Here is a 57,671-nt window from a genome sequence, read left to right on the forward strand (position 1 = left end):
AAAGCAGCATTCTCTATTATAACAAGGATATGCTAGCGAAAGCAGGCGTTACCATGCCTGAGAACCCAACTTGGGATCAAGTGGCCGAGATCGCGAAGAAAGTAAAGGCAGCGAATAATGTTCCGGGCATCGTGCTTCGCGGACTGCCGGGTTGGGGTGAAATTCTGGCACCCCTCGATACGGTCATAAATGCTTTCGGCGGTTCTTGGTACGATATGAATTGGAATGCCAAATTGAACAGTCCGGAAACAGTGAAAGCGGTTAAATTCTATGTTGATCTTTTGAAAGAGGCTGGCGAACCAGGGGCGACCAGCACAGGGTTTACCGAAGCCCTCACTTTGATGCAACAGGGTAAAGCCGCGATGTGGTATGATGCGACAACAGCAGCTGGATTCCTGAATGACCCGAAGAATTCTAAGGTAGCTGGTAAGATCGGATACGCTTTAGCGCCCAAAGAAGTGAAGGATAACAATGGTTGGCTGTGGTCTTGGGCTTTAGGCATGGAAAGTTCGAGTAAACATAAGGAAGAAGCCTTTAAATTTATTACATGGGCTACTAGCAAGCAATATATAGAAGAGGTTGGAGAAAAAGAAGGTTGGGTGGTTGCTCCAGCCGGAACACGGAAATCAACTTATGAGAACCCGAAATATAAACAAGCGGCACCTTTTGCAGACATCACATTGCAGTCGATGGAACATGCAGATTATAAGCATCCGACTAAGGATCCAGTTCCTTATCAGGGAATTCAATATGTGGCGATCCCTGAGTTCCAACAGCTTGGAACAGAAGTGAGCCAGGAAATCGCTGCAGCTATTGCCGGGCAGAAAACAGTAGAAGATGCAATGAACACGGCACAACAAAAAGCAGAAAAAGTGGCTCAAGAGGGCGGATACAAAAAATAAAGTTTGTGAGGGGGAGGGCCGCAAGCTCTCTCCTCCTAATTACATCAATCGAGAGGAGAGGCGTATGAAAACAGTTGAAGTTATCGAGCCTGTGCAGACCAACATCAAACGAACGCCACGCAAGAAAAGTATTTCCACCCCTCCTGTGAAAAGGTTATTATGGCCAAGCCTTATTTTTGTAGGCATTGTTACCCAAATTCCTTTCATATTCACTGTTTATTACAGTTTTCATGAATGGAATTTGATGAGACCTGATAAAGGTATTTCGTTTGCAGGCTTCTCCAATTTCAGAAATATTATAAAAGACCCTGCATTTGGAGAGATTCTTAAAAATACGTTTCTGCTGACTGTTGTTCCTTTGCTGTTATGTTTGATTTTAGGAATGGCGTTAGCGTTGTTATTGAACCGAAATTTTTTCGGCAAAGGATTCATCAGAACGATGCTTGTCTCCCCGTTCTTTGTGATGCCAGCGGTATCGGGGATCGTTTGGAAGACAATGATTTTAAACCCAAACTTCGGCTTCTCTTCATATCTAGCCAGTGTTTTGGGAACCCAACCTGCGGATTGGTTAGCCAAATATCCGCTAGAAATGATCATGCTTATGGTTTCATGGCAGTGGACACCTTTTTTTATGTTGGTTCTTCTTGCAGGTCTCCAATCGGTGCCAGGTGAATTGCTCGAGGCATCTTTGCTGGACGGTGCAAGCAGAATACATCAATTTTTCTATGTCATAGTTCCTCATTTATTAAGATATATCGAAGTGGTTGCTCTATTAGGTCTTATCTTCATCATGCAGACGTTTGGTGAAATCTATGTAAGTACAGCGGGTGGGCCAGGATATACTTCAACAAACTTGCCATTCTATGTATACCGTATTGGCTTTCAGGGCTGGGATGTTGGAGGAGCTTCGGCGGTAGGTGTCATCATTGTAATCATCACAACGATTTTCATGACGTTATTATTTAAATTTTTGCGTAGAACGTTTGGAGGCGAATTGTCATGAAAAAGGCGCTATCCTTCATTCTCACCCTGTTTACCTATGCATTGGCGCTCCTGTTTTTCTTTCCGATTCTTTGGATGATCATTACAGGATTTAAGCTCGAAGGGGATGCTGTAAAAATGCCGCCTTCCCTGATTTTTACACCGACATTAGAAAATTATCAACAGATTTGGGACTCTGGTGTCGTTTTATACCTTAAAAATTCCGCCATGATTTCCCTAACTTCGACGTTATTGGCACTGATCTTGGGAGTTCCTGCAGCCTATGCATTGGCCATGTTCAAGATGAAGAAAGGGGACGATATTCTTTTCTGGTTTATTTCAACAAAAATGCTGCCAGCTGTAGGAGTGATTGTTCCTGTCTATTTGGTTTTTAAATATTTAAATCTGTTAGATACGCCCATTTCCTTGATCATTCTATATACAGCCATGAATGTGCCGTTAGTTGTCTGGATGATGCGCTCCTTCTTTAAGGATATACCCTATGAATTAATTGAGGCCTATCAAGTCGATGGAGCAACCGGATGGCAAGGTTTCTTCAAGGTGACACTTCCTCTTGTCAGACCTGGTATTATTTCTACATCTTTACTTTGCCTGGTTTTTGCTTGGAATGAATTCTTTTTTGGAGTCACTTTGACTTATACGCATGCCGCGACGATGCCTATTTTTATGGCTTCCTTCATGACACAGGAAGGGCTGTTCTGGGCAAAAATGTCTGCCGTTGCCACACTGGCTATACTTCCTGCCTTGATTTTAGGTTGGTTCACGCAAAAGCAACTCGTCCGTGGTTTAACGATGGGAGCCGTAAAAGGTTGATATTTAATTATACCATTTGAATGATGGGGGAAAAAGTATGAGTCCAGCAGTTATGTCTGCAGCTGTAATGGATAAACCCTTATCCATCGAGGTAAAAAAAGTAAACCGGCCTGAACCGGGACCCGACGAAGCGCTGATCAAAGTTCATTGTATCGGGATATGCGGTTCGGATGTGCATTACTATGAACATGGTAGAATCGGGCGTTATGTAGTAGAAAAACCGATCATTTTAGGACATGAATTAGCCGGTGAGGTCGTACAAGTCGGGGAAAAGGTGACAAATGTTTCTATAGGGGATCGTGTAGCCGTTGAACCTGGGATTACGTGTGGCCGCTGTGAATATTGTAAATCGGGGCGTTATAATCTTTGTCCGGATGTAGTTTTTATGGCCACACCTCCAGTAGACGGAGCATGGGCGGAATATGTCACGGTACGAAGCGATTTTCTTTATAAGCTACCTGATGAAATGAGTTTTGAAGATGGGGCGCTCCTGGAGCCCTTGTCTGTTGGCTTCCACGCGATGCGGCGCGGAAAGGTGGGACCGGGTGACCGCGTTTTAGTAGTTGGATTAGGCCCGATCGGGCTTCTTGCCATCCAGGCAGCCAAATTGTTTGGCGTTACTGAAATCTATGGCAGTGATGTGGTTCCATTTCGACGTGAATTGGCTTTGGAAATGGGGGCTACCGGAGTTGTGAATCCTTTGGATGGGGATGTGCAGGGACAGCTTTCCCAATTGACGGAAGAAAAAGGAATCGATGTTATTATTGAAACTTCCGGTAACAGCAAAGCGATTTCGGATACGATTCATCTGGTGAAGCGTGGGGGGCGTATTGTTTTCGTAGGATTGCCTGCGACGAACGAAATTCCCTTGGATATTCCTCAATTAGTAGATTCTGAGTTAAATGTTTATGGAGTCTTTCGATATGCCAACACGTATCCGGACGCTATTCAGGCGCTGAGTCGCAGTCAATTGGATATGGGTAAGATTATCACCCACAAATATCCACTGAGCCGAATCAAAGAAGCTCTGGAAGTAGCAAGAACACAAAAAGATACGAGCATTAAAGTAATGATCTATCCACATGGAGGCGAAAATAAATGAAAGCATTAGTCATTGAGGCACCGCATCAAGCAGTAGTCAAGGAGGTTCCTTACCCGAAACCTGGTTCGGGTGAAGTCACCATAAAAGTCGAAAATGTAGGGATTTGTGGAACCGATTTTCATATCTATGAAGGTGAATTCATTACACCCTATCCAATTATTCCGGGCCATGAGTTTTCCGGTGTCATTTATGAGATCGGGGAAGGGGTTACCGGGTTGCAAGTAGGGGACAGGGTAAGTGCCGATCCATCTATATTCTGTGGATCTTGTAAGTTCTGTCTCACCAATAGGGGGAATCATTGTGAGAATTGGAATGCATTAGGTAATACTGTGAACGGAAGTATGGCGGAATATGTGGCTGTTCCCGCAAAAAATGTAATTCGATTGCCGGATACGATGTCTTTTGAAGAGGCAGCTTTTATTGAACCGATGGCTTGTGTCGTTCATGGCATGAACCGTTTACATCTTCAGGTCGGAGACCGGGTCATTCTGTTTGGAGCAGGTGCCATGGGACAACAGCTTGTGCAGGCCATATCCAGAGCAGGGGCATCTGAACTGGTTGTGGTAGATGTTTCTGAAGGGAAACTCGATTTGGCCAAGAAGTTCGGAGCCACCAAGGGCGTTCTAAGCAAGGACATGGATGTGGAATTAAACCGTGAGCGATATCCATATGGTTTTGATGTCGTTGTCGATGTAACCGGAATCCCCGCAGTGATTGAAAAGGCCTTTGAGTTTTTGGGTCCCACGGGAAAATTCCTGCAGTTCGGCGTCACACCCGAAAATGCCAAAATCCAATTGAACCCTTTTAAAATTTATCACAAGGACTGGACTATACTTGGGTCGATGGCAATCAATCATACGTTCTTGCCGGCTTTCCACTGGCTCAAAGAAGGAAGAATTGATGTGAAGCCATTGATTTCTAAAGTGATCTCTCTAGAAGAAACGGTAGATTTCTTATCAAAGCCGAAGGATCCAGATCTTCTAAAAGTACAAATTAAATTATAAAAATCGAAAGTAGTCACTTCATAGTGGCTACTTTCTTTCCACAAAAAATTGGATGTGAGGACTATGGATACTCTGTTAGGAATTGATCTTGGGTCTTCTTCAATCAAATTGATTTTGGTAGACCGACATGGAAAAGTGGTAGACGCCACTGCAAAAGAATATGTCATTCATTCACGCAGTATGGGTTGGGCAGAACAGAATCCAGAAGATTGGTTGGCGGCATTAAAAGAAGGTATAGAAGAATTGCGATCCCATCACCCGGAATGGATCAGTCATTTGAAAGGAATAGGAATAACCGGGCAAATGCACGGACTTGTTCCTGTCGGTCAAGATGGAAAACCGGTCTCTTACGCTATGATCTGGGCTGATCGACGCTGTGAAGAGGAGGTTCAGGAACTTGAAAATCGCATCCCTTTAGAAACTTGGGTGGAAATCACCGGTAGCCGTCCTCATGTCAGTTTCACACTTCCCAAAATATTATGGATGCGACGCAACCAACCCGATCTTTTCGCCAAAACATCCTATTATTTACTTCCCAAGGATTACATAAGATACGTTCTAACAGGGATCTTTGCCACGGATGTGACAGATGCTTCAGCCACGTTAATGTTTGATATCAAAAAAAGACAATGGTCTCAAACCATTTTACAATCGTTTGATCTTGATGTTCAAAAATTACCGAAGACATATCCATCGATAAGCCAAGTGGGTCGTTTAACAGTCAGTGCAGCTGAATGGTTAGGGCTTAATCCCGGAATTCCCGTGATATGTGGGGCAGGAGATGCTGAAGCCCAGGCCATCGGAAACGGAGTGGTCAATCCGGGAACATGGTTATGCACCATTGGTACGGGTGGACAAATATTCACCCCAGTTACAACAGAAGTTACAGATAGGCAAGGACGAATCCATACTTTCTGCCATGGAGTGGAGGGAGTGTGGCATTTGATGGGGGCTACGCTGTCAGCCGGAATGTCTCTGCAGTGGATAGCCCGCCATATTCTGAATCTGGAAGGACAGGATGCATATGGAGAATTGATGAAACTTGTCCAATCGGTGAGCCCAGGTTCAAAGGGATTGATTTATTTGCCTTATTTATTTGGGGAACGTACTCCTTATATGGATAACAAGGCAAAAGGAGCGTTTATTGGACTCGGATTCCACCATACCCGCAAGGAAATGGTCAGGGCTGTCCTTGAAGGTGTTCTATTTTCCTTGCGTCAATCCATAGATGTCATCCAGGAAATCGGAATATCGCCGCCTGCTTCGATGATCCTGACAGGTGGGGCGGCGGAAAGTTCAATTTGGAGACAGATGGCGGCAGATATCTTTGGCATCCCAGTGTCCCGTTGTACAAGTCGTAGTGGCTCTGCATATGGTGCAGTCATATTGGCCGCCGTTGGTCTGGGGTGGTTTCCTGATGTGCAATCGGCTGCAGATTCCTGGATCCATATCACGGATACCACATATCCTGACAGAGCTGTTCATCAGAGGTATCAATCCTTTTATTCGATTTTTAGAGAGTCATATAGAGACCTAAGAAATACGTTTTTAAAGATCGATGCTCTAATGAATGACTGAAAAGAAGAGGTTTTCATTCAGCCATGTGAGAGGTCTAGGAGAGAACGTTATGGTTAACGAATATTTGCTCGGGATTGATATAGGAACTTCCGGATGTAAGGTGGCTGCCTTTACCAAAGAGGGGAGGGTCGTTTTTCAGCGGACAGAGCATTATGAAACGTTATATCCCGCGTTAGACTATGTCGAGCAGAACCCTGAGTCTTGGTGGAAGGCGGTTTGTCGGGCCACAAGGCAAATGTTTGTGGAAACGAATATTCGACCGGATGAAATTAAAGGAATCGGAGTGGATGGCCAAAGTGGTGCCGCCATTCCGGTTGATAGAAACGGCAATGTATTGCGAAATGCGATTATATGGCTGGATCGAAGATCGGCCAAACAATGTGATGAGTTGAATCGTACCATAGGTGAAGATCGAATCTTTTCTGTTTCCGGTAATCCTTTGGCTCCTACCTATACAACAGGCAAGATATTATGGATAAAAGAATATGAACCAGATCTTTATAAAGAAACCTATAAGTTTTTACAGTGTAACAGCTTTATTGTGTATAAGCTAACTGGAAAATTCACTCATGACTTTTCCCAGGGAAACAGTATCCATGCTTTCGACATTGAACGCAGAAAATGGGATGATCACCTCTGTGAAGAAATAGGGATAGACCCCCGCTTGCTCCCCGATCTTTACGAGTGCAGCGAAGTGGTTGGAGTAGTGACAAGCCGCGCTTCAGAAGAGAGTGGATTAGCTAAAGGGATTCCCGTTGTTGCAGGCGGATTAGACGCCGCTTGCGGAACATTGGGAGCGGGAGCCATTCATCAAGGTCAAACGCAGGAGCAAGGCGGCCAAGCCGGCGGCATGAGTATTGTTTTAGACCAAGCGGTTAAAAATGAAAAATTGATTCTTAGCTGTCATGTCGTCAAAGGGAAATGGATTTTGCAAGGCGGTACGGTCGGAGGCGGCAGTTTGAATTGGTTTAAAAGAGAGTTTGCCGATAAATATGGGAACATCAAGGATCAAGATTTCTTCAGGACTATGAATGAAGAAGCAGAACGTATACCAGCCGGCAGTGAAGGGCTTATCTTTTTACCTTATATGGCAGGGGAAAGATCTCCTATCTGGGATGTCTATGCCAAGGGGGTATTTCTGGGACTCTCTTTCGAGAAAACGCGGGCACATATGGTTCGGGCTATCATGGAAGGCTGTGCTTATGCCCTCCATCATAATCTGCAAACGGCTGAGATGAAAGGAGTCACCGTTCGTGAACTTCACAGTATGGGTGGAGCTGCCAATAGCTTGGTATGGACACAGATAAAGGCCGATGTCACTGGAAAAGTCATTAAGATTCCCTCTTCCGATACCGCAACGACCTTAGGAGCGGCTATCCTTGCAGGGGTCGGGATCGGTATGTATCGAGACTTTGAGGAAGCCGTCAATCAAACCCTTCACATTCAGCGAGTCCATGAACCCAATAGAACTCTATATGAAGAATACCAAAGAAACTATGAAATTTACCTTGAAACGTACCGCAGGCTAAAAGATATATTTCCAAAACTGGGATATAAGGAGAGGAACGCATGAAGGCGGCAGTCTTATATGCGAAAGACGACTTGAGAGTGGAAGATATACCACTGCCGGAGATTAATGACCATGAAGTCTTGGTCAAGGTAAAGGCCACCGGTATCTGTGGGTCCGACTTGCCTAGAGTACTGGGGGATGGGGCCCACTATTATCCGATTGTTCTCGGCCATGAATTTTCGGGGATAGTGGATAAAATAGGAAAAAAGGTGACAAAGGTACAGGTGGGAGATAAGGTGGCTGGAGCGCCGCTCGTGCCCTGTCACGAATGTTGGGATTGTCAGAAAGGAAATTACGCGCAATGTAAGAATTATACTTTTATCGGGTCCAGAATCAATGGCAGCTGGGCAGAATATGTGAAATTACCAGAAGTGAATGCTATTAAAGTGGATGAGAGTGTGAGCTTCGAAGAGGCCGCATTCTTTGAACCTTCGGCTGTAGCCCTTCACGCTCTTCATCATATCCAATTCCAAGGTGGAGAAGATGTGGCCATTTTGGGGGGAGGGAATATTGGACTCCTCATTTTACAATGGGTAAAGATATTAGGAGCGAAAACTGTCACTGTGTTTGATATTGATGATGAAAAATTGGAACTGGCTAAAAAACTTGGAGCCGATCATGTCATCAATACATTACATGAAGGATTTAAAGAGGAATGTTTCGTTATAACTAAAGGAAAGGGCTTTGGAGTCGTGCTGGAAACGGCGGGGTCGAACATAACGATGAATCTGAGCTTTGACCTGGCTGCTAATAAGGCAAAGGTATGCTTTGTTGGCACTCCTACAAGAGATATTACATTCGATTTTAAACGCTTTGAGCAGATGAATCGTAAAGAATTCATCCTAACAGGTTCCTGGATGTCATACAGTGCACCATATCCAGGAAGAGAATGGGAACTTACCGCATATTTTCTGGAAAAGAAAAAATTGAATTTTAAAGATATGATATATAAAGTTTTTCCACTAGACAGAATAGGGGATGCTTTTGATTTATATCGAGCACCTGGATTCGTAAAAGGAAAAATTATTTTATTAAATGAATAAAACAAAATTATTAAATTTTAAAATGTAAGTGTCCAAGTAAAATGGGCCATGAATACATATTCGTGGTCTTTGTGTTTATATATGAAAATAAAAATAAACATGAGAGTATTTAAAATTCATCTGATTTATATAACGTGAAACTAAGTTCCTATTACAGGAGGAATCTAAGGTTGAAAATGAAAAGGATTATCTCGTTAGGAGAGGCCCTTATCGATTTTGTATCGATTCAGTCTGGATGTGGATTAGAGGAATCTCCAGGATTCGAAAAAACTCCTGGTGGGGCTCCAGCGAATGTTGCTGCTGCAGTCGCGAAACTCGGTGGGGAAGCTGGATTTATAGGGAAGACAGGTGATGATCCCTTCGGTTATTTTTTAAGGGATACCCTTCAAAGCGTGGGGGTCGATACATCACAACTTGTTCATACAGTAGCAGCGAAAACAGCTTTGGCTTTTGTGTCTTTGCGAGAAAATGGAGAGAGAGATTTTATGTTTTACCGGGATCCAAGCGCGGATATGCTTCTTGAACCCAATGACATTCATGAAGAGTATATCAGAGATTCATTTATTTTCCATTTTGGCTCTATATCCCTCATTACAGAACCTGTTCGATCGGCGACTTTAAAAGCTTTACATGTAGCGAAGAAGGGGGATGTTGTTATTTCATTTGATCCGAACTGGCGCCCGAGTTTGTGGGGCTCTCCAGAACAGGCACGAAAAGAAATCGAACATGTTTTGCCTTTTGTGGATATCTTAAAAATCAATGAAGAAGAAATGGTTGTTTTTACCGGTACAACCGAAGTCATGAAGGCTGCTGAATATTACCATACTAGGGGAATTCCGATGATCATCATTACCTTGGGAAAGGAAGGATGTTATTACTCTTATCTTCAGGATGAAACGAAGGTATCAGGCTTTTGTAAGGGGCTTCAAGTTGAAGTTATTGATACGACCGGTGCTGGAGATGCGTTTGTAGGTGGGTTATTAAACCGGTTAACGGAATTATCCAACGAGAATTTTCATGAGATTTCTATTGGGAAAATGCGATGTTTAAAAAGCCATCTACAGGAAGCTGTTACCTTTGCTGTGGCGACAAGCGCACTTGCGGTCACAAAAAAAGGAGCGATTTCTGCTTTGCCTGATCGTGAACAGGTAGAAAGTTTATTGCGCAAAAATGGAGGGGAAATAATTTAATAAAATCGGAAAATTTGATAGAAAGACGTGTATAATAGTTATGAATCTCATAAATATTAAAAAACATGAGGAGTGATTGATATGTTAGTGCAGGGGAGTACACCATTGAATTCTAGACAACAGCAAATTCTACTGCTCCTCCTGCAATCCTCTTGTTTCACTACATTAAAATCTATATCCGATGAGCTTCAGATCAGTATTCGAACTGTTCAAAGAGAGCTGTCTGGACTGAAGGAGATACTGAATGAATACGGTCTTCGATTGAATAAGAAAAGTGGGGTCGGCTTATCAATCGAAGGTGACGAAGAGGCGAAGCAGAGCTTGTTTCAGCAGTTATCCATCAGTAAATCCATTAAGATATTTTCACCGGAAGAGCGTCAGTATTTTTTGATGCAGCTACTGCTAACTCTGAAGGAACCGACTAAGCTGTATTATTTTAGCCGTAAATTTAACGTTACAGAATCCACGATCAGTAATGACCTGATGAAGATAGAGCCTTGGTTTGAGAAGCATCATATCAAGTTAATTCGTAAACCCGGATTAGGTGTGTATATTGAGGGCAGTGAAAAGAACATTCGTGCAGCGATTATCGATTTGTTATATCAGCATCTTTCGCACGAGCAATTAATGGACATTCTTTCCACCTACACGTATTCGTTGAAAGATAAGATGAAATTAGACATCACGATTAGAAACCGCCTTTTACATTTTATCGATCCCGAGACAATTGAGAAAATCGAAAAAATTGTTCAGCGTACAGAACAATGGGGTTATAGAATGACGGACAGCGCCTATGTGGGTTTGGTAGTTCATATCGCCTTAGCTGTCCAGCGCTTAAAACATGGAGAGCATATTACGATTGATTACGATTTACTCGAAAAGTTGAAGGGTACCCAAGAATATAAGTGGGCTGATCAAATAGGACAAGAACTGAGTACGATATTAGAAATAAAGATTCCCGAGAGTGAAGTTGGCTATATTACCATGCATCTTCTAGGCGCAAAGGCCAGAAGGGCGCATTCTATTCCCGTGCTCTCTTACATTGAAGAATACGTGTATCAAATGGTACGAATTGTAGAAAAAGAAATGAAGTTGAATTTAGAAAATGATCTAACCCTCATGGAGAATTTGGTTACACATTTAGAATCAGCGATCCATCGAATCCAGCTTCATATGGATATTCGAAATCCCCTTTTAAGCCATATCAAAGAAAAATATCCAAAAATATTTGCAGCAGCTTGTAAAGCAGCCGCTTTTTTGGAACAACAGCTACAGTGTTCGATCCCGGAAGAAGAAGTAGGGTATTTGGCCATGCACTTCGGTGCTGCCGTGGTTAGAAGAGGGGATATGGATCGTAATCGATATCATGTATTGCTCGTATGTACAAGCGGTATAGGCACATCACGATTATTAGCCGCCCAAATTGAGAAAGAACTTCCCCATGTCCAGGTAGTCGGTACGGTTTCTCTGTTAAATCTTGAGGATGGGGTGAAAAATCAGCGCCCATTTGATTTGATCATCTCTACTGTACCTTTCCATTACAAAAACTATCAAGTCGTCGTGGTAAACCCGTTTTTACAGCCTCGGGATATTGAATTGATTGAAGAGCACTTAAGAAATTTGAATAGGGAGAAAAGGGAGGAAATGATAAAGAATCTCGAAATTGAAGATACAGTCATGAAGATCAATCGTTACAGGGAAGCGATGGTTGACCTGCTCGAAAATATTTACTTTGTACCTCATGTTGAAGCCTTTTCGAAAGAAATGGTTATCCAAAACGCCGTGGAGTATGTGAAAAATCAATTTACCGGAATCCAAGGAGATTTATTAAAAGAGGATTTGTTGAAAAGAGAAAAAATGGGTGCATGGGTTTTAGAAGAGGATCAGTTAGCAATGCTTCATTGCCGCAGTGATGCGATCGAAAAGTCGTGTATTATCTTATTGCAGTTAAAAGAGAAAATAAATTGGGGGAGTATGGAAGAGCCTATTGACATTGATACGGTTTTGGTCTTATTGGCCTCACGCAATGCTCCAAAGGAACATATTGAAATCATGAGTGAAATAAGTGCTGCTTTAATTGAGGAAGAGTTTGTTTCCGTTTTGAAAAGCCATCATTTTGAGAGGATCAAAAAGCAAATAAAACTGATCCTCAGCAAAGGCTTTCTAGAGAAAACGAAAGCTTTAATACGGGGATGTGTATGAAGAAAGTGGATCGATTGGGCCGTTTCTTCAGTACAATGGTGTTTCAAAATATATCCGGGTTAATCGCTATAGGGCTGATTCGAGTTGTATTTGGCCCTACCGGATGGTGGCCGAATAACGAGTTTTATCCAATAGTGAACCTCTTGCTTCTATACTATATTCCGATCGTTTTTGCCTATACAGGGGGCAAGATGGTAGGGGGTCAACGCGGAGGGGTCATTGCCTCTTTTGTGACTGCAGCTATGACCGCGGCCGATTCTACTTCTTACCCCATGATTCTTCCAGCTATGGTCTTGGGGCCGTTGGTGGGGTATGTCATTAAGAAAGTGGATCAATGGTTGGAAAGTAGAATTCCCGTAGGATTCGAGCTATTATTCTATAACGTTGTCGCAGGTATTACGGGAGTGAGTTTTACGATCCTATGTTATTTCTATGTTGCCCCTCTGTTTATAGAAGGGATGCAATGTATATTTTTAGAGGCGAAGCGACTGGTTTCTTCAGGATTTCTTCCTCTAGTCGCTTTAATTATAGAACCAGCCAAGATTTTATTTTTAAATAACGTGATCAATCATGGTATTTTGGAACCTTTAGGTATTCAACAAACGAAGGAATTCGGAAATTCTATTTTTTTCTTACTGGAATCGAATCCAGGACCCGGATTTGGGCTTCTATTGGCTTATTATTTACATTTCAAGGGTAAAGAGAAGGATGAAGTTAAATCATCTCTTGCTATTCATGTTCTAGGTGGAATTCATGAGGTCTATTTCCCTTATGTTTTAATGAAACCTATAACGATTATCCCTTTGATTCTGGGGGGAATGGCCGGAGATATGACTTTTTATTTGCTGAAGACGGGACTGGTCGCTACCCCTTCGCCAGGGAGCATTCTGGTGCTTCTCGTGATGGCTCCTAAAGGATACCACATGGCTATCTTAGCAGGATTTATCATATCGGCTTTGGTAAGTTTCCTTGCTTCTGTACTTGTAATTTCTAGGGAAAAGGCTGAGTCGGATAACGATCATACTAGTGAAAGTAAGGAGAAAACCATGTGTGTACAAACAAAAACAGTTGTGGAAGTAGATAAGAAAAAAACTAAGCCCGTACAAAAAATTATTTTTGCCTGTGATGCGGGAATGGGTTCTAGTGCTATGGGAGCAGCATTGTTGCGAAAAAAGTTAAGGCAGGCTAACCTCCATTTTATAGTGGATAATGCTTCTGTTGATGATATTCCGTTGGATGCTGATATCGTGATTTCACACAAACACTTAACGGAAAGAGCCAGAGTCTCTGCACCTTCAGCTAAGCATTTTTCCATCACTTCTTTTGTCGATCATTCTTTTTACCAAGAGTTCATTTCCCAACTCCAATCCCAGAGCTTTGATGAAGTTAGTGAAAGGCTGCCTTTGTTGAATGAAAGGATGGGATTGACTTCGGAGCATATACTTCTTCGTATGGAAGCAAAAGATAAATGGGAGGCCATTGAGCAAGTGGGGAGTTTGCTTGTTCGGTTAGGGAATGTGGAAAAGGCATATATAGAGGAAATGAAACAGCGCGAACATTCTCTTTCAACGTACTTGGGAAATGGGGTAGCTGTTCCCCACGGGATCGATGCAAACAGTTCTTGCATTCGGAAACCCGGCATAGCTATTGCCCAATATCCAAAGGGGATCGATTTTGGAGATGGGAATACAGCCTACATTCTCATTGCTATAGCTGGTCGAGGACCTCAACAATTATCTACACTCTCTCAATTGGCTGTGATGATTGAATCTGTTGAACAGGTACGTCAGCTCATTTATGCCAAAAATAAAGAGGAGATCATTCAGATTATTGAAGAGAATATCGAGATCAATGAATATGAGATGGCGGGAGGGACAGGCTCGTGATTTGTGGAGAGATTCAAATTAAAGGAAAATTCGGCCTTCACCTACGCCCGGCTACCTTGTTTGCTTCCATCGCGAAGCAATTCTGTTCTGAGATCACTCTTGAATATAATGGTAAAATTGTAGAAGGAAAAAGTGCGATTGGCCTTCTTCAACTAGGAGCTCAAGAAGGAAGCAGGATATTAGTGCGAATAGACGGTGAAGATGAACAAGAAGCAATGAAAGTGATTTTAGCGTTTGTTACCAATGGATTTGATTGAATGTCCAAAAATATGGCCATGACACCGTGTTCATGGCTTTATTTTTATACCGATCAACAAGCTTCGGTGGCAGTAGGGGTCTGTCTGCTTCTGAGGCGGGGGTACAAAGTCCCCCGCTATTTTGTGGCTCGTGAAATCAAGATTTTTTGTTTTCCAATCATTCTTTTTCTTGGCCCAACTGCCGCTTTCTCATATAGATCGCCGTTAGAACCCCAATCAGAAGGAAATAAACCGCGTAAATCAGTAATGAAGTCGTTCTGTTGTTAACAAAGCTGCTTCCCGCAAAGGTAAAAACGAGAATCGACGGGATTTTGCCGAGCAGGGAAGCGAGGAAAAATGTATACCACGGCACTAGACTAATGCCGCAAAGGATGTTTACCACAGGTGACGGAACGATCGGTATGATGCGGACAAACATGATGCTGAGGAATGCATTGTTCTCAAAATAGGTTTCAAATTCCTTTGCTTTGGGATACTTTCGTACATACCGTTGCGCCCAATCACGAAACCCGTAGCGAGCCATTGTAAACATAAGCAGCGCACCGAGAAGCGCTCCGATCAGAGAGATGAAGGTACCGATCCAAGTGCCGAAGACAGCACCGATGATCCCTGTAACCGCGATAAACGGCATAACGGGAAAGAAGACGAGAATCGCTACGAACAGGATACTTACCAGAATGGCGATGCTTCCGCCGGATCGAATCCACGTGAGAAAGAGATCTTTCCATGTATACCCAATGAAAACAACCGCCAAAAAAACAAGGATAGCGAGTATTTTTCTCATCATAGCCCCTCACTGGAAAATAGTATTACCTTCATCTTATCCTGATGAACATGGAAACATCAACCTTTTTGCGATTTAATCGCAAGAGAATGCTTAATTTTTTGAGACCGCTCTCGCTGAACCAGTTCTTTTAACTCACGAAAAATCTCAACGATTTCAGTGAGCTTCATTCGAACGAGCCCGCTCGATGAAGGAGCCACGAATTCGATCACTCCGGGAACGATCGATTCCGCTTGAATTCCCCAAGGAATATTTCGCCGTCCGCTGTATTGTTCATAAACCCCTTTACCGACGAAGCAGACGACAAGAGGTCGGAAGCGGGCAATTTTCTCCCGCAGAATGATTCGACCTTGCCTATACTCTTCCCGGGAAATTTCAGCAGCCGTACGGGTCGGTCTCGCTACGATATTTGTGAATCCGTAACCAAGAGCGAGTAACTGTCCGTCCTCTTCCGGTCGATATTTTCTGGGAGTCAAGCCCGCTTCATAAAGAATCGTCCAAAAACGGTTGTTCGGATTTGCATAGTGATGTCCGGTCTCTCCAGAGCGAATGCTCGGATTAAATCCTACGAACAAGACGTCCAGATCTTCACGGATATGATCAGGTATAGGTCCCATATAAACATCTCCTGTATGGATGGATAATATCTCTTTGTAACTAATTTAACATAACAGGTGATCGACGAAAAAAGAGCGAGCCGGGCATCCGGTTCGCTCAAACATTCTTTACTTTTGTCCAGCTTTCAAAGCGTCTTTGTGGGACCTGAATAGGCGATACTTGATTGAAATCTTGAATTGAACGATAAACCCCCGATCATCGGATCGAGGGGTTACGTGTATCGATGAGACTTGTTCATTAATCCATCACTCTTGCTTATTGCCCTCTTGGATAGAAGAAAGCAGCTGCTTTATTTGCAAAAGCTCTCCTTCGATGCGATGCAAGTGACTTTGCATGTCATCGATTTCTTGCTCGGCTTTGTAATTGATCGCAAAGTCGATCAGCGCCTCGTGTTTGTCACGTGCGGCTTGACGGTTCTGGCTCATCATAATAATCGGGGCTTGGAACGCCGCGATAAAAGATAAACATAAGTTCAGCAGGATAAAGGGAGGTTCATCAAAGTGGTAGTGTCGGGTAAAGGGAAGTGTATTCCATACCATCCAAAAGGTGAGGAACAACGCAAACCAAATAATAAACTTCCAACTTCCTCCGAATACTGCCATGCGATCGGCAAGACGATCCGCCCAGGTTGTTTTTTTCAAATAGAGTTCATCCAGATGACTCATGATACGAGTTTCGTAATCATTGACCAAACGGTCAATTCTTGCTACATCATCCTTATTGATCTCGATATCGAAACCATGAATGACGGATGCATCATCTTTGATTTCCGGTTTTACATAATACAATTTTTTTGCCATGGTGATCCCTCCTTTTCATCGCGAGGGAGCCATGATGAACTTAGATTCGAGTTGATTGGCTTCCTATGAAGCAATCAACATTCCATATGCAATTTCCTTCACGACTCCCTCTCTTTCTTGATCGAGGTTCAGGAACATCTGAACATCGACTGCCCATAGAAAGTTTCAACTCCTTTCCGATAATGTGTACTTAATCATCATATTCCGTTATCTTCTATATTTCAAGCGGATTTTTCCCCGATTTCCATCCGCCGTCAACCTTGACAACGTACAATCATTCGATCCTTTGACGCGTGAAGCGTACTACATCCTTCCATTCCTATTCATTCGAACCGTGCTTTGAGCAATGAAACAAAACGTCTTCAATCACACGTTTAGATTGAGGAACCTTCAAATACAAAATTCAAAAAATAAATGTAAGATACAGTATTGCAACACGAAAAAACCTGTGTTATATTACAATCATAAAACACAAACGTGTTATATAATAACGAAAAGAGATCATACTGAAGGGAGGAGAGGGCGTGGGGATTCAAACAAACGTGTATCCACCTGGTGTCCGGGTAACAGCACCCCTGAGTCCTGAATTTTCAGAGATTCTGACCCCTGATGCTCTGCAATTTCTAGCAAACATGTCACGCCGGTTCGAAGAGAGACGGCAGGAACTTTTGAGGAGAAGGGAAGAGAGACAGAGGGAATTCGATGCCGGTAAGCTCCCTGACTTTCTGCCTGAAACCGAACATATTCGAAACAGTTCATGGACGATCGCTCCCGTCCCACATGATTTGCAAGATCGGCGTGTGGAAATCACCGGTCCAGCGGGAGACCGCAAGATGGTCATCAATGCGTTGAACTCCGGAGCAAAAGTTTTTATGGCAGACTTTGAAGATGCCAATTCACCCACGTGGGAGAACACGATTCAAGGCCAAATCAACATGAGGGATGCGGTTAATCGAACCATTGAATATGTCAGTCCGGAAGGGAAAGAATATTCCCTCAATTACAAAGTGGCTACCCTTCTTGTGCGCCCGCGAGGTTGGCACCTGGATGAAAAACATGTGCTCGTTGACGGTAAGCCGATCTCAGGCAGCCTGTTCGACTTTGGTCTGTACTTTTACCATAACGTACACACACTTTTGCAAAACGGAACAGGTCCTTATTTCTACCTTCCCAAGATGGAGAGCCATCTGGAAGCAAGACTATGGAACGATGTTTTCGTTTGGGCGCAAAATGAATTGGGCATCCCCCAAGGGACAATCAAAGCGACCGTACTTATCGAAACTATTCTCGCAACATTCGAACTTGACGAAATACTATATGAATTGCGTGAACATTGCGCAGGATTGAATTGCGGACGATGGGACTACATTTTCAGTTATATTAAGAAATTCCGTAATCAACCGAATGTCATCCTTCCTGATCGTGCACTCGTGACCATGACCACACCGTTCATGCGTGCATATTCGCTCTTGACAATAAAAACCTGCCATAAGAGGAATGCGCATGCGATCGGAGGCATGGCGGCGCAGATTCCGATCAAGAACGATCCGGAGGCAAACGAGGAAGCGTTGAAGAAAGTACGTGCCGACAAAGAGAGGGAAGCACGTGACGGACATGATGGAACATGGGTGGCTCACCCAGGGCTTGTACCTGTAGCGATGGAAGTTTTCGATAGACTTATGCCGACACCGAACCAGGTCGATAAGAAACGGGAAGATGTTCAGGTAAGTGCCAGCGATCTTCTCGAAGTTCCCCAAGGACCGATCACCGAAGCAGGTCTTCGCACAAATATCAGCGTGGGGATTCAATATATTGAGGCGTGGCTCAAGGGTTCAGGTGCCGTTCCCATCTTCAATCTCATGGAAGATGCGGCTACCGCGGAGATATCGAGAGCGCAAGTTTGGCAGTGGATCCGCCATCCCAAAGGCGTTTTAGAAGACGGTAGAAAAGTGACGGCGGAGTTGGTTCAACAGTTGATAGAGGAAGAACTCCAGAAAATTAAGGACTCCGTTGGCGAACAGAGATATCAAGGCGGCAAATATCAGCAAGCAACCGAATTGTTCACCAAACTCATTTTAGATGATGATTTCGTTGATTTTCTCACTCTTCCCGGATATCAATACCTTGATTAAATATATTTTAAAATTTCAAAAGAGAAAGGGATGTTATTCATGATTAAAAAAGAAGAAGTTTTGAAACTTGAAGAAAGCTGGAAGTCTGACCGATGGAAAGGAATTGAGCGCCCGTATTCGGCAGAGGATGTCATTCGCCTTCGCGGTTCCATTCAGATCGAACACACGCTGGCACGCATGGGAGCTGAACGCTTGTGGCATTTGTTGCATAACGAAGATTATGTGCACGCACTTGGTGCTTTAACCGGTAACCAAGCTGTTCAGCAAGTGAAGGCAGGGCTTAAAGCGATCTACTTGAGCGGTTGGCAGGTGGCTGCCGATGCAAACCTGTCAGGCCATATGTATCCTGATCAAAGCCTCTATCCTGCAAACAGCGTGCCTCATGTAGTGAAACGGATCAATCAAGCACTTCAGCGCGCGGATCAGATTCAACACGCGGAAGGCAAAGGGGACACCTATTGGTTCGCTCCCATCGTCGCCGACGGAGAAGCTGGGTTCGGCGGTCCGCTCAACGTATTCGAGCTGATGAAAGCGATGATCGAAGCGGGTGCAGCCGGTGTTCACTTCGAAGATCAGCTTGCAGCTGAGAAAAAATGTGGGCATTTGGGAGGAAAAGTTCTGATTCCAACCTCTCATGCGATTCGCAATCTGGTCGCAGCACGATTGGCGGCAGATGTCATGGGGGTTCCTACAATCCTGATCGCTAGGACAGATGCCAACGCTGCAGCTCTGATAACAAGTGACATCGATCCTCGTGACCATGAGTTTATCACAGGTGAACGCACGGAAGAAGGATTCTTCAGAACACGCGCAGGCTTGGATCAGGCGATTGCAAGAGGTCTCGCATACGCGCCATACGCGGATTTGATCTGGTGCGAAACGTCGGAACCGAATCTGGAAGAGGCAAGACGTTTTGCGGAAGCGATTCACGCAAAATTCCCGGGCAAACTGTTGGCGTATAACTGTTCGCCATCGTTTAACTGGAAGAAGAAGCTCGACGATGAAACGATCGCAACATTCCAACAACAGATTGCCGAAATGGGTTACAAGTTCCAATTCGTCACGCTCGCAGGTTTCCACACGTTGAACCATAGCATGTTTGAACTGGCTCGCGGTTACAGAGACCGTGGCATGGCGGCTTACTCTGAACTCCAGCAAGCAGAATTTGAAAGTGAAAAATATGGATACACGGCTACAAGACATCAACGGGAAGTAGGTACAGGATATTTTGATGAAGTTTCCCAAGTGATCTCAGGAGGCACCTCTTCCACAACCGCTCTGACAGGCTCAACGGAAGAAGAGCAATTTACCCACGCATAATCTATAAAAGTAGCTCAAAAAGAAGGTTAGGATCGTTCGTCTCCTAACCTTCTTGTTATATGACTGGTCATTTCTGATTTTTCTCTTTGACCTCTTTCAACGTTTTTCTATTTCCGCACGTATTTTCATTTGATCATCTTCTAAAATTTCTAGTTCTCTTTGTAGTTGTTCCATTTGTTTTAATAACCTTTGGCGTACGTTCCGTAAGTGATATTCGAGATCTTCCAATTCTTCCTTTTTCAATTGATGAATTTCCCGATTATGTAAAAATCCGCTCGTAAGATGCATATGATGGCCACTCCTTTCCAATCATACTATTCGAGAAAAGTGAGGATTTGTTGTCAGTCATGGAGTAAAAGCCGGCAATTCATTCGCGTCATTCGTGAGTATGGGGAGAGAATGAATTCCCGGTTTTTACTTCATTCGTGATTCCGTCGATGACTGGAAGCCATAAAGTGAAAACGGTCCCTTTTCCCAATTCGCTTTCGACTGAAATCTTGCCCTGATGAAGTTCGACAAGCTGTTTTACAATAGCCAATCCTAACCCGGATCCTTTATTGTTCTTGGAACGCACGCGATCTCCTTTGAAAAACCTTTCCCAAATTCGCTCTAAATCGTTTTGGGGAATTCCCATTCCCGTATCCGCAACCTGCACTTTCACATATTTACCATCCGGAACAGCCATCATTTTGATTGTTCCTTGATCTGTGAATTTAACGGCGTTGTGTAAGAGATTCTTGAGAATCTGAACCACACGATGTCTGTCAGCATAAATTTGGGGAAGATCGTCCAAAACATGAATCTCGATGGATGTTTGTTTCTCGTCTGCCTCATGATGGAAGAGAAAAGCCACTTTTTTGATGACCTCTCTCAAGTCAACAGCCGTTTTGAACAAAGATACTTCCTTTTTCTCGAGCTTGATCAGATCCATGAGATCATCGATCAGACAACTCATCTGTAAAGTCTCTTGATACATGATTTGGAAATATTTCTGCCTTTCATCTTCACCCTCGATCAAGCCGTCTTGCAGCGCTTCCAAGAATCCTTGGATTGCGACTTGGCAGCTTGCTTGTCGTCATCCGACTTGGCAGCTTGCTTGTCATCATCCGACTTGGCAGCTTGCTTGTCGTCATCCGACTTGGCAGCTTGCTTGTCCTCATCCGACTTGGCAGCTTGCTTGTCATCATCCGACTTGGCAGCTTGCTTGTCATCATCCGACTTGGTAGCTTGTTTGTCGTCATCCGACTTGAGAGTTTGTTGATCGTCTTTGTCATGAGCGACCTCACGAACGACCGCGCCTTTACCAGGACCTCCTGGTAAGGAAGTAGCAACTTCGGACACTCTCTGTCCGTGATTGATTTTCACATGAAAATGATCCTTATCGAAATGGTTTGTATGCTCTTCTTGTACAGAGGCTACAATTTTAGCATGAGAGACCGGTTCACTGGTTGAAGCCATTGCTGCAGTGCCGAAAACTGCGGATGTCGCAAGGGAACTCAGTACAGTAAGGGGAATCCATTTTTTCTGATTCATTTTCAAATCAATCTCCTCCTTAACTTTTAAATTTAATCTCTTGCTCGCCTTTAAGTCTAAAAGAAAAAAGTAACCAATCTATGAGAACGATGGGAACTTTTCTTAAAAAACTATTAAAAAAATATGAATGGATCATAAAATCACATCTTTAACTTTAACAATTTTATGTTATAATACTTTAAAGCTTTTTAGTATATGGTTGTACTTAATTTAAATTGATCAACAGGAGTTAAGCTTTTCCGGGCATAAACCAATCGGTCGGTAGTGTGTTTGGAATGCATCCTACGGAATGAGAATCAATCTCTTTAACGAAATTGGAGTAGAAAAAGCCAACAGAAAGGTGTCGTTCGTGATCATGAATCATGGAAAGCAAGAGCTTGCACGTCAATTAAAATCGCGTCATATCATGATGATCGCTTTAGGCGGGGCGATCGGTGCCGGCATATTTAAAGGAAGCAGCAGTTCTATTTCCCTTGCCGGCCCTGGAGTCATCTTCGCTTATATATGGGGAGGGCTGCTCTTATTATTTGTCATGCAAGGATTAGCGGAGATGGCGGTACAGAATCCGCAAGCCCGGACGTTTCGAGAATTGATTGAACCGATTTTAGGGCGTTTCACGGGATATACACTCGGCTGGATTTATTGGTTGAACTGGGTACTCGTCATGTCTGCCGAGACGGCTGCGTCGGCAGTGTTTCTGCAGTACTGGTTTGCGGATGTTCCTCTTTGGGTTCTATCTTTAATCGTATCGATTGCGATTACCTTTTTGAATCTCTTTCAAGTAAATATATTCGGGGAGACAGAATACTGGTTGGCAGGTATCAAAGTCACTGTTTTATCCTTGTTTATTATCTTAGGCGGGGTTTTGCTTTTTGAGGGACTTGGCGATCATCCTGCCGTAGGTTTCAGCCATCTGACCAGTCACGGTGGGTTTTTCCCGCATGGTTTCACAGGTCTGGCAACTTCCATGCTTGTCGTGATGTTTTCATTCGGCGGGACAGAAATGATTGGGATGACATTAGGTGAAACGGAAAATCCGGAAAAAGTAATTCCGCGGGCTTCCCGTGGTGTGATCTACCGAGTCTTGCTGTTTTATGTCCTACCGATTCTTGTCATCGTGAGCCTCGTGCCGTGGGATCAGGTTTCTGCAGCGGGCAGCCCTTTTGTAACCGTTTTTCAGGCGATCGGTATCCCCTACGTTGGGGGCCTGATGAACTTCGTTATGTTAACGGCCGTTTTATCTGCTACCAATACGGGTATGTACGCTGCATCGCGCATGCTCTACACACAGGCGCTCGATCGACAAGCACCGCGCTTCTTCGGCGTTCTCTCGAAACGGAAAGTTCCGGTACGCGCTCTGCTTGCCAGTACCTCTTTCCTTTATGTAGGGGTCATTGTAGCCTTTTTTGCAAAAGGGCACACATTCGATTACCTTATGATCATCCCGGGCTACACTGTAATGGCGACTTGGATCGTGCTTTTACTAGCCCATCTCTTCAGCCATAAAAAAGGAATGAAAGTGAAAGGGTATACTTTCAAAGGTTTTCCCGTTATCACTGCGTTCGCGCTCTTCTTTATGCTCTTGATTTTTGCCGGGGTGATCTTGACATCTCCACTGTTTGGTACACTCTTTTTCTTCCTGGCATTGTTGATCATCATCGTAAGTTACCGTTTGCAACAAAGAGCATCTTTCATGAGAGTCAAACGTCTTTAAGGGAATTTGGGTGATACAAAAGAAATCCACCAAGAAACAAAGGTGGATTTCTTTCCTATTTTATTTAAACCATCCGAGGATAATTGATGCAATACCTGCCGCGATCAAAGGTCCCACGGGGACTCCTTTGAGAAAGGAGACTCCAATAATAGTACCGATCATAATGCTTGCTACCATCAAAGGATTCGAACTTAACAAGCTGAGTCCACGGCCGCCGAGGTATGCAACAAATATCCCGACGATCAGACCGAAGATCGTTGAGGGATGCGTAAATACTTTAATCATCTGATCCCATCCGATTTTTCCCGAAGCGATAGGCGCCAACACACCGATCGTCAAGATTATGATTCCCACTTGCAAACCGTACTTCTCAAGCAGGGGAATATAACGATCAAGATGAATGAGCCGTAATACTAACAAAATACTTACCGCAATTGCGACAGATTCGTTATTTCCCAAAATTCCAATAGCGAGTAAGAGTAATAAAATGACATTCACCGTATCCATAGAGAGTGTAACATTCCTTTTTCTGAAAATGTTTTGGTTACATTGTAATAGGTCTCAAGAAAATTGTAAAAGTATGCTGTTTGGATTCCATGGCAAACTGTAAAAACTCCTGGTGGACCAGGAGTTTCATCATGATGTGATATTATTGTAACCCCGCTTGTTCCTTGTCCAGTAATTTTCCGCTACGGAAAGTCAGTTTTGCATACGAGTTCGGCGATTCACCTTTATATTGATAGGTAACGGTGTACAAAGGATCGTCAGGATTCCCGGACTTTGAAACGATATCCCCTGGTCCCCCCACGAGGGAGAATACCTCATTCAAGGTCATTCCGTGTTTAAGCCGATCGAAAATCTGTTTGTCGATCACGGGTTGCGATTTCTTTTGCACTTCTGATTTTACAGGATTTTGTGAAGATGGAGTTGCTTGTTCCTGTTGATGAGAGGGTTCTTGTTTTGTTTGATCTGACGTATCCTTTTGTTGGTTTGCTGCATTCGTACTGGTGCTCGCCGACGGTTCTTGCTGTTTGGAGCTGCATCCGGTCGCACCAATGATGAGAACAGCGAGAGTCCAGATCCACCATTTTGGAATTGGATTTTTCTTCTTTTCTAACATGACATCCTCTCCTTTATTTTTAGTTAACCATAAGGAGTGGATGGGAGCAAGGAATTTACTGGTTAACTGGGTCTATTCACATGCGAACGTACTTTGTTGTATACACGCTTGAGGATCGTGAAATACTGTGGGCAAATTGTATCGTATGATTCATGAAGTGGAAATGATGAATGATGACAAAATAAATTAATGTAACATATAATTTAAATACAATTGTATTCTCGCTTGAAGAAATGGCATGTCAATGACGATTGGATGACTCCTACTCCATCAATGGAAAGGTAGGAGTTTGTTTTTGTTAACATTGGAGTCCAACGAATGTAATGGGGGAGCCCATATGAAGAGATTTGTTCACAGTACAGAAGTGAAGAAGGCTACGTATGATGCTTTGGCAAGCCGCGGCGTAACGATTGAGGAAATTGCGAAACTCACTCTATTTCTACAATCCCCATACATACCTGATTTAACTTTGGATGAATGTATCCAAAATGTCCAGAAGGTATTGGAAAAAAGAGAAGTACAAAATGCTGTTCTCACAGGTATCGAATTGGATGTTCTTGCTGAAAAGAAAGGCCTTTCAACACCGCTCCAAGATATCGTGGAGGCGGATGAAAGTTTATATGGGATCGACGAGGTTTTGGCCTTATCCATTCTCAATATATACGGAAGCATCGGTTACACGAATTACGGGTATATTGATAAACTAAAACATGGAATTTTGCAAACTCTCAACGATAAATCAACAGGGAAAGTTCATACGTTCCTGGATGATCTGGTAGGCGCAATTGCTGCCGCAGCGGCGAGCAGGCTGGCGCATCATTACCGCGCCAAGGTTGAGCAAAATATGGATGATCAAGCGTAAACGGGCATGTGTTTTCTATCAGCACACATTGAAAAGATCTTCAAGGATGACGGCTACTTTTAAAATGAGTGCTTGGGTGGGTGTATCTCTTTGCGCTTGGGTTCGATGAAGGTCTTGCGGGCATATGCTTGGCGTTCATGCTCCGTGGAGGTCGTTTCAGCGGTTATATGCATTGCGCTCATGCTCCGTGAAGGTCGTCTCGCATGGAATCATAATCATATGTTGCGAGACGACCTTCAAAGTCGCTATTACGCGCAATGCATATACCCTTTTACATTCGAAAGGAAGCGAGACGACCTTCAAAGTCGCTGTTTCACGCCAAGCATATGCCCTTTAACGTCCTAGAGTAAGCGGAACGACCTTCCACTCACCTCTGCGCTGCAAAGCGATACAACCCACCCAAAAGATACTCCGTTGCATTAGGCAGCTTAAATCTCTCTTCCTGCACAAGAAACTTTTCATCCTCTGATGGCGCTGTTTTCGGCATGAATGGCTATCATGAGGGTGAATGGCAAAATATACACCCGTTTGATTGCTTTCAGAGGCGACCGCGAGCCATAAGCTTTCGGGCTTCTCTAATTGTTCGCTTATCACAATTTTTCGAAAAGGGACTAGCAACGATCGTTCGACCCGAAGAGACGGATCTTCTCGCGGACGACTTCTTTGATCGCTTCACGCGCGGGTCCGAGAATCTTGCGCGGATCATATACTTTCGCATTGTTGTTCAAAATTTCGCGAACTTTCGCTGTAAATGCGATTTGATTCTCTGTATTCACATTGATTTTGGATACGCCAAGCGAGATCGCTTTGCGGATATCTTCATCCGGAATGCCGCTGCCTCCGTGCAATACGAGAGGTACACCCGTGAGATCACGGATTTTGGCGAGGCGGTCAAAGTCGAGTTCCGGTTTTCCTTTGTACGGACCATGTGCGGAACCGATCGCTGGCGCCAACGCATCGATTCCCGTTTCTTGTACAAGGCGTTGCGCTTCCTCCGGAATCGCGAGGGAAGCCTCTCGCTCATCGACAGTCAAGTCATCTTCCGTACCGCCGATTCGGCCAAGCTCGCCTTCCACATCGATGCCGAGCACATGACACGCATCCACAACCTGCTTGGTCTTGGCGATGTTTTCTTCCAGCGGATAGTGGGATGCGTCGATCATGATGGATGAGAAACCGGCGCGGATACATTTGAGCACGACTTGATAAGAGGAACCGTGATCGAGATGCAGGATCACAGGTACACTCGCTTTCTCGGCAGCCGCTTTCGCCATCGTCACCGTGTATTCGAGACCCATATATTTCATGGCACCTTCCGATACACCGAGAATCACGGGGGATCGTTCTTCTTCCGCTACTTCGACGATCGCTTGCAGAAACTCCAGGTTGTTCACGTTAAATTGGCCAACGGCGTACCCATTCTTGAGTCCATCGGTCAGTACTTCTTTAAATGATGCGAATCCCATTTTAGTCTCCTCCTTAATTCTCGCGCGTTTCAGAGTGTTTACCCACACTTTAACACTCGTCATCTCGCTGACTATCTTTTACTAATTTGAAAACTAGTGCTTGGGTGGGTGTATCGCTTTGCGCTTGGGTTCGATGAAGGTCGTCCCGCCTGGATTCTTAATAGAGGTTGCGGAACGACCTTCCACTCACCTCTGCGCTGCAAAGCGATACAACCCACCCAAAAGATACTCCGTTGCATTAGGCAGCTTAAATCTCTCTTCCCGCACAAGAAACTTTTCATCCTCTGATGGCGCCGCTTGCGACATGGGGGACTATCTAGGAAAGTACAAATGGCGGCTCAAGTAATTTGTACTTTCCGGATGTCAAAAAAGTCTTCTGGTATTCGTTCTTGCTTCGTTGATTGCGCTTCGATGGAAGTTTTTTGTGAATCGAAGGTATTACCTGATTTTTAATAATCTTATTGTAATAATTCGGGACATTTTTGGCAATCTATGGTCAAAAAATGTCCCGGATAAAGAATAGAAAAGCGGTCGGTTTATACCGACATCGCTTGAATATTCTTTACATGTCTTTGTTTCATTTCCAAGAGAAAGCTCCGCGTTTCCTCATGCATGCCAAATGAAAGAGCGTCATTAATTTTGCGGGCAACCCACGCTTGCCCCTTGTTTAAAAGCGAAATCTTGTCTTCGAACGAGGGTTGCGCTTTTACTTTTTCCAAGAATGTGCCCGTTTTCTTACTGGGGGTTCCCCCCTCTCTGCGCACCGCTTCGATCAGACCGGAGCAGCTCCAAGCTTCGTCTTTTTTGATGTCTTTCATTCGTTCTTCATAGACAGTGGAAGGGTATATACGTAATAGGTAATCCAGAGTTTCGACACCCGCTTTTTCTGCTTCCAATAACTGATTTAATATATGAATGAGTTCGTCATTCTCCCGGCATGTGAAACATAAAATATGGCTTGAATCGAGCACTATTCCATGTAAGAATCCGTCCGAACAATATACTTCTTTTGTACAGCGGATGCACCGTCCCACCGCTTCCCGCATACGTCATTCCTCCCATTTTCGTTGTGATTTCATTATATGACTTGTATCGATCATACCGAAGTTTATTTTCACAAGAATGTTTTCATGTGCCGAGGACTTCTTGTTAGAGACAAGCAAAATGTCTAACAATAAGAACAAAACTGTTGGATCAAGAAAAAAAGATCCTTTGATTTCGAAAAGGAGCGATAGAAGGATGCATTCGTTAATCTTAGGACATCGTGGCGCGAGCGGACATGCACCGGAAAACACGTTAGCTTCTTTCCGTTTGGCATTTCAGTATGGGGCCGATGGGGTGGAATTTGATGTACATGTGAGCAAAGAGGGGGCGTTGGTGGTCTGCCACGACCCGCGTGTGGATCGTACGACAGACGGAAGCGGAGAGATTCGCGCGATGAATCTTTCCCAGATCAAGAAACTGGACGCCGGATCCTGGTACGGAAAGGATTTCACGGGGGAGCGTATGCCTACATTGCAGGAGGTGTTTGCGATCGCTCCTTTTGAATCCATACTCAATATCGAAGTGAAAAAAGGGGTTCATGGTTTGTATCCTCTGGAGAAGCCTCTGGCGAGTGCCATTCTTTCTTCCGGGCGCCTGAATCAGATTATCGTCTCTTCTTTCGAAACCAAATACTTAATCAATTTGCACCAGGTGTGTCCGCAATTGCGTTTAGGGCTATTGATCCATCCTGAGGAACTATTTTCCTTTTCCTTCGATACATTACCGTCCATCCCGTTATATTCTTTACACCCGTATTTTGCCTTCCTCAATGAAGAATGGGTGAAGAAAGCTCGGCAAAAAGGGTATCGTATCTTCACCTGGACAGCCAACGACAAAAAGGATATTGAATACTGCGTACACCTCGGATGTGACGGAATCATTACGAATTATCCGGATCGGCGGCCGTAACGGGCATCCATGTTTCCGAAAGGCAAAAGAAATTCAGTGATGATTCGCGTTTTGCTGCGTCGAGAGCCGCTTGATTGAGGTTTTTTTACAAATCCTTTGGATTTTATTAATTTTTGATTCATCAGCAACCGTTAGAATGGGGGCAACAGGAGATCCAAGGGAGATGAGAGTTGATGAGAAATCGAGACCAGTCCTGCGGGACGATGATTGTTGAAGGAACACGCGTGGCTTATATTTGTGGTTCACCAGAGTTCTTGCAGGAATTGTCAAAATGTGATGTTCTCTACCTATTGCGAACCGATGAGCAGCCCGTTTCTTATCTTGAACCTGGATCCAATCGCCTGACGTTGGCACAGTGTGTACAACGCGGCGGAATCGCTTTGGAAATCACGGATCAGATCCGGCAACAATGCATGGAATCCGTGCGACTCAACAACTGACCCTCATTGTTATCGGCGGGATTTATCCATAGAGATAGTCCTGGTTGACTTTTTTACAGATACAGAACAAATGCAGAAGGACTCGTGCAGTGATCGAGTCCTTCTGCATTTGTTCAGAGAAAATTATGTTATTTTTATGTCAAATAATATTACATGTAATGATGATCACGAATGAGTGAGAAATAACCGTTAAATAGCCAAAGAAAACGCTCTAGATATGAAATAGCTTCAAATGTTCCTCTTTTTCAAGTTTTGCCATATACATTGCGATCCGTTATTATGAAGTAAACAATATGTTAATATTGCTGACATAACGGTGGTTGTATCGCTAAGAATATTTTCGTACTCTCAATTTTGTGTAATTAAAATTAACCTGATAAATGGAAGAGGGGGAATCGTGATGGGATTGTTATACGATCTTGCTGAAAAAATTCGCGAAGCCAAAAGCCGGAGTGAAAACAAAGTGAAATCTTTCACGATCAAGGAGAGTGATACGGATGATCGGAGCGAGAGTTATCAAAACGTCTCTGGCAGTGTCTCTCTCCGTGCTGACGGCCAGAACTCTTGATCTTCACACGCCTCTCTTTGCGGGTATTGTTTCTGTCTTGTCGGTACAACCTTCAATCATCCGTTCATTCCGTCTTGGGATTCAACAAACGATGAGTGCAGCCATTGGATCAGTTCTCGGCGCTTTGACGATGTATTCGTTCGGTACCTCTTGTTTTGTCGTGGGGCTCGTCACACTTATCCTCATGGTGTTGCACGTAAAGTTTCGCCGGGCAAACATGCTGTTGATTTCTGTGGTGAGTGCAATAAATACGATGGGGGCTGCCGATCTCACTTTCCTCGAAGCGGCAGGGAATGAGGTATCACTTGTATTGATCGGTGTAGGGATCGGTACACTTGTCAATTGTCTTCACAAGCCGAAGCATCAAGAAAGAGCGGAAGATTTGATTCAACAGTCAGAAGCGATGTTGCGGGCTCTCCTCCATTTTATGTGCCTCAGCTTCAAAGAGCAAGAGATTACTTCTTATCCCATCATGCGAGAACAGATTGATCAGGTGAGAGAGTATATAGAGAGGGGGAAAGAAATTTCTCGATTGATGATTGAAGACGAGAAAATTGTGAATTTCTCCGGGAAAAATACGCTCATGATTTTTCGGACTTTGGAAAGCTGTGTTGAACGCATTCGGGATATGTCCAAAGCGCTTCAAGGAACTGCCTGTCTTCCTGCGGAACTTGCATTCTCAGAAAAGGCGATTGCACTTCTGGTCAAGATGCAAGAACGAAAGTTTCTTGGAAGAAGCGCGCATATGGATGTTATGGGCAAGATCCTGGAAAAAAGAAGAAAAAGCATGTGGACTCAACAAAAGGGGGAGGAATATTTCGAGAGCAAGTTGGCGTTCTATAATTTTTACGGGTTTTTACACGAATATCTCAAGATGATCGATTCGGTATGACTCATCCCTAGATGAAGCAAACAATTCTGTGTCAATAAATATGAACATGGTTTCGTGAGAGTTGGTTCGCGGAATGGTTGTTGATTTAAAATGATTCCATGATATCTGCAGAAAAATGATGAAAAACCGCTTTCATCGTGAAGGATTGAAGCGAAAATTCATGTTATATATACTATACATCTCTTGTAAAAAATACTGACATTATATATAGTTTAAGTATCACAACAAACATGGATGTCAACGGCGACATCTAAGCGGCAAAGAAGCCTCTGTCAAGTTGAAAGTGACAGGGGCTTTTCTGTTTTTTCACCCGCTCATCGATGGGCGACCTTTCCAAAATATGTCGCAAAAAAGGAGGGGGGTATATGCACAACCTGTATCATGCATTTCAATCGAAAGTCGATCGGGGTCCGGTAGAAAAAACGATACAGACGCATTGCTGTTATTGCAGTATGCAGTGTGCGATCAACAATCTGGTGGATGTGAGTACAGAACAAATTATCGGCGTACAAGGGAGAAAGGATTTCCCCGTGACATTCGGTCGTTTATGCCAAAAGGGAATCACGGCACATGAGCATGTTCGCCACAAGGATCGACTCGTGACCCCGTTGATCAGGCGGAATGGAAAACTTTCCCCTTGCTCTTGGGATGAAGCGCTTGATGAAATAAGCTCCCGCATTCAAAAGATTCAACATCGAAATGGCTATGATGCCGTCGGGGTATACGGGGGAGGCTCGTTAACGAACGAAAAAGCATATTTACTGGGAAAGTTTGCACGCGTGGCTTTACGGACAAGAAACATCGATTACAACGGGCGTTACTGCATGTCGTCGGCTGCCGCGGCGATGAATAAAGCGTTCGGCTTGGATCGAGGATTAACCTTTCCGCTTGAGGATATTCCCGATGCGATGTGCATTCTGATCGTTGGATCGAACCTTGCGGAGTGTTAACCAACGATCATGCCTTATATCCGGCAAGCGCAAAAGAATGCCGGAAAAGTGATCGTCATTGATCCGCGGAAAACCCCGACAGCCAAAAGTGCCGACCTATACGTTCCGATTCGCCCGGGGACAGACTGGATTCTGATGAATGGGATTCTTCATATCATGATCCGCGAAGGATGGATCGACCCGGCATTTATCGATCAACGTACGCGTGGCTACGAACAAGTGAAAGAGACTGTCACTTTGTTTGATCCCGTTTATGTCTCTGAGCGTACGGATGTACCGGAAGAAAAGATTTTTCAGATTGCGGAATGGTATGGCAAGGCTAACACCGGCATCATTTTGACGGCCCGAGGGATTGAGCAGCAGACCAACGGCGTGAAGAATGTGCTAGCATGTATCAATCTTGCTTTAGCGTCAGGGAAAATCGGGCGTCCGGGTTGCGGTTTCGGTGCGGTTACCGGGCAAGCCAACGGACAGGGAGGGCGTGAACACGGTCAAAAGTCGGATCAACTTCCGGGATATCGCTCGATTGAGAACGCGGAACACCGCGCTCATATCGCGAACATTTGGGGCATCGACGAAATGGATCTCCCGCGAAAGGGTTCTTCCGCTTTTGAGATGATCGGTGACATTGCATCCGGAGAAATTCGGGGAATGTTTGTTCTCGCTTCCAATCCGGTCGTATCAAGCCCGCATAAAGGGTTTGTCAAAGAGGCGTTCTCACTGCTGGATACGCTGATCGTAGTGGATATCTTTCACACGGAAACAACCGCTATGGCGGATATCGTTCTACCCGGGTCTGCTTTCACCGAAGATGAAGGGACTGTAACAAATCTGGAAGGACGCGTGATTTATCGGCATGCCGTACAGAATCCTCCTGGACATGCGCGGAGAGACTGGGAGATCTTGTGTGAGATCGCCGCACGGTTGGGAAAAAAAGATTCCTTCAATTATGCTTCCGTTGAGCAAATTTTTCAGGAATTGCGCCGGGCTAGCGGCGGGGGGATCGCTGATTATTACGGGATCACATATGAACGGATTCGGAAGGAAAAAGGAGTGTTTTGGCCGTGCCCGTCTGAAGATCATCCGGGCAGTCCGCGTGTCTTTACGGAACGGTTTGCCCATCCGGATGGTAAAGCGGTCTTCCATAAGGTTACGCACGATGAAGCGGATGAAGAAGAGAAGGATTTAGATTTTCTCTACCTCACAACAGGAAGGGTGATCCATCACTATTTAACAGGGGTACAGACCCGGCGGACGGTCTCTTCAAATGCAAAATGCAAGGAACCTTATGTGGAAGTTCATCCGCTGACGGCTTCAAAGTTTGGGCTTTCCGAGAATGAACTCGCCGAAATCAAAACGTCTTTCGGGAGAATGGTTTGCAAAGTGAAATTGACAACCGATATTCGTCCGGATACCCTCTTTGTTCCTTTTCATTGGGAAGGGGAACAATCCGTGAATCAAGTAGTCGCGTCTCATTTGGATCCTGTTTCCAAAATGCCGGGGTTTAAAAGGACGCTGGCAACTCTGCAAAAATACGAAGAGGTGGTTACGAATGACGGGTAATTTCAAAAAATTTTCACAAAGTGGACATTTGCCGACATTGTTTAGTTCTTTTTTGTATTTCGATGTAAGTTTCATGCTTTGGGTGATTATTGTTGTGGCGGCAGGGAGTTTTTTTCGGCCGATCGGTGGATACCTGGCAGACCGTGTCGGGGGTATGAAACTGCTCACAGGATTATTCTTATTGATTGCTCTTGCCTTTATGGGATTGGGGCAACTTCCGCCATTCCCAGTAACACTGTTACTCTTGATCGTTGTCATGCTCTCGCTTGGAATGGGAAATGGTGCTGTCTTTCAAGTGGTTCCCCTGCTATTTCCCAAGCAGATCGGTGTCATCACAGGGCTCGTTGGAGCATGTGGAGGAATTGGCGGATTCTTTCTTCCGATCATCTTGGGGACGCTGAAAGACACATTCGGGTTCTTCGGAGCGGGTTTCGTAACGCTTGGCGGCGTTGTTGCAATCGCCTTTCTTGTAGCATTGCGCCTCAGAGGCCGCATCAAGCGTTTGTTAACTTCTGCAGTTGAAGCTTAATCAGAAAGGATGGAATCATATGAAAAAACGTAAGCTTGTGTTAATCGGTAATGGAATGGCCGGAGTACGTTGTGTCGAGGAGATTCTAAAACTGGCTCCAGACGCATTCGATATCACCATCTTCGGGGCCGAGCCTCACCCGAATTACAATCGTATTCAATTATCTGCTGTACTTGCCGGTGATGTGGATCTGCATGACATCGTGCTCAACGATTGGGAGTGGTATGCGAAACATCAAATTCGATTGTATGCAGGTCATACAGTCACACAAATTGATACAACACGAAAATGCGTTTATACGAAGAAGGGGATTTGCGCTGAATACGATGAATTGATCCTCGCAACAGGTTCTTTGCCGTTCATACTGCCGATACCGGGTGTGGATAAAGAAGGGGTCATCGCGTTTCGGGATATCAAAGACTGTGAAACGATGATCGAAGCTGCAAAACTTTACCAGAAGGCTATCGTCATTGGAGGCGGGTTATTGGGCTTGGAAGCGGCGAGAGGCTTGCTCAATCTTTCGATGGACGTGAGTGTCGTACACATTTTCGATAACCTGATGGAGCGGCAGTTAGATCGTGTTGCTTCAAAAATGCTGCAAGCCGAATTGGAAAAGCAGGGAATGAGATTCCTGCTCGAGAAACAAACAGAAGAAATTATCGGGGACACACGCGTGAAAGGAGTTCGTTTTAAAGACGGGACGATCGAGGAAGCCGATCTGGTAGTGATGGCGGTGGGAATTCGTCCAAATGTTTCGTTGGCAAAAGAGAGTGGCATCGAAGTCAACAGAGGAATCGTAGTGGATGATTATCTGGAGACAAATATACCGAATATTTACGCGGTTGGAGAATGTGCGGAACATCGTGGGATTGTTTACGGGTTGGTAGCCCCCCTTTTCGAACAAGGAGCGGTTTTGGCAAAGCGTTTGTGCGGCGTTAATACCGAACCGTATCAAGGCTCCGTTGTTTCCACGAAATTAAAAATCTCGGGGGTTGACGTCTTTTCAATGGGAGAGTTTATAGATACCGCAGATACACGGGCGATATGTGTACATGACGAATATTCCGGAATATATAAAAAGGTGCTCGTGCAAAACAACAAGATCGTTGGCGCTGTTTTATTCGGAGATACGAGTGACGGGACACGCCTTTTTCGGATGATGAGGGATGGGACTGATATCAGGGAATTGCAAAGAGTGAGCCTCTTCGAATCGGCAGTCGGAGCAGCAGCAGAGGGCGTCTGTGCTGTCGCATCGATGGCTGATGATGAAATCGTGTGCGGGTGCAATGGAGTGTCCAAAGGCGTGATCGCGAAAGCGATCAGAGATCAGGGGCTTCAGACTGTGGAACAGATCAAAGCGTGCACAGGCGCCTCGCGTTCTTGCGGGGGATGCAAACCGCTTGTTGAGCAGTTGTTGGAGCACGTTCTTGGCGAGAAATATGATCCTTCAAAACAGAAGGAACCGATTTGCTCTTGTACGACGTTGAGCCGTGACGAATTGATCGAAGAAATACGCGCCAAAAAGCTGACACACCTGAAAGAGGTTATGCATGTTTTGGGGTGGAAAGTGGAAGAAGGGTGTTCCAAGTGCAGGCCTGCATTGAATTATTATTTAAGCATGATTTGGCCTTTGGACTATGAAGATGAGAGAGAATCCCGGTTGGTGAATGAACGGATGCATGCGAATATTCAGAAGGACGGAACCTACTCGGTTGTCCCTCGGATCTATGGCGGGGTGACCACACCGCAAGAACTGAAGAGGATTGCGGAAGTAGCCGAAAAATATCAAGTGCCGATGGTGAAGATAACTGGCGGACAACGCATCGACCTGCTCGGCGTCAAAAAAAAGATTTGCCGCTAGTGTGGAGAGATTTGGATATGCCGTCAGGGTATGCATACGCAAAGGCGATACGTACGGTGAAAACATGCGTGGGAAGTGAGTTTTGTCGCTTTGGTACTCAGAATTCGATTCAGATGGGGATCGCGATGGAAAAGAAATTCGAAGGGTTGAATACACCGGCCAAAGTGAAAATGGCAGTATCCGCATGTCCGCGTAACTGTGCGGAATCAGGGATTAAAGATTTAGGAGTCATAGGAATCGACGGCGGATGGGAGATTTATATCGGAGGCAATGGCGGAGTGAAACTCCGGGCGGCAGATCTCTTGTGCAAAGTAAAAAGTAGTGAAGAGGTTTTGGAAATAACAGGTGCGTACTTGCAGTATTACAGAGAAACGGCCAAATACGGCGAACGCACATCGGAATGGGTGGAACGAATCGGTTTGGAGACGATACGTCAGGTCTTGTTAGATCAGGAAAATCGCCGTCAATTCAATGAGCGTGTCGAATTGGCCCTTTCCAGACGCAAAGATCCTTGGAAAGAAGCGATTGAAGATCAAACCGTTCGCGCGATATATGAGGAGTTGCCTGTGTTGGCTGTTGCCGAGTGAATCATGTGAACAGAGAGGGGAAGAGGCATGAGACGCATTGAGGTGTATCTTCACGATATCCCTGTACAATTGGGGCGTGTGATTCGTGTGGGGCAGCGTGAAATCGCATTATTCCGTTTATCGAATGGAGAGATAAGGGCATTGGAGAACCGATGCCCGCATAAGGGGGGTTCTTTGGCAGAAGGGATCATCAGCGGCGAATACGTTTTTTGCCCGCTTCATGATCGGAAGATTAATCTTTCTGACGGAAAGGTGCAAGAACCTGACACAGGATGTGTCCGTGCTTATCAAGTTGAAATAGACAAAGACAAAGTATTCATATACACTTAATAGAGATAAGTGGATAAAAGCAAGAGCCCGTGAGGGCTCTTTTTCTACAAGAGAGGAGTGGATGCCATGCAAGAGTACATACGTGAAGTGGGTCGCGGGAAAAAAGGCGCCAAGGACTTGACGTTTGAGCAAGCGAAAGATGCGGCGGCAAGAATATTGGACGGACAGGCGACAGATGCTCAGATTGGAGCCTTTTTGCTCTCGGAAAGAATCAAGATGGAAAGTATCGATGAATTGCAAGCGTTTATCGAAGAATGCAGAAAAAGAAGTACCGTTGTACGTCATGGCAGAATCGGCGTTTTGGATTGTTCGGGTCCTTACGACGGGAGAGCGAAATCCTTCGCGGCAACGATCCCTGTGTCGCTCATCCTCGCGGCCAGGGAAGTCCCTGTAGTCTTGCATGCGAGCGCAACGCTTCCACCGAAAAATGGGGTCAGTTTGTTAGAGATCCTCAGGGAATTAAAGGTTGAAACAGAAGCGGATGAAGGTTCCGTCCGTAACCAGTTGGAGAAAGTGGGGATCGCTTTTCTGCATACGGAAACATTCTGTCCTCCTTTGCGGAAGCTCCGTTCCATTCGTGAAGAATTAGGGGTGCGGACATTGTTCAATACGGTGGAAAAATCCCTCAACCTGACGGATGCCGCTTTTGCAATCACAGGTGTTTTTCATACGCCCGCATTGAATAAAACGGCGCAACTCTTACAACGTGCCGGTATTCGCAAAGGGATGGTCGTGCAAGGAATCGACGGTTCGGAAGATTTGCCTGTCAATCGAGCATCGACGATTTGTATCTTTGAGGGGGATTCTGTTGAAAAACAAATCATCAACCCGAAAGATTACGATCTGTTTTATGCACACGAACCCGTCCGTTTCACCTGCCAAGAGCAAGCGTCATTGACATTGGAGATTTTAAGTGGTGCGCAACATCCTTTCCGTAATATGGTTCTTTTAAATAGCGGATTGCGATTGTGGTTCGTCGGGAAAGCGAAGACGATCGAAGAAGGAATTGAATTGGCAAAAACGACGCTTGATTCCGGAGAAGCGATGCATAAACTTGAAGATTGGAAACAGATATCGAGTGTAAGTTAAATTTTATGTAAGAAAAAATGACACAAATGATCGATTCTCGATTCGAAAAACCTCTGTCTGGTGACAGAGGTTTTTTATTTTTTATAAAAAAACAAGAAAATACTCAAATAAAGAAGGGAAAGCGGATACATCCAGTTTTTTGAAGTGATATATAACATATCACTTATTGTAAAGAAACTTAACACAATATAGTATATATACATAAAGAGCAGGAGGGGAGAAGAGACATGAAGCGTACGATCAGTTGGATGAGTGGAATGATGTTACTCGCAACACCCGGGTTGGCACTCGCGGCCGATGAACCAACGGTCAAAGATGCCATTCAGGCAGTAGACACGGTTTGGGTCTTGGTCGCTGCCGTACTTGTATTTTTGATGCAGGCAGGTTTTGCTTTACTCGAAGCAGGTGCCACACGCATGAAAAACGCAGGACATATCGCAGGTAAGAATGTTCTCAGTTTCGCGATCGTAACATTGGTTTTCTGGGCGGTTGGATTTGCTATCAGCTTTGGTCAAGGGAACAATTACATCGGTATGAGTGGCTGGTTCCTCAACGTTGCCGAAGATAAGGTGAACGATATTTTCGCATCTCTGAGTTTTAGCTCGGTTCCACTGGGAGCAAAATTTCTTTTTCAGGTAGTCTTTGCCGGGGTATCACTGGCGATCATGTGGGGAGGAATCGCGGAAAGGGCAAAACTGATTGTCTATTTCGTTTTTGGCACGCTCTTTACTGCTATCATTTATCCGGTTATCGCACATTGGGTGTGGGGGGGAGGATGGTTATCCACATTAGGAATGCAAGATTTTGCTGGATCGACGGTTGTTCACTTGCAAGGAGGAGTTGCTGCACTCGTGGGTGCGATCTTGTTAGGACCGCGAATCGGTAAGTATAACAAAGATGGTACGGCGAACGTTATTCTTGGACATAATACGGTTTATTCGGTTTTAGGTGTAATCATCCTTTGGTTTGGCTGGTTTGGCTTCAATGCTGGCTCGACTTTAATGGCAAACGGGGTATTCTTCCCGTATGTGGCGATGACGACCAACTTGGCCGCGGCAGCTGGTGCAGTGGCAGCATTGCTTACAGCATGGGTGGTTCTGCGAAAGCCGGATATCGGTTATATGCTCAACGGTGTGCTGGCGGCACTTGTTGCCATTACCGCGTCTTGCGCCTTTGTAAAGCCTTGGGCGGCTGTGGTGATCGGGGCACTTGCAGGGATTTTCATGGTTATCTCCGTCTTGTTCTTTGATCGAATACTTAGAATCGATGATCCGGTTGGTGCTTTCTCTGTTCATGGAATGGCGGGAATATGGGGAACGCTTTCCACAGGTTTCTTCGCGGCTCCAGACCTGGTTCAGAAATTGGGAGTCGGTCAACCGGGGCTGTTCTATGGTGGCGGATGGCATCAACTTGGGATCCAGTTCTTGGGTATTGCAGTTTCTTTCGCTTTCGTTTTCGTAGCTTCGTTCCTCATTCTGTATGCGATCAAGGTGACGGTCGGTTTACGCATCAGCCGTGAAGAAGAGATCATCGGTCTGGATGTGAGCGAACATGGTGTTTCCGGTTATCCGGAACAACTGCCGCATGGCGGAGATTATCACCCCGGTTCAAACATGGAGTTTCGCCCGACTCACCTGGCATAGATAAGTAACATGTAAGGAGAGTTCCGTATGATTCCGCATACCGTTCTCTTCGTGGGGGATAGAGAGGGGTGGGGACTACTCCCCGCCCTTGTTCATAAACTTGGATATACCGCTCACTATGTAAACCGGGAACAGATCAAAAGATGGCGGGATAAACCCGTTCATATAGCCATCGTTTCGAGCAAAGATCAACATCTTTCAGAGATATTGAGGGAACTATCTGATTATCCCTTCGCAACGGTCTTGTTTGTTTCGGATGAGTTGATCGACATCACCAGACAACTCGTGGATGAGACACATACGGTCGATGGAATTGTCACGGAAGAAATGGGTGAAATACAGTTACGAATGGTGCTAGAAGTTGCGATGATGAACAACGCCCGTTTGCAACGCCTAAAAGGGGAAGTGATGGAATTACAGGAGACTCTTGTAGCAAGGAAGACTATCGAGAGAGCCAAAGGGTTCCTCATGAACTGGTGCGGGCTTTCCGAATCTGACGCGTATCAAAAAATGCGTACACAGGCGATGAAGGATCAACGCCCTTTAAGGGAAGTGGCAAAAAGCGTCCTCTTGGTGTCTGAGTTGTTGGGAAAGTCAAGAATGCGAACGGGATGTGAAGCGGATGGGAACGGTCTTGGAGGAATTTCTGGAGAGGCTGGAGCAAACGAATCATCCTGAAGAAGTGAGAATGTCGCATGATCGGTTGCCTGAAATGTTTACAGAATATTTGTCCTTAAAAAAGATTCGAGGTGTTATTCGCCTGATCACCGCCTGTCATGATGCGATGGTGAAAAAAGTGCTGTCATGTACACAACGGGAGATGGAGCGGGAGGGAAAAAAAACGCCCGATATTCCATATTGCTGGGTGGTTATGGGCAGTGGCGGACGAAATGAACAAACATTTCACACGGATCAGGATTACGGCCTTATCTATGAACAAACGTCTTCAGAAGAGCTAGAGGCTATAGAGTGTTACTTTGAAGAATTCGCAGAACGTGCGGTCATTGCTTTGGAACAAGCAGGATATCCCTTGTGTACAGGATTCGTGATGCCTGTTAATCCGCGCTGGCGGGGGGAGTTAAACGTCTGGTGTGATCGCTTTGAAGGATACTTCGACTACCCGAACTGGGAACATGTGCGCTATCTGCTGATCGCTTCCGATATGAGACCCTTGTTCGGGAACATGGACTTGGGAGAAAGATTGCGGACATGGTTGATTGAACGGATGAAAAACGCGGAATTTGTTCTTTGGCAGGTGGCCGCCCATGAGCGAGAACACGGGGTTGCCCTCGATCGTTTCTCCCGTTTTCGTATCGATCTTTCAGGGCCTGAGAAAGGAAGGTTAAACCTGAAAGAAGGACTTTATTTGCAACTGGTGAACATCTTGCGTTTATGGTCGTTGAAGGGAGGATTCACCGAGACGGAATCTTTTGCCCGCTTGGAGAAACTGAGGGAATCCGGGATTTGGCCGCAAGAATGGGGAGGCGGATCGAGGAAGCTCTCTCGCTCGTTTTTTTTCTCCGTTTGAAAGAACATGTAAATCGAAGTCGGAGAGGAGAGATGCCTAATCACTATATCAATCCGCATGAATTGAATCCGCACGATACATCCTGTTTGATTCAAGCGATGAGAACGGTAAAACAGTTGCAAAAGTTGACGGCCCGGAGATTTAGAAAGCCGGGATAACGGAGTGAATACGAGTATGGCGGATTGGCGTTCCTTTTTTGGACGGATGTTTGACTCAACGGGTGTTATGGGGCTATTTGGCGCGGCGAACAGTCGAAATCTGCAGGTGGAAGCGCAAGTGCGCGATTTGTTGAGGGAAGCGAGGAGGAAAGATTTGTGGGATCAGAAGCTGGATTCACTCCGTTATGTGGTGTTGGATACGGAGACAACAGGCTTCAATCCTACAGAGGATATGATTCTGTCCATAGGGGCTGTTGAGATGAACGGGACGGTCATTTGTGAAGGAAAGACGTACCACTCGTATATATCCTTGCCTGCACGAAAAGAGATTCCGGAAACGATCACAGAACTCACGGGAATCTCGATGGAAACGATCGCTGACGCCCCTTCGCTGAAAAAGGTATTGCAAGAGTTTTTAACATTTGCGGGAGATGCTGTTCTCGTCGCCCATCATGCGCTTCATGAGATGCGATTTTTACAGGCCGCTTTCCGAAGAACCTTCCGTGCCGACTTCTCGCATCGATTTATTGATACGGCCCGTGTCGCGCAAATCATTGGAGGAAGGGAACGCATCATGACACTCGATGAACTGGCTTCCGTCTATGGAATTCCGCTCCATGGCAGACATACGGCGATCGGCGATGCATGGATCACGGGCAGGGTCTGGTCATGCCTTCTGCAAGAGAGCAAGAAGATGGGAATTCGTTCACTCGGGGAATTGTTGGAATGTGTAAGTCGCGGCTTTTTTAAATGATTGAGGATCACGGGACTAAATCGACAAATCAGGGAATCCCCTGATTGCTTTTTAATTATTACTCGGGTTATTTTCTACTATATATATTTTTATAAAATTTCATCGAAATATGAAATTCCCTTCGTTATTGAATCATTATTTGATTGAACGTCAAAGACAGCAGTTATTGCGGAGTACAGAGACTTACTCTGTGAACTCCGTCTTTTTTGGCGTTTACATCTGATAAAACAAAAAAGAAAAATAGTGTAGAATCATCAAATGAGAGGTGTCAAAATTGGTCAAGTGACAATCAGCTACTCTAGGTAATCTTACATATTGTAGGGGTATGACAGTGGAGAGTATCCAAATCGGATGGTTTCTACAGACGTGGCTTTTGTCCGCACAGGTGTTTTCTACACGTGAATTTTCCCTATTAGCCGTCCGTCGGTTTCTACCCAGAATAGCACCGTGGTTCACCATTGTCCTTATTCCTCTAGGCTTTGCGTTCGATGGGATACACCTACACTTCCATATTTCTATTGGTATCATGGGTGTCTTATACACAACAGTATACGTATTACGGTCGGAAAAGTGGGAGCCTATCGCCTTCGCTACAACCATATTCCTCTCTCTCGTTGGTATGAACTTTTGGCAGTATGGGAATGCCTCACGTGTTTGGATTTGTGCATTTCTTTTAGTCTGTCTCATGGTAGTCATTTCAGTCATTCTCAAACGATTTCGGTCTGCTAAGGGAGTAACATTCGCGAGTTTAATCAGTGTACTTACGGAGCTTGGGTTTGATGTCGCTTGGGGAAACAAATTTGATGCCGTGGTCGTTGCGGCTATGATGGCCATCATGTCAGGTATGTACGTGGAATTTCGTGCTCGGCACGATCGACTTGTTCAAGAAACGCATGAAGCTGTGCAATACGATGTACTCACTCACGCACTGACACGTCGAGGACTTGCATCATGGCTCCAAGAGACGAAAGCCAGAGGACAGAACGAAGGTATTATCGCCTTTTGCGATCTCGATAACTTCAAATGGATAAATGATACATGGGGTCACGAAGTCGGGGATCGTGTTTTACAAGAGTTTGTCAATAGAATTCGTAATGGACTACGCGCTAATGATGCCGTAGCGCGATTTGGTGGGGACGAATTTCAAATATGGATTCCACTGCAAGACGCGAGCGTGGCCGAACAAATTGTGGACAGACTCCATCGTCTCGCGACAGAAGGCGAGTATCCGGTATTGAAGAAGGATGAAGGGCTTAAGATTGGGGTTTCCATCGGTTGGACTTACGGGCCATTAAATGAGGAGACTGCGAACCAAGCAGATTATGCTCTCCTGTCTGCTAAGAAATCCGGAAAGAACTGCATTATGAAATCTTCGCGATGCCAAGAATTGATACGTCAGAATAGAAGGAATGAAGATCCACATCTTTTTTGGCTTACAAACATTGCCCTGTCTTTATGGCGTGAATCTCACTATCCCTTTGTGCTTACAGACAGAGACGGACGTATTCTGGTAACAAACGAAGCGTATGAGCATCTAGTCGGTAGAACGCGGGACGAACTACGGGGAGCTAAGCCAGGTATGAATAGCGCAAACAAAACACCAATGAAGGTTTACCAAAGTATGTGGGCCAATCTTTCGCACGGAAAGCCGTGGAGCGGTTGTTTGTTGAATCGCCGAGAAGATGGAACTGAATGGTGGGAGGTCGCCGAGCTTTTCCCGGTCGTTCTGTCCGGGCAGATTGTTGGCTATTGGGGTATGGTACAGGAACTAAACAATGCCAGGTTCCCACACTCGACAAATAGAAATAACTATTCTTGGCATGGAGAAATTGAATGGGCGTTTCAGCCCATTGTCGATGCTGACTCCCAAACTCCTATCGGGTATGAAGCACTCGCTAGACCTAAATGGGGGAGTGAATTTGTAGGCCCTGACACCTTCTTCAGAATTGCGGAGCGGTTCGATTTCTGTTCGCAAGCGGATTGGGATTGCTTGGAAAGCTTGCTGAAACGTCTGCTTGAACTTTCGTGGCCAAACGGGAACCGATTATTTTTGAATGTGTATGCAGGCACGCTACGAGATACTGAACGGATTCGTAACTGGTTAGAAAGACTGTATAAACAGCACCCTAGAATCATTTGCGTCTTTGAAATACTGGAACACCACGTTGATTCCATTGATATTCACGCTTGGAACCAGCTTCAGGCGGAGTTCCCTATGATTGAATTGGCACAAGATGATTTTGGAGTAGGGGAACAAGACTTAATGCGTTTAATGACGGTCAAGCCGGACTGGATTAAGTTAGACCGACAGTGGGTCACAATGGCGGAACAACCGGAGAGTAAGGAATTGTTGTATTCCATTGCAGACTGGGCAGCATCCCAGGACATTCGTATTATTATCGAAGGGATAGAAACCCTTGAGCAATCCCAAATCTATCAGCGTCTTGGTATTCAACATCAGCAAGGATACTTTTGGAGCAGACCACAAAAGGAATTGCCACAACTTAACTACGTGAATCCCTAAGCTCGTTGATTTTGTAAGCGACGGACTATGATTGTCCAGAATATTTTTCAATCCTTTCAAATTATAGTCGTCACCTCGGGTTACACACAGAGAGGCAAATATCCCTCCCAGTACATATGATATACGTTGAGAGGTGATACTAGTGAAATGGCGTGTACTTCTGGAACGATGGAAAACGTGGTGGGAAGCTCGACGCGAACGCGTACGCTTTCAACGCCACAGAAACCGTTTGAATTCCGAGTTTTTAAAACACCTGCAAGAAAAGGAACGGGCTTTTCGATCCCACCGCTCTGCTTGGAAGCGTAGCTGGAATCAACATAGTTAGAATAGGATCATGAACCGGCTTCTTTTTTCAAATTACTGCCGGTCAGCAATGAGCGTTTCGCCTAAAAAGTAAAAGGATGCTGGTATCATCAGCATCCCTTTTATTTGTTTAATCGGCTCATCAGTTTTTTCGGACCTTTATTCCATACCAAGTTCAGGATGATATCGCTAAGTCGAACGGCAACGTAAGCGAGTGCCATGCCGGCGATGACATCAATCACCCAGTGGATTTCCAAATACAAAGTTGAATAGATGACACTTGCGCAGTAAAAAACCATCCCCCATTTGAAATAAGGACCTTTTTCCTGAAGAGCGAGCAGTAAAATGGCGAAGGCGACCGATGTATGCATACTGGGGAAACAGTTGGCTACCGTATTCAGTAACTTCTGTCCGGTGAGACCGCGCATGAGGCCGTCAGGATCTCCTTTGACATACCATACCTCTTGCAAGAGTACCGTATGATAGAAAAAGATAATAACCGGCATTTGAAGCACGAATCCGCCAAGAGCATATTGCAACATCTTGCGAACATCTTTAATCAGGAAACTGCGGATAATCGCTACCCACAGATTCAGGACAAATGCTTGCGAATAGGCAAACTGTAGCCAAACGGTCAACCAGTGTGTTTTATACAAACGGAATAAAGAACCGTCATTCCAAGGGATCATTCGAAACAGAGGGTTCCAATTCCAGACATGATGAAAATGGCCGAGATAGTCGTTGACAAGAAATAACCAAGGGTATGAGCGTTTGTTCCACAACCAATCGATAAGGGCAAGAACGGGAACCCCTATCCATAGAAATTGTGACCATGGAATCGTGCGCCTGTCATCTTTATGATCCAGCAAAGAAAAACCTAGGATGAACAGGTTTTCAGGAAAACGGATGAGAAGGGAAAACAAGTAGCTGAACATCGACAGTAATCCTCCAATCGTCAATATCATAACAGGTTCTTTGTTTGAGGGGTATAGTTTCAAAACAAAAGCCGAAAAAAGATTTGCAAACGGCTCTGTTGTGATATTCTTTTTCAAGGGGATATTCCAATCGGAGCGGGGTTTTCTCAGCATCATGCACAGCGATGCCGTACATAATTTTCTATCGCGTGTTCCCGATGATATCAAAAGAAAACAGGACTCGTGCCGACAATTTGTTTGTGATATCGGCGATGGGGCACGAGGAGTGATGGAGGAGGTTTAATACATGGCCGTATTGGTTACAGGAGGTGCCGGGTATATCGGCAGTCATGCGGTTGTAGAACTGCTTGCACAGGGAGAAGAAGTGATCGTGCTCGATAATTTGCAAAAAGGGCATCGACGCGCGGTGATGGCGGAAACTTTCTATCAAGGCGATGTTCGTGATGCGGAACTGCTTGAAAAGATATTTACGACCCATGACGTCGAGGCGGTCATTCACTTTGCAGCCGATTCACTCGTCGGTGAAAGTGTCTACGAACCTTTGAAGTACTATGATAACAACGTAGTAGCGGCTCAGCGGCTTCTTACAAAGATGAAGGAGCACGGCGTGAATAAGATCGTTTTTTCTTCGACAGCCGCCACCTACGGGGAGCCAAAACATGTCCCGATACGGGAGACAGATCCGACAGAACCAACAAACCCATATGGAGAGACGAAACTTGCAATCGAAAAAATGCTGAAATGGTGCGACCAAGCGTACGGAATTAAATATGTTTCGCTGCGTTATTTCAACGTGGCAGGCGCTCATGCGGATGGTCTGATTGGAGAAGATCACGATCCGGAAACGCATCTGATCCCAATCGTTCTGCAAGTGGCTTTGGGGCAAAGGGATTCGATTTCGATCTTTGGTGATGATTACCCGACGGAAGACGGGACCTGCATCCGCGATTATATCCATGTAATGGATTTGGCCAATGCTCATTGGCTCGCGTTGAAGAGGTTGCGGGAAGCGGGGGAAAGCGGCATCTATAATTTGGGGAACGGAACCGGTTTTTCGGTGAAACAGGTGATTGAAACAGCGCGAGAAGTAACCGGTCATCCGATTCCTGCGCGCATCGCACCGCGTCGTGCGGGGGATCCTGCCGTTTTGATCGCCTCGTATGACAAGGCGCAAAACGAGTTGGGGTGGGTTCAAAGATACGACAGCTTGGAGGAAATCATTCGTACAGCGTGGAACTGGCACAAGAAAAACCCAAAGGGCTATAAAAGTTAATGGGGGTAACACCTGAAACTTTCAAAATAGCCTACCATATCGCAAGGGGCTCCATCAGAAGATGAAACATTTCTTGTGCGGAAAGAAGTAGTTTTAAGGCTGTTACAAGAAACTGAATGGCCTTAGGGTGGGTTGTATCGCTTGCGGAGGTGAGTGGAAGGTCGTTCCGCTTCTCTTAAACCGTAAAGAGGCATTTGCTTCGCGTGAAACAGTGAGTTTGGAGGTCGTCTCCCTTCCTTTCGGATGTAAAAGGGTGTATGCATTGCGCGTAATAGCGACTTTGAAGGTCGTCTCGCAACATATGATTATGATTCGATGCGAGACGACCTTCACGGAGCATAAGCGCAATGCATATACCCGCTGAAACAACCTTCACGGAGCATGAGCGCAAAGCATATGCCTCAAGAACGACCTTTCTTACACCCAAGCGCATCCGTTCATCTTATGATGATGGCTGTAGCATTTTTATGGCTGTCATTGTGTTTCCTTCGATCCTGCGTACATGGAGCGAAACCAAGCAACCACGAAGAGAACAAAGGGTAATAAAATAAAAAAGGGAATTCCCAAAAAATAAGGAACCAGTTTCAATCCAACATACAGATGTTCAGAAATGTTAGACGACATCGTGTCTGCCAGAAAGATCGCGGTGAGGGCGGAAGGTAAGATTAATACTTTACCGTTTTGAATACCTGTTAGTTGTTGTATTCCTCGAATCGTACCAAACATGTAGAGAGCGAATTTAAAAAATCCGACGGTACAGAATTGTAAAACAACGATTGCATCGAGGTTTTGAAGAAAGTCGGCTATGTTAATCTGACGCATTAAAGCGTAATAGGGAAAGACATTACGTTGAAACATCCTTTCACTTAGAATAGTAATCGCTAAAAAATCAGAAAAGCCAAGCAAAATTCCGTATACGACCGTGGCCAGTAAAGTGGCCTTCATCACCTGATTCGGTTGATTGACTAACGGCCAAATCATTGTGAATACAATGGTCTCCCCGTAAGGGATGATCACATTAAGTGGCCATAAATTCTTCCAAATGGCGATCCAGCCATGTTCTGCGATCGGTTGAACCCTGCCTATGTCAATGATGTCTGAACCGATTAACAAGCATGTGAGTACGATATAGGGGACAACCACTAAGACAGGGAAAAGGAACTCCCCTAGACGTCCTAATGGTTCGATTCCATGATAAAGACCATATGCGGTGACAAGCGTGAATAAAAACATGATGACGAAAAGGGGCGTCTGAGTCAAAATTGTTCCCCGAATGACTTCACCGAAATTACGTAGGTCTCGCCCTGCTAGATATAAGAAGAGGAGTGGATATAACCACGCGAGAGGAGTACCGATCCATCGACCAAATTGAGCGGGGAAACATTGAACGAGTGTTAACCCTGTGTGCATACGCATCAATGTAAAATATAACAAGATAAGTAACGCTCCAAATACGACAGACAAGAGTGTAACAATCCAAGCATCTTTACCTGCTTTCGCAGCGAAACCAAATACACTCGTAGTTCCAATTTGAAACATAACGGTTAGTGTAAACAATTGATAACCCGATATTTTTTCCATAGAACCCTCTCACTTTACGTGATCTGCCGTTATTATGCTCATGAGGTACGATCACGATTCGCGAATACGAAAAAGGTACCAGTAATCTTCTGTAAATAATGAAGGTTATGATTTCTCTTTTCAAGCGGGGCTGTAATAGATTCAATCATTTGTTGTTGGCTGGTAATCCGAATGAAAAGATGTTACAATTTTGATAATTAGTTGTATTCGATAATCGATAAATGAATGTTCGGATGAAGAAGAGATACAATAATCATAACTGGAGGAAAGAGGGAGAGAGCATGAACTTGTTTGATTTAAGCGGAAAAGTTGCAGTCATCACGGGTGCAACTAGAGGTCTCGGACAAGCCATGGTGATAGGACTCGCGGAAGCGGGAGCCGATATTGCCCTCATCCAACGAACGGAAACAGAAAAGACTACGAAAGAAATGATTGAACGGCTCGGTCGTCGTTGTGAAATCTTTGTGTGTGATCTTGCTGACATGGAACATGTGAAGACGGTCATGAACCAAGTGGACGAGTGTTTCGGGCATGTTGATATTCTCGTGAATAATGGGGGGATACAACGCCGTTCACCGGCGGTACAATTTTCAGAAGAGGATTGGGATGAAGTCTTCGCTGTCAACTTAAAATCGGTATTCTTTTTATGTCAGCAAGCCGGCCAACGGATGATCACACAAGGCGGAGGCAAGATCATCAATATCGCGTCCCTCCTGTCATTCCAAGGGGGCGTAACTGTTCCCGCTTATGCCGCAGCGAAAGGCGGCGTGGCTCAGTTAACGAAAGCGTTGGCAAACGAATGGGCAGGTCATGGCATCAATGTGAATGCAATTGCTCCCGGTTATATGGATACCGATATGAATAGGGAGCTCCTGCATGATAAAACACGCAGCCGTCAAATTTTGGAGAGAATTCCCGCAGGACGTTGGGGAACGCCTGAAGACCTAAAGGGGGCTGTGGTGTTCCTGGCTTCAAGGGCGTCCGATTATGTGAACGGTCATGTGCTCGTCGTTGATGGAGGATGGTTGGGAAGATAATCCATTATTTGGTAACCACTGCGACTCTTCTATTGTTGATTAGCTGTTTCACACATATCTAGAGCAAAAGTTTCACATGATGGTTTCAGGTGAGTCATATATCGTTTTCAAATAAATGGTCGATTTAAAGGGAGATATGGCGACATATATCTCCCTTTAGCAATTTTAAGATTACCTTTTTGAGGGGAGGTCTGTAGTATAATGATCATGGTTCAACATGTCTCTTCAAGAATAGACAAAAAAGGATCAGAGGAGAACCATATCAAGAAGTACTTACACTCTGTCTTCTTGGACAATGTGTTGCAGTCACTCGTGCTGCGGGAGACAAACGCCTGATTTACAAATTTTATCATGGAGAGGCTTCGTAACCATGAGTAGACATGAAATGACGATTCAATCAGAGGATGATATCTATTTTGCTCTTTATTACGTTCGGGTTTTAATGAACCAGCTCTCTTTTTCGGCAATCGAACAACAAAAGGTGCTTGTGAGTGTAGCCGAATTAACCAGGAATCTCTTGGATCATGCGAATGGGATTGGCACCTTTTCTTGTGAAATCACCGATCAAGGGATCCGCTTTATGGTGATCGATAACGGTCCGGGAATCCCCGATCTCAATGAAGTGTTAAACGGCAAAAAAACGCCTTCATCTCGCGGGCTTGGACTCGGTCTATCAGGGGCCAAGCGATTGATGGATGAACTGCATATCGAAACATCTAGAGAAGGGACGAAAATCGTCGGGATCCAGCGAAAGAAGAAAAAACGAATGATTTCCTTGTATTCCGCGAGTACAAACGCTGAGTGACGATCGTCTCGGTTTATTAAAATGTATGACTAAACTTTTATGGAGGCATGTGATGAACAGGAGATATACAGAAATATACGAAGATATACGAAACCAAATCCTTGAAGGAAAATACCCTCCTGGAAAAAAACTGCCCTCTGAAAATGACTTTTGTAAGATATATGGCACAAGTCGGGGAACGATTCGCAGAGCTTTGGATTTGCTTGCTAAAGAAGGATTTGTAAATAGCTTGCACGGAAAAGGCGTTTTTGTACTGGACAATCAGCCCATCACTTTTTCTTTGGGTGGGCTTGTAAGTTTCAAAGAGGCGAGTGAAAACAGCGGCCAAACGTTCACGACTTCCGTTCCATTGTTTGAGGAAATCATGATTGAAGAATCCCTGCATAACAAGACTCGGTTGCCTACAGGCAGAGAAGCTTACAAGTTATACCGGGTTCGTCAGCTAGACGGGGAGAAAGTTATTCTCGATGTCAACTATTTTCTAAAAGATATCGTTACCGGCTTATCAAAGGAGATCGCCGAACAATCGATCTATCAATATATTGAAGAAACATTACAGCTAAAAATCGGTTTTGCCAAACGAGTGGTTCAGGTTGAACATGCATCAACAAAGGACAGAGAACATTTGGATTTGAAGTCATATAATTTCGTTGCGGTCGTCAAAAACTTCGTTCATTTGCACGATGGTACGCAATTCGAGTACACCGAGTCCCGCCATCGACCCGATCGTTTCATATTTACCGATTTTGCCCGTCGCCGATAAGGCGGCTTATTTATTTTTCATCCTCCAACATGTTTAAACAAGTGTTGACGCAACTTGTTTGAACAAGTTATCATGTAACTGAAAACGATTACAGGAGGGGAAGATATGGTTACCAAACAATCGGTTGAACGAATTGTCCAAGCCCTTGGGGGCAAAGACAACATTGTCACGGCAAGCCATTGCGTAACACGCCTAAGGCTTGCTTTGAAAGACGAGAGTATAGTTGATAAGAATGAGCTAGAGAACGTGGATATCGTCAAAGGTTTCTTTTCAGCCAACGGACAGTTTCAAGTGGTCATCGGCCCGGAACTTGTCGAGAAAGCTTATGAACAAATGCTTGCGATTACCGGTATTGAACGAGCAACTAAAGAACAAGTCAAAAGTGTGGCGGAAAAGAATTTGAATCTGTTTCAACGTTTGGTGAAGGCATTAGGAGATATCTTCATTCCGCTTCTTCCTGCCATTGTAACGGCCGGTCTGTTAATGGGGATCAATAATGTATTGACTGGGAAGGGGATTTTCTACCCGAATCAGGCATTCATTGATGTGCATCAGGAATGGAAAGACTTCGCCGGCATGATCAATCTGATCGCAAATACATCGTTTGTTTTCTTGCCCGGTCTAATCGGGTGGTCTGCCGTGAAGAGATTTGGCGGCAGTGAATTATTGGGGATCGTTCTGGGATTGATGCTGATACACCCCGATCTGCTCAATGCGTGGGGGTATGCGGAAGCGGCTGCTAAGGGAACCGTACCCTACTGGCATTTATTCAGATTGAATATTCAGAAAATTGGTTATCAAGGGCAAGTGTTACCGGTGTTGGTTTCGGCGTTCGTATTGGCGAAAATCGAAAACTTTTTGAACAAGCGTGTACCAGATGCTTTCAAATTGTTAATCGTCGCTCCTGTTACGTTATTGATCACAGGCTTCTTATCTTTCTTGATTATAGGCCCTGTCACCTTTGCGATCGGCAAAGCGATTACAGCCGCTTTCGTTGCCGTATTCGATAAAGTGCCGCTTTTAGGAGGCCTCATTTACGGGGGATTGTATGCAGTATTAGTCGTGACCGGAATGCATCACACCTTCTTGGCTGTCGATTTACAACTGATCGCAAGTACGGGAGGTACATTCTTATGGCCGATTCTGGCTTTATCGAATATCTCCCAAGGTTCGGCAGCTTTGGCCATGATGTTTGTTTCAAAAAATGAAAAGCTGAAGGGGATGGCTTTGACTTCTGCGATCTCCGCTTATCTCGGAATTACAGAACCGGCGATGTTTGGTGTGAATATTCGTTATCGATTCCCCTTCCTATCGGCAATGACCGGTTCCGCGATCGCTGCCGTCGTCATCACGTTACAACATGTGCGCGCATCCTCCATTGGAGTGGGAGGACTGCCCGGGTTTTTGTCAATCTTCCCTCAGCAATGGGGCGTGTTTTTCATCGGAATGGCGATCGCTTTGCTCGTTCCTTTCTTCTTGACATTCGTACTGGCCAAAGTGAAAAAAGTTGGACAAAGCGAACAGAGTGCACGTAACCTCAATTTCAACTAGAAATTCAGAGACCGAAAAGCGAGGAGTGCAGAATGGAGCAACCTTGGTGGAAAAAATCTGTAGTATATCAAATTTATCCAAAAAGCTTTAAAGATACGACAGGGAATGGGATCGGAGATTTACAAGGTATCATTGATCATCTGGATTACTTGCAGAACTTGGGGGTTGATGTGCTCTGGTTAACCCCCATTTATGATTCGCCCCAGAAAGATAACGGCTACGATATTCGGGATTATTACAGGATCAATCTGGAATACGGAACCATGGAAACGTTCGAGACCCTCCTTCATGAAGCGCATGCGAGAGGAATGAAAATCATCATGGATATGGTGGTGAATCATACATCAACGGAACATCGATGGTTTCAAGAGGCGTCGCGTTCCAGAGAGAACCCCTATCGCCATTTTTATATATGGAAGGATGGGGGGGAAGGAGGTCCTCCAAACAATTGGAAATCAAAGTTTGGAGGGAGTGCCTGGCAATATGATGAGACAACCGGTCAATATTACTTGCATCTCTTTGACGTAACACAAGCCGATTTGAATTGGGAACATCCAGAGTTGAGGGAACAAATATATCAAATGATGGATTTTTGGCTCGACAAAGGAGTTGACGGTTTTCGCCTGGATGTGATCAACCTTATCTCGAAAGATCAATCATTCCCGGACGATACGTTGGAAACGCCAACAGCCGACGGGCGCAAATACTATACAGACGGTCCGCGTATTCATGAATTCCTGAAGGAAATGAATCGAAGAGTGTTCTCAAAACACCCTCACATTCTTACAGTAGGGGAAATGTCTTCAACAACGATAGAGAACTGTGTGAAGTACACGAATCCCCAAGAAAAAGAACTCCATATGATTTTCAGTTTTCATCATTTGAAAGTCGACTATCCAAATGGAGAAAAATGGGTTGCCGCAGACTTTGATTTTCTGCAATTGAAAAAGATACTCAGCGATTGGCAATACGGCATGCAGCGAGGAGGGGGCTGGAACGCCCTGTTCTGGTGCAATCACGATCAACCACGGGTGGTCTCCCGTTTCGGCAATGATCGAGAGTTTCATAAAGAATCAGCGAAGATGTTGGCAACAGCGATCCATTTATTGCAGGGCACGCCTTTCATTTACCAAGGGGAAGAAATCGGTATGACCAACCCTTCTTTTGATATGATCGAAGATTATCGGGATGTCGAGACCATCAATGCCTATCATCGTTTGAAAGCCGAAGGAAAAGCGGAACAGGAGATCATGGCTGCCATTAAACAGAAATCGCGAGATAATGCACGGACGCCCATGCAATGGAACGGGGACAAGCATGCGGGTTTTACAAACGGCTGCCCATGGATCAAAGTTGCGCCGAATTACAAGGAAATCAATGTGGAACAGGCGTTGCGTGACAAGGATTCCGTTTTCTATCATTATCAAAAGCTGATTCGCTTACGTAAAGAATACGACATCATCGCTTACGGTGACTTTCGTTTAATCCTGGAAGATGACCCGCAAATCTTTGCTTATCTGCGACGATACAACGATGAGACCCTATTGGTGATCAACAATTTTTACGGCAAGATGACGACATTCATTTTACCGACGGATGTCCACCTGTACGGAGAATATCGCATAATCATTTCGAACTATCATGATACCCAAAATAACATCCGTGAACTTACCCTGCGACCGTACGAATCTGTTGCTTTTTATATAAAGTGAATGAGCGAAGCCCCCAACGCTTGGGGGCTTCTTCTATATAAACAAGATGACTTGCAAAAGTTATGAAATAGCGTCAGAGAACAACTTTTCAAGTTCTCCTTCTTCAGGGAAACGGTTCAATTCTTTTTTGGAAAAAATCAAGCGTTCACCTACTTTGACTTCGAATACACCTCCTGATGAAGGGATCAAAGTAAAGCTGGCAATTTGCGCTTGGTGTTTCCCTAAAATTTCTTCCGCTGCACGAGCGGCTCTCGGAAGGTAATTTCACATCGTGCAGTATTCGATACTGACTTGAACTTTTTCTGCCATAGCAAAAACCTCCTGTGAAAAGATTTGCCGTTACTATTGTACGCATTTTTCCTTGTACATGTAAACGGACTCCACTTAAGAAGTGTGTTTTCAAAAGTAATGTACCCTTCCCCGAGAAAAACTTTCTTTTTATACGGGGAACGTTTAAGGGAAGGAAAGTCGTAGGTACAGAATAAGTTATCCTGATTTAGGAGAAAATTACAGATGGAAAGACTGATAGGTCTTGTCATAATTGGGGGAGAGAATAAATCTTGAGCCAGGAGAAAATAACCGGATGGCAATTGTGGCTACTCATGATTCCGTACATACTTTCCACAGAAATATTGTCTGTTCCCGCAATCATGGCAAAGTTTGCAGAGTGCGATGCCTGGTTAGCTGTCATCCCTTCTTCCGTAACGGGATTTTGGAGTATTTTCGTCTTGACTGCATTGGCCAGACGATACCCCGAATTGACCATTATTGAATACAGTTCAAAAATTATCGGAAAATGGCCTACAAAGATATTGGAATTCTATTTGTCGTTTATTTTTTTCACATATGTTACGGTTCAAAATTACGAACATTTCGGGTTTGTTACCGATATAGAATTGCAGAAGACCCCCTCCTTGATCATCAATGGAATATTTTTGCTTGTATGTGGTTGGATTGTGTACGAAGGAATCGAAGGAATTGGAAGATGCAGTGAAGTGATTGTTCCATTCGTTCTTATTTTTACGTTCCTATTCAGCTTAATCTCACTCCCGAATGCCGATATTACCCGTTTGCAGCCCATTCTAGAACATGGATTTTCTCCCGTGCTGAGAGCGGCGATTGTGCCATCCGGGTGGATGGGGGAGTTTTTTTGTATTGGATTTCTTCTTCCGTATTTGGATCGTCCGGAAAAAGGACGGATTCTATCCATTCTAGCGATCTTTACCGTGATTGTAGTCACTATGCTTGTGAATTCGTTAACAGTCGCGGTGCTGGGGGATATGACTTCGCAACTGGCCTATCCAGTTTTCACGATTACTCAATATGTAAGTATTGCTGATTTTTTACAAAATGTTGATGCCTTTGTTGTTGGATTATGGACCGTTGGAATCTTTATTAAGCTATCAATTTCTTTATTTCTTCTATGTGTTTGTGTAACTAAATGTTTCGGGTCTTTGAATTACAGAGTATTTATATTACCATTGATTTTATTGTCCGTTATCGGAACACAAATCGTTCGAGATACGACCAATTTAAATGAATTTTTGATTTATACTTTTCCATTCGCATCAATTGTTACGTGTAATCTTTTACCAACGGCCTTATTTGTTGTCGATTCAATCAAAAGACGTGCGAAAAAGAATGCGTTTCCTTTCAACATAATGAAACCACCCCAGCCAAACTGAGGTGGTTTGTTGTTGAGGACGATCCACCCATCAGATGCGCGGTCCCGCGTTCATAATATCTTGTGGAACATCCTTAAACTTCTTGAAGTTATGGATAAATTGTTCAGCAAGCAAGCGCGCCTGTTTATCGTAGGCAGCCGGATCGTTCCAAGTGTTACGAGGCGTCAAAACAGTGTTCGGTACGCCTTGAATCGCGTCGGGAACCAAGATGCCAAAGATCGGATCGGGTGAGAAGTTTGCTTCTTCAATGTCACCGGTGATCGCAGCGGTAACCATAGCGCGGGTGTAAGACAGCTTCATCCGTTGACCGACACCGTACGGGCCTCCAGACCAGCCGGTATTCACAAGGTACACGCGAACATCGTGTTCATCGATTTTCTTACCCAGCATTTCTGCGTAAACGGAAGGAGACAGCGGCAAGAAAGGTGCACCGAAGCAAGTCGAGAACGTCGCTTCCGGTTCGGTTACCCCTCGTTCCGTTCCGGCTAATTTAGACGTATAACCGGAAAGGAAATGGTACATCGCTTGTTCTTTCGTGAGCTTCGCGATCGGAGGCAAAACCCCGTAAGCGTCTGCCGTTAAGAAGAGAATGACTCGGGGATGTCCCGCCACCCCTGGGATAACGGCGCCTGAGATATGTTCAATCGGGTATGCCGCCCGCGTGTTTTCCGTAAAGCGATTGCTGTCGAAATCAGCCTCTCTCGTTTTCGGGTCGACGACTACGTTTTCGAGTACGGTACCGAAGCGGATCGCGTTCCAAATTTGAGGTTCTTTTTCTTCCGAAAGGTGGATGCATTTCGCATAACAACCGCCCTCGATGTTAAACACACCTTTGTCTGACCAGCCGTGTTCATCATCCCCAATGAGACGGCGGTTCGGGTCTGCTGAGAGTGTGGTCTTTCCGGTACCGGATAGACCGAAGAAGAGAGCGACATCTCCTTCTTCGCCAACATTCGCCGAACAATGCATGGAAAGAACATTCTGCTCCGGAAGGAAGAGATTCATTACGCTGAAAATCGATTTTTTCATTTCACCAGCGTATTCGGTTCCTCCGATGAGCACCACGCGCTTTTCAAATGAAATGATGATGCATGTTTCCGAATTCGTTCCGTCGATCTCGGGGATCGCATGAAATCCGGGTGCGGCAATCACGGTGAAAGCGGGCTTGTGATTGTCGAGTTCCCCTTCCGATGGGCGGACGAACAGTTGATGGACGAACAGATTATGCCAAGCATATTCATTGATCACACGGATCGGTAAGCGGTATGCCGGATCATTGCCGACAAACCCGTCAAAGACAAAGAGTTCGCGTCCGCGCAGATAAGAAAGCATGCGGTCATAAATCCGCTGAAAGGCTTCCGGTGAAATCGGTTGATTGACGGAACCCCACGCAATTTTATCATGAACGCTGGGTTCGTCGACTATATATCGGTCTTTTGGTGAACGACCGGTGTATTTTCCTGTGGTTGCACAAAAAGCCCCCGTTGATGTAAGACATCCTTCACGGCGCTCAAGAGCCGACTCAATCAGTCTCGCAACGGAAAGATTATGGTGAACATGTTCTGCATTCATGATTTCTTCTAACTCATTTTCGACAGTTTGGATTTTCATGGAATTTCCTCTCCCGAAATAAGATCATGTTTTCCTCTTGCCATCATTTTAGTATGTCACAATTAAAAATGCAATGACAAAAAAGCGGCTAAATCAAAATAAATGTGACATACTTGTGAAAGGTTTCACAGATAGTGGCGAGGACTAT

The 57,671-nt window shown here is 44.8% G+C and carries 46 protein-coding genes and 4 pseudogenes (1 of these 50 only partly in view); 36 read left to right on the forward strand and 14 right to left on the reverse strand.

Annotated features, from left to right (window positions below; all coding sequences use genetic code 11):
* The 12 genes from DNHGIG_RS11915 to DNHGIG_RS11970 form a co-directional block, all read left to right on the forward strand.
* Nucleotides 1-902 carry the 3' portion of an ABC transporter substrate-binding protein gene (locus DNHGIG_RS11915; protein ID WP_282199785.1) on the forward strand. 502 nt of this gene lie to the left of the window's left edge, so 902 of the gene's 1,404 nt are visible here — the last part of the coding sequence; its start codon lies off the left edge, out of view; it ends in the stop codon at nt 900-902.
* A 64-nt stretch (nt 903-966) separates the two neighbouring features.
* Nucleotides 967-1,905: a carbohydrate ABC transporter permease gene (locus tag DNHGIG_RS11920; RefSeq protein ID WP_282199786.1), complete on the forward strand. Its 939-nt coding sequence runs from the start codon at nt 967-969 to the stop codon at nt 1,903-1,905.
* Nucleotides 1,902-2,717, forward strand: coding sequence for a carbohydrate ABC transporter permease (locus DNHGIG_RS11925; protein WP_282199787.1), 816 nt, complete (start codon nt 1,902-1,904; stop codon nt 2,715-2,717). Before DNHGIG_RS11920 ends, DNHGIG_RS11925 begins: the two co-directional genes overlap by 4 nt.
* A gap of 37 nt (nt 2,718-2,754) precedes the next feature.
* Nucleotides 2,755-3,819, forward strand: coding sequence for an NAD(P)-dependent alcohol dehydrogenase (locus tag DNHGIG_RS11930; RefSeq protein WP_282199788.1), 1,065 nt, complete (start codon nt 2,755-2,757; stop codon nt 3,817-3,819).
* Nucleotides 3,816-4,823, forward strand: a complete 1,008-nt coding sequence (locus tag DNHGIG_RS11935; RefSeq protein ID WP_282199789.1) for a zinc-dependent alcohol dehydrogenase family protein — start codon at nt 3,816-3,818, stop codon at nt 4,821-4,823. Before DNHGIG_RS11930 ends, DNHGIG_RS11935 begins: the two co-directional genes overlap by 4 nt.
* A gap of 63 nt (nt 4,824-4,886) precedes the next feature.
* Nucleotides 4,887-6,401 (forward strand): xylulokinase, encoded by a 1,515-nt coding sequence (xylB, locus tag DNHGIG_RS11940; protein WP_282199790.1) that lies wholly within the window; start codon nt 4,887-4,889, stop codon nt 6,399-6,401.
* Nucleotides 6,402-6,450: 49 nt separating this feature from the next.
* The gene (gene xylB, locus DNHGIG_RS11945; protein WP_282199791.1) at nt 6,451-7,974 is read left to right on the forward strand and encodes a xylulokinase; all 1,524 of its coding nucleotides are present in this window, start codon (nt 6,451-6,453) and stop codon (nt 7,972-7,974) included.
* Entirely contained in the window at nt 7,971-9,014 is a 1,044-nt protein-coding gene (locus tag DNHGIG_RS11950; RefSeq protein WP_282199792.1) for a galactitol-1-phosphate 5-dehydrogenase, read from the forward strand. Before xylB (DNHGIG_RS11945) ends, DNHGIG_RS11950 begins: the two co-directional genes overlap by 4 nt.
* Nucleotides 9,015-9,190: 176 nt before the next feature.
* Complete coding sequence (locus DNHGIG_RS11955) at nt 9,191-10,204, forward strand: PfkB family carbohydrate kinase (RefSeq protein WP_282201413.1); 1,014 nt, start codon at nt 9,191-9,193, stop codon at nt 10,202-10,204.
* A gap of 81 nt (nt 10,205-10,285) precedes the next feature.
* Complete coding sequence (locus DNHGIG_RS11960) at nt 10,286-12,406, forward strand: BglG family transcription antiterminator (RefSeq protein ID WP_282199793.1); 2,121 nt, start codon at nt 10,286-10,288, stop codon at nt 12,404-12,406.
* Nucleotides 12,403-14,292 carry a PTS mannitol transporter subunit IICBA gene (locus DNHGIG_RS11965; protein ID WP_282199794.1) on the forward strand — a complete coding sequence of 630 codons (1,890 nt, stop codon included), beginning with the start codon at nt 12,403-12,405 and terminating at the stop codon, nt 14,290-14,292. Before DNHGIG_RS11960 ends, DNHGIG_RS11965 begins: the two co-directional genes overlap by 4 nt.
* Nucleotides 14,289-14,549, forward strand: a complete 261-nt coding sequence (locus DNHGIG_RS11970; RefSeq protein ID WP_282199795.1) for an HPr family phosphocarrier protein — start codon at nt 14,289-14,291, stop codon at nt 14,547-14,549. The genes DNHGIG_RS11965 and DNHGIG_RS11970 overlap by 4 nt, the downstream gene beginning before the upstream one ends.
* Before the next feature lie 157 nt (nt 14,550-14,706).
* On the opposite strand, the gene DNHGIG_RS11975 is transcribed toward DNHGIG_RS11970, so the two are convergent.
* From DNHGIG_RS11975 to DNHGIG_RS11985, 3 genes are all read right to left on the reverse strand, one after another.
* The gene (locus DNHGIG_RS11975) at nt 14,707-15,333 is read right to left on the reverse strand and encodes a TVP38/TMEM64 family protein (protein WP_282199796.1); all 627 of its coding nucleotides are present in this window, start codon (nt 15,331-15,333) and stop codon (nt 14,707-14,709) included.
* A gap of 59 nt (nt 15,334-15,392) precedes the next feature.
* Nucleotides 15,393-15,950 carry a mismatch-specific DNA-glycosylase gene (locus DNHGIG_RS11980; protein ID WP_282199797.1) on the reverse strand — a complete coding sequence of 186 codons (558 nt, stop codon included), beginning with the start codon at nt 15,948-15,950 and terminating at the stop codon, nt 15,393-15,395.
* A 246-nt stretch (nt 15,951-16,196) separates the two neighbouring features.
* On the reverse strand, nt 16,197-16,751 hold the full coding sequence (locus DNHGIG_RS11985; protein WP_282199798.1) for a DUF1003 domain-containing protein: 555 nt from the start codon (nt 16,749-16,751) through the stop codon (nt 16,197-16,199).
* A gap of 524 nt (nt 16,752-17,275) precedes the next feature.
* On the opposite strand from DNHGIG_RS11985, the gene aceB reads away from it, so the two are divergent.
* Both aceB and aceA read left to right on the forward strand, forming a co-directional pair.
* Complete coding sequence (aceB, locus tag DNHGIG_RS11990) at nt 17,276-18,883, forward strand: malate synthase A (protein WP_282199799.1); 1,608 nt, start codon at nt 17,276-17,278, stop codon at nt 18,881-18,883.
* Between the two features lie 39 nt (nt 18,884-18,922).
* On the forward strand, nt 18,923-20,203 hold the full coding sequence (aceA, locus tag DNHGIG_RS11995) for an isocitrate lyase (RefSeq protein ID WP_282199800.1): 1,281 nt from the start codon (nt 18,923-18,925) through the stop codon (nt 20,201-20,203).
* A gap of 96 nt (nt 20,204-20,299) precedes the next feature.
* Here aceA and DNHGIG_RS12000 read toward each other — a convergent pair whose 3' ends face one another.
* The 3 genes from DNHGIG_RS12000 to DNHGIG_RS12010 form a co-directional block, all read right to left on the reverse strand.
* Entirely contained in the window at nt 20,300-20,491 is a 192-nt protein-coding gene (locus DNHGIG_RS12000; protein ID WP_282199801.1) for a hypothetical protein, read from the reverse strand.
* Between the two features lie 88 nt (nt 20,492-20,579).
* Nucleotides 20,580-21,242, reverse strand: a complete 663-nt coding sequence (locus tag DNHGIG_RS12005; protein ID WP_282199802.1) for a sensor histidine kinase — start codon at nt 21,240-21,242, stop codon at nt 20,580-20,582.
* The gene (locus DNHGIG_RS12010; RefSeq protein WP_282199803.1) at nt 21,218-21,742 is read right to left on the reverse strand and encodes a hypothetical protein; all 525 of its coding nucleotides are present in this window, start codon (nt 21,740-21,742) and stop codon (nt 21,218-21,220) included. Before DNHGIG_RS12010 ends, DNHGIG_RS12005 begins: the two co-directional genes overlap by 25 nt.
* Nucleotides 21,743-22,091: 349 nt before the next feature.
* Between DNHGIG_RS12010 and DNHGIG_RS12015 the strand changes: the two genes are divergently transcribed.
* Entirely contained in the window at nt 22,092-23,450 is a 1,359-nt protein-coding gene (locus DNHGIG_RS12015) for an amino acid permease (protein WP_282199804.1), read from the forward strand.
* Between the two features lie 60 nt (nt 23,451-23,510).
* Here DNHGIG_RS12015 and DNHGIG_RS12020 read toward each other — a convergent pair whose 3' ends face one another.
* A complete protein-coding gene (locus tag DNHGIG_RS12020) occupies nt 23,511-23,957 on the reverse strand; it encodes a DUF441 domain-containing protein (protein ID WP_282199805.1) in 447 nt (148 codons plus the stop codon).
* Nucleotides 23,958-24,099: 142 nt separating this feature from the next.
* The gene (locus tag DNHGIG_RS12025; protein WP_282199806.1) at nt 24,100-24,570 is read right to left on the reverse strand and encodes a DUF3862 domain-containing protein; all 471 of its coding nucleotides are present in this window, start codon (nt 24,568-24,570) and stop codon (nt 24,100-24,102) included.
* Between the two features lie 337 nt (nt 24,571-24,907).
* On the opposite strand from DNHGIG_RS12025, the gene DNHGIG_RS12030 reads away from it, so the two are divergent.
* On the forward strand, nt 24,908-25,432 hold the full coding sequence (locus DNHGIG_RS12030; protein WP_282199807.1) for a phosphatidylglycerophosphatase A family protein: 525 nt from the start codon (nt 24,908-24,910) through the stop codon (nt 25,430-25,432).
* A 611-nt stretch (nt 25,433-26,043) separates the two neighbouring features.
* On the opposite strand, the gene DNHGIG_RS12035 is transcribed toward DNHGIG_RS12030, so the two are convergent.
* The gene (locus DNHGIG_RS12035) at nt 26,044-26,898 is read right to left on the reverse strand and encodes a class II fructose-1,6-bisphosphate aldolase (RefSeq protein ID WP_282199808.1); all 855 of its coding nucleotides are present in this window, start codon (nt 26,896-26,898) and stop codon (nt 26,044-26,046) included.
* Between the two features lie 536 nt (nt 26,899-27,434).
* Nucleotides 27,435-27,944, reverse strand: coding sequence for a DUF6306 domain-containing protein (locus tag DNHGIG_RS12040; RefSeq protein WP_282199809.1), 510 nt, complete (start codon nt 27,942-27,944; stop codon nt 27,435-27,437).
* Between the two features lie 193 nt (nt 27,945-28,137).
* On the opposite strand from DNHGIG_RS12040, the gene DNHGIG_RS12045 reads away from it, so the two are divergent.
* The 13 genes and pseudogenes from DNHGIG_RS12045 (at nt 28,138) to DNHGIG_RS12110 (ending at nt 44,267) form a co-directional block, all read left to right on the forward strand.
* Nucleotides 28,138-28,851: a glycerophosphodiester phosphodiesterase gene (locus tag DNHGIG_RS12045; protein WP_282199810.1), complete on the forward strand. Its 714-nt coding sequence runs from the start codon at nt 28,138-28,140 to the stop codon at nt 28,849-28,851.
* 173 nt (nt 28,852-29,024) lie between these two features.
* Nucleotides 29,025-29,291 carry a hypothetical protein gene (locus tag DNHGIG_RS12050; protein ID WP_282199811.1) on the forward strand — a complete coding sequence of 89 codons (267 nt, stop codon included), beginning with the start codon at nt 29,025-29,027 and terminating at the stop codon, nt 29,289-29,291.
* A gap of 497 nt (nt 29,292-29,788) precedes the next feature.
* A complete protein-coding gene (locus DNHGIG_RS12055; protein WP_282199812.1) occupies nt 29,789-30,751 on the forward strand; it encodes an FUSC family protein in 963 nt (320 codons plus the stop codon).
* Nucleotides 30,752-31,116: 365 nt separating this feature from the next.
* Nucleotides 31,117-33,264: pseudogene (locus DNHGIG_RS12060) on the forward strand (molybdopterin oxidoreductase family protein).
* A complete protein-coding gene (locus DNHGIG_RS12070; RefSeq protein ID WP_282199813.1) occupies nt 33,254-33,793 on the forward strand; it encodes an MFS transporter in 540 nt (179 codons plus the stop codon). The pseudogene DNHGIG_RS12060 and the gene DNHGIG_RS12070 overlap by 11 nt, the downstream one beginning before the upstream one ends.
* Before the next feature lie 19 nt (nt 33,794-33,812).
* Nucleotides 33,813-36,241 (forward strand): annotated as a pseudogene (gene nirB, locus DNHGIG_RS12075) (nitrite reductase large subunit NirB).
* Between the two features lie 27 nt (nt 36,242-36,268).
* Nucleotides 36,269-36,571: a nitrite reductase small subunit NirD gene (nirD, locus tag DNHGIG_RS12080; RefSeq protein WP_282199814.1), complete on the forward strand. Its 303-nt coding sequence runs from the start codon at nt 36,269-36,271 to the stop codon at nt 36,569-36,571.
* 66 nt (nt 36,572-36,637) lie between these two features.
* On the forward strand, nt 36,638-37,660 hold the full coding sequence (locus DNHGIG_RS12085; protein WP_282199815.1) for an anthranilate phosphoribosyltransferase: 1,023 nt from the start codon (nt 36,638-36,640) through the stop codon (nt 37,658-37,660).
* A 248-nt stretch (nt 37,661-37,908) separates the two neighbouring features.
* Nucleotides 37,909-39,303, forward strand: coding sequence for an ammonium transporter (locus DNHGIG_RS12090; RefSeq protein WP_439647772.1), 1,395 nt, complete (start codon nt 37,909-37,911; stop codon nt 39,301-39,303).
* A 27-nt stretch (nt 39,304-39,330) separates the two neighbouring features.
* Complete coding sequence (locus tag DNHGIG_RS12095; protein ID WP_282199817.1) at nt 39,331-39,981, forward strand: ANTAR domain-containing response regulator; 651 nt, start codon at nt 39,331-39,333, stop codon at nt 39,979-39,981.
* 34 nt (nt 39,982-40,015) lie between these two features.
* A pseudogene (locus DNHGIG_RS12100) lies at nt 40,016-40,989 on the forward strand (DUF294 nucleotidyltransferase-like domain-containing protein).
* Between the two features lie 16 nt (nt 40,990-41,005).
* Nucleotides 41,006-41,743, forward strand: coding sequence for an exonuclease domain-containing protein (locus DNHGIG_RS12105; protein WP_282199818.1), 738 nt, complete (start codon nt 41,006-41,008; stop codon nt 41,741-41,743).
* Nucleotides 41,744-42,074: 331 nt separating this feature from the next.
* Complete coding sequence (locus DNHGIG_RS12110; RefSeq protein WP_282199819.1) at nt 42,075-44,267, forward strand: EAL domain-containing protein; 2,193 nt, start codon at nt 42,075-42,077, stop codon at nt 44,265-44,267.
* A 425-nt stretch (nt 44,268-44,692) separates the two neighbouring features.
* On the opposite strand, the gene DNHGIG_RS12115 is transcribed toward DNHGIG_RS12110, so the two are convergent.
* A complete protein-coding gene (locus DNHGIG_RS12115; protein WP_282199820.1) occupies nt 44,693-45,505 on the reverse strand; it encodes a phosphatase PAP2 family protein in 813 nt (270 codons plus the stop codon).
* Nucleotides 45,506-45,791: 286 nt separating this feature from the next.
* On the opposite strand from DNHGIG_RS12115, the gene galE reads away from it, so the two are divergent.
* Nucleotides 45,792-46,778: a UDP-glucose 4-epimerase GalE gene (gene galE, locus DNHGIG_RS12120; protein ID WP_282199821.1), complete on the forward strand. Its 987-nt coding sequence runs from the start codon at nt 45,792-45,794 to the stop codon at nt 46,776-46,778.
* Between the two features lie 474 nt (nt 46,779-47,252).
* Here the strand turns inward: galE and DNHGIG_RS12125 are convergent, their stop codons facing one another.
* A complete protein-coding gene (locus tag DNHGIG_RS12125) occupies nt 47,253-48,359 on the reverse strand; it encodes a GerAB/ArcD/ProY family transporter (RefSeq protein WP_282199822.1) in 1,107 nt (368 codons plus the stop codon).
* Nucleotides 48,360-48,640: 281 nt separating this feature from the next.
* On the opposite strand from DNHGIG_RS12125, the gene kduD reads away from it, so the two are divergent.
* The 5 genes from kduD (at nt 48,641) to treC (ending at nt 54,227) form a co-directional block, all read left to right on the forward strand.
* Nucleotides 48,641-49,396: a 2-dehydro-3-deoxy-D-gluconate 5-dehydrogenase KduD gene (gene kduD / locus DNHGIG_RS12130; RefSeq protein WP_282199823.1), complete on the forward strand. Its 756-nt coding sequence runs from the start codon at nt 48,641-48,643 to the stop codon at nt 49,394-49,396.
* A gap of 370 nt (nt 49,397-49,766) precedes the next feature.
* Nucleotides 49,767-50,201 (forward strand): ATP-binding protein, encoded by a 435-nt coding sequence (locus DNHGIG_RS12135; RefSeq protein ID WP_282199824.1) that lies wholly within the window; start codon nt 49,767-49,769, stop codon nt 50,199-50,201.
* 52 nt (nt 50,202-50,253) lie between these two features.
* Nucleotides 50,254-50,964, forward strand: coding sequence for a trehalose operon repressor (gene treR, locus DNHGIG_RS12140; RefSeq protein WP_282199825.1), 711 nt, complete (start codon nt 50,254-50,256; stop codon nt 50,962-50,964).
* A 105-nt stretch (nt 50,965-51,069) separates the two neighbouring features.
* Nucleotides 51,070-52,515: a PTS system trehalose-specific EIIBC component gene (treP, locus tag DNHGIG_RS12145; RefSeq protein ID WP_282199826.1), complete on the forward strand. Its 1,446-nt coding sequence runs from the start codon at nt 51,070-51,072 to the stop codon at nt 52,513-52,515.
* A gap of 32 nt (nt 52,516-52,547) precedes the next feature.
* Nucleotides 52,548-54,227, forward strand: coding sequence for an alpha,alpha-phosphotrehalase (gene treC / locus DNHGIG_RS12150; RefSeq protein WP_282199827.1), 1,680 nt, complete (start codon nt 52,548-52,550; stop codon nt 54,225-54,227).
* 60 nt (nt 54,228-54,287) lie between these two features.
* Here the strand turns inward: treC and DNHGIG_RS12155 are convergent.
* Nucleotides 54,288-54,479: pseudogene (locus DNHGIG_RS12155) on the reverse strand (Rdx family protein); the annotation flags it as partial.
* 308 nt (nt 54,480-54,787) lie between these two features.
* Between DNHGIG_RS12155 and DNHGIG_RS12160 the strand changes: the two are divergent.
* Complete coding sequence (locus DNHGIG_RS12160; RefSeq protein WP_282199829.1) at nt 54,788-55,912, forward strand: GerAB/ArcD/ProY family transporter; 1,125 nt, start codon at nt 54,788-54,790, stop codon at nt 55,910-55,912.
* 30 nt (nt 55,913-55,942) lie between these two features.
* Here the strand turns inward: DNHGIG_RS12160 and pckA are convergent, their stop codons facing one another.
* Nucleotides 55,943-57,523 carry a phosphoenolpyruvate carboxykinase (ATP) gene (gene pckA / locus DNHGIG_RS12165; protein ID WP_282199830.1) on the reverse strand — a complete coding sequence of 527 codons (1,581 nt, stop codon included), beginning with the start codon at nt 57,521-57,523 and terminating at the stop codon, nt 55,943-55,945.
* Nucleotides 57,524-57,671 lie beyond the last annotated feature (148 nt).

Source organism: Collibacillus ludicampi, from assembly GCF_023705585.1.
Lineage (GTDB): Bacteria > Bacillota > Bacilli > Tumebacillales > BOQE01 > Collibacillus > Collibacillus ludicampi.

What these genes read in the sequence shown, in the direction of transcription:
- DNHGIG_RS11920 (WP_282199786.1), top strand. Translation starts at nt 967, where the DNA reads ATGAAAACAGTTGAAGTTATCGAGCCTGTGCAGACCAACATCAAACGA.
- DNHGIG_RS11925 (WP_282199787.1), top strand. Translation starts at nt 1,902, where the DNA reads ATGAAAAAGGCGCTATCCTTCATTCTCACCCTGTTTACCTATGCATTG.
- DNHGIG_RS11930 (WP_282199788.1), top strand. Translation starts at nt 2,755, where the DNA reads ATGAGTCCAGCAGTTATGTCTGCAGCTGTAATGGATAAACCCTTATCC.
- DNHGIG_RS11935 (WP_282199789.1), top strand. Translation starts at nt 3,816, where the DNA reads ATGAAAGCATTAGTCATTGAGGCACCGCATCAAGCAGTAGTCAAGGAG.
- xylB (WP_282199790.1), top strand. Translation starts at nt 4,887, where the DNA reads ATGGATACTCTGTTAGGAATTGATCTTGGGTCTTCTTCAATCAAATTG.
- xylB (WP_282199791.1), top strand. Translation starts at nt 6,451, where the DNA reads ATGGTTAACGAATATTTGCTCGGGATTGATATAGGAACTTCCGGATGT.
- DNHGIG_RS11950 (WP_282199792.1), top strand. Translation starts at nt 7,971, where the DNA reads ATGAAGGCGGCAGTCTTATATGCGAAAGACGACTTGAGAGTGGAAGAT.
- DNHGIG_RS11955 (WP_282201413.1), top strand. Translation starts at nt 9,191, where the DNA reads ATGAAAAGGATTATCTCGTTAGGAGAGGCCCTTATCGATTTTGTATCG.
- DNHGIG_RS11960 (WP_282199793.1), top strand. Translation starts at nt 10,286, where the DNA reads ATGTTAGTGCAGGGGAGTACACCATTGAATTCTAGACAACAGCAAATT.
- DNHGIG_RS11965 (WP_282199794.1), top strand. Translation starts at nt 12,403, where the DNA reads ATGAAGAAAGTGGATCGATTGGGCCGTTTCTTCAGTACAATGGTGTTT.
- DNHGIG_RS11975 (WP_282199796.1), bottom strand. Translation starts at nt 15,333, where the DNA reads ATGAGAAAAATACTCGCTATCCTTGTTTTTTTGGCGGTTGTTTTCATT.
- DNHGIG_RS11980 (WP_282199797.1), bottom strand. Translation starts at nt 15,950, where the DNA reads ATGGGACCTATACCTGATCATATCCGTGAAGATCTGGACGTCTTGTTC.
- DNHGIG_RS11985 (WP_282199798.1), bottom strand. Translation starts at nt 16,751, where the DNA reads ATGGCAAAAAAATTGTATTATGTAAAACCGGAAATCAAAGATGATGCA.
- aceA (WP_282199800.1), top strand. Translation starts at nt 18,923, where the DNA reads ATGATTAAAAAAGAAGAAGTTTTGAAACTTGAAGAAAGCTGGAAGTCT.
- DNHGIG_RS12000 (WP_282199801.1), bottom strand. Translation starts at nt 20,491, where the DNA reads ATGCATCTTACGAGCGGATTTTTACATAATCGGGAAATTCATCAATTG.
- DNHGIG_RS12015 (WP_282199804.1), top strand. Translation starts at nt 22,092, where the DNA reads ATGAATCATGGAAAGCAAGAGCTTGCACGTCAATTAAAATCGCGTCAT.
- DNHGIG_RS12020 (WP_282199805.1), bottom strand. Translation starts at nt 23,957, where the DNA reads ATGGATACGGTGAATGTCATTTTATTACTCTTACTCGCTATTGGAATT.
- DNHGIG_RS12025 (WP_282199806.1), bottom strand. Translation starts at nt 24,570, where the DNA reads ATGTTAGAAAAGAAGAAAAATCCAATTCCAAAATGGTGGATCTGGACT.
- DNHGIG_RS12030 (WP_282199807.1), top strand. Translation starts at nt 24,908, where the DNA reads ATGAAGAGATTTGTTCACAGTACAGAAGTGAAGAAGGCTACGTATGAT.
- DNHGIG_RS12035 (WP_282199808.1), bottom strand. Translation starts at nt 26,898, where the DNA reads ATGGGATTCGCATCATTTAAAGAAGTACTGACCGATGGACTCAAGAAT.
- DNHGIG_RS12040 (WP_282199809.1), bottom strand. Translation starts at nt 27,944, where the DNA reads ATGCGGGAAGCGGTGGGACGGTGCATCCGCTGTACAAAAGAAGTATAT.
- DNHGIG_RS12045 (WP_282199810.1), top strand. Translation starts at nt 28,138, where the DNA reads ATGCATTCGTTAATCTTAGGACATCGTGGCGCGAGCGGACATGCACCG.
- DNHGIG_RS12050 (WP_282199811.1), top strand. Translation starts at nt 29,025, where the DNA reads ATGAGAAATCGAGACCAGTCCTGCGGGACGATGATTGTTGAAGGAACA.
- DNHGIG_RS12055 (WP_282199812.1), top strand. Translation starts at nt 29,789, where the DNA reads ATGATCGGAGCGAGAGTTATCAAAACGTCTCTGGCAGTGTCTCTCTCC.
- DNHGIG_RS12070 (WP_282199813.1), top strand. Translation starts at nt 33,254, where the DNA reads ATGACGGGTAATTTCAAAAAATTTTCACAAAGTGGACATTTGCCGACA.
- nirD (WP_282199814.1), top strand. Translation starts at nt 36,269, where the DNA reads ATGAGACGCATTGAGGTGTATCTTCACGATATCCCTGTACAATTGGGG.
- DNHGIG_RS12085 (WP_282199815.1), top strand. Translation starts at nt 36,638, where the DNA reads ATGCAAGAGTACATACGTGAAGTGGGTCGCGGGAAAAAAGGCGCCAAG.
- DNHGIG_RS12090 (WP_439647772.1), top strand. Translation starts at nt 37,909, where the DNA reads ATGAGTGGAATGATGTTACTCGCAACACCCGGGTTGGCACTCGCGGCC.
- DNHGIG_RS12095 (WP_282199817.1), top strand. Translation starts at nt 39,331, where the DNA reads ATGATTCCGCATACCGTTCTCTTCGTGGGGGATAGAGAGGGGTGGGGA.
- DNHGIG_RS12105 (WP_282199818.1), top strand. Translation starts at nt 41,006, where the DNA reads ATGGCGGATTGGCGTTCCTTTTTTGGACGGATGTTTGACTCAACGGGT.
- DNHGIG_RS12115 (WP_282199820.1), bottom strand. Translation starts at nt 45,505, where the DNA reads ATGTTCAGCTACTTGTTTTCCCTTCTCATCCGTTTTCCTGAAAACCTG.
- galE (WP_282199821.1), top strand. Translation starts at nt 45,792, where the DNA reads ATGGCCGTATTGGTTACAGGAGGTGCCGGGTATATCGGCAGTCATGCG.
- DNHGIG_RS12125 (WP_282199822.1), bottom strand. Translation starts at nt 48,359, where the DNA reads ATGGAAAAAATATCGGGTTATCAATTGTTTACACTAACCGTTATGTTT.
- kduD (WP_282199823.1), top strand. Translation starts at nt 48,641, where the DNA reads ATGAACTTGTTTGATTTAAGCGGAAAAGTTGCAGTCATCACGGGTGCA.
- DNHGIG_RS12135 (WP_282199824.1), top strand. Translation starts at nt 49,767, where the DNA reads ATGAGTAGACATGAAATGACGATTCAATCAGAGGATGATATCTATTTT.
- treR (WP_282199825.1), top strand. Translation starts at nt 50,254, where the DNA reads ATGAACAGGAGATATACAGAAATATACGAAGATATACGAAACCAAATC.
- treP (WP_282199826.1), top strand. Translation starts at nt 51,070, where the DNA reads ATGGTTACCAAACAATCGGTTGAACGAATTGTCCAAGCCCTTGGGGGC.
- treC (WP_282199827.1), top strand. Translation starts at nt 52,548, where the DNA reads ATGGAGCAACCTTGGTGGAAAAAATCTGTAGTATATCAAATTTATCCA.
- pckA (WP_282199830.1), bottom strand. Translation starts at nt 57,523, where the DNA reads ATGAAAATCCAAACTGTCGAAAATGAGTTAGAAGAAATCATGAATGCA.